The sequence below is a fragment of the Lichenicola cladoniae genome (assembly GCF_013201075.1).
Classification (GTDB): domain Bacteria; phylum Pseudomonadota; class Alphaproteobacteria; order Acetobacterales; family Acetobacteraceae; genus Lichenicola; species Lichenicola cladoniae.
Map to the genome: position 1 here is coordinate 3274120 of NZ_CP053708.1, position 57382 is coordinate 3331501.

The 57382-nt window shown below is 67.1% G+C and carries 50 protein-coding genes (2 of these 50 running past the window's edge); 23 read left to right on the top strand and 27 right to left on the bottom strand.

Annotation, left to right across the window (positions count from 1 at the left end; translation table 11 throughout):
* The 4 genes in view from radA to HN018_RS14895 are tightly spaced (each overlapping or abutting the next) and all read right to left on the bottom strand, a layout consistent with a single transcriptional unit that may run on beyond the window.
* Positions 1-1149 carry the 5' portion of a DNA repair protein RadA gene (gene radA / locus HN018_RS14880; protein WP_171833318.1) on the bottom strand. Its footprint begins 273 nt before the window's first position, so the window shows 1149 of its 1422 coding nt (coding positions 1-1149); it begins with the start codon at positions 1147-1149; its stop codon lies beyond the left edge, outside the window.
* Positions 1146-1868, bottom strand: a complete 723-nt coding sequence (locus tag HN018_RS14885) for an NMCC_0638 family (lipo)protein (RefSeq protein WP_171833317.1) — start codon at positions 1866-1868, stop codon at positions 1146-1148. The genes radA and HN018_RS14885 overlap by 4 nt, the downstream gene beginning before the upstream one ends.
* Positions 1763-2560, bottom strand: a complete 798-nt coding sequence (locus HN018_RS14890; RefSeq protein WP_171833316.1) for an ABC transporter ATP-binding protein — start codon at positions 2558-2560, stop codon at positions 1763-1765. Before HN018_RS14890 ends, HN018_RS14885 begins: the two co-directional genes overlap by 106 nt.
* Positions 2557-3339 (bottom strand): MlaE family ABC transporter permease, encoded by a 783-nt coding sequence (locus tag HN018_RS14895; protein WP_408886721.1) that lies wholly within the window; start codon positions 3337-3339, stop codon positions 2557-2559. The genes HN018_RS14890 and HN018_RS14895 overlap by 4 nt, the downstream gene beginning before the upstream one ends.
* A 221-nt stretch (positions 3340-3560) precedes the next feature.
* Here HN018_RS14895 and HN018_RS14900 point away from each other — a divergent pair, with 221 nt between their 5' ends.
* The 6 genes from HN018_RS14900 (at position 3561) to HN018_RS14925 (ending at position 12915) form a co-directional block, all read left to right on the top strand.
* Positions 3561-4559 carry a UDP-glucuronic acid decarboxylase family protein gene (locus tag HN018_RS14900; RefSeq protein ID WP_171833315.1) on the top strand — a complete coding sequence of 333 codons (999 nt, stop codon included), beginning with the start codon at positions 3561-3563 and terminating at the stop codon, positions 4557-4559.
* A gap of 13 nt (positions 4560-4572) precedes the next feature.
* Positions 4573-5949: a UDP-glucose dehydrogenase family protein gene (locus tag HN018_RS14905; protein ID WP_171833314.1), complete on the top strand. Its 1377-nt coding sequence runs from the start codon at positions 4573-4575 to the stop codon at positions 5947-5949.
* 1470 nt (positions 5950-7419) lie between these two features.
* Positions 7420-8292 (top strand): WcbI family polysaccharide biosynthesis putative acetyltransferase, encoded by an 873-nt coding sequence (locus HN018_RS14910; protein ID WP_171833313.1) that lies wholly within the window; start codon positions 7420-7422, stop codon positions 8290-8292.
* The gene (locus HN018_RS14915; protein WP_171833312.1) at positions 8289-9152 is read left to right on the top strand and encodes a WcbI family polysaccharide biosynthesis putative acetyltransferase; all 864 of its coding nucleotides are present in this window, start codon (positions 8289-8291) and stop codon (positions 9150-9152) included. Before HN018_RS14910 ends, HN018_RS14915 begins: the two co-directional genes overlap by 4 nt.
* Positions 9152-10948: a glycosyltransferase family 2 protein gene (locus HN018_RS14920; RefSeq protein ID WP_171833311.1), complete on the top strand. Its 1797-nt coding sequence runs from the start codon at positions 9152-9154 to the stop codon at positions 10946-10948. Before HN018_RS14915 ends, HN018_RS14920 begins: the two co-directional genes overlap by 1 nt.
* Before the next feature lie 80 nt (positions 10949-11028).
* Positions 11029-12915: a hypothetical protein gene (locus HN018_RS14925; protein WP_171833310.1), complete on the top strand. Its 1887-nt coding sequence runs from the start codon at positions 11029-11031 to the stop codon at positions 12913-12915.
* Positions 12916-12933: 18 nt separating this feature from the next.
* Here HN018_RS14925 and HN018_RS14930 read toward each other — a convergent pair whose 3' ends face one another.
* The 5 genes from HN018_RS14930 to gmk form a co-directional block, all read right to left on the bottom strand.
* Positions 12934-13920, bottom strand: a complete 987-nt coding sequence (locus HN018_RS14930; RefSeq protein ID WP_171833309.1) for a glycosyltransferase family 2 protein — start codon at positions 13918-13920, stop codon at positions 12934-12936.
* 73 nt (positions 13921-13993) lie between these two features.
* On the bottom strand, positions 13994-15493 hold the full coding sequence (locus tag HN018_RS14935) for a replicative DNA helicase (RefSeq protein ID WP_171833308.1): 1500 nt from the start codon (positions 15491-15493) through the stop codon (positions 13994-13996).
* Between the two features lie 100 nt (positions 15494-15593).
* Positions 15594-16838 carry an AGE family epimerase/isomerase gene (locus HN018_RS14940; RefSeq protein ID WP_171833307.1) on the bottom strand — a complete coding sequence of 415 codons (1245 nt, stop codon included), beginning with the start codon at positions 16836-16838 and terminating at the stop codon, positions 15594-15596.
* A complete protein-coding gene (gene rfaE1 / locus HN018_RS14945; RefSeq protein WP_171833306.1) occupies positions 16838-18322 on the bottom strand; it encodes a D-glycero-beta-D-manno-heptose-7-phosphate kinase in 1485 nt (494 codons plus the stop codon). The genes HN018_RS14940 and rfaE1 overlap by 1 nt, the downstream gene beginning before the upstream one ends.
* 10 nt (positions 18323-18332) lie before the next feature.
* Complete coding sequence (gmk, locus tag HN018_RS14950; protein ID WP_171833305.1) at positions 18333-18986, bottom strand: guanylate kinase; 654 nt, start codon at positions 18984-18986, stop codon at positions 18333-18335.
* 130 nt (positions 18987-19116) lie between these two features.
* Between gmk and HN018_RS14955 the strand changes: the two genes are divergently transcribed.
* The gene (locus tag HN018_RS14955; RefSeq protein ID WP_171833304.1) at positions 19117-19344 is read left to right on the top strand and encodes an antitoxin MazE family protein; all 228 of its coding nucleotides are present in this window, start codon (positions 19117-19119) and stop codon (positions 19342-19344) included.
* Entirely contained in the window at positions 19341-19664 is a 324-nt protein-coding gene (locus HN018_RS14960; protein WP_171833303.1) for a type II toxin-antitoxin system PemK/MazF family toxin, read from the top strand. The genes HN018_RS14955 and HN018_RS14960 overlap by 4 nt, the downstream gene beginning before the upstream one ends.
* A gap of 6 nt (positions 19665-19670) precedes the next feature.
* Here HN018_RS14960 and HN018_RS14965 read toward each other — a convergent pair whose 3' ends face one another.
* On the bottom strand, positions 19671-21245 hold the full coding sequence (locus HN018_RS14965) for a 2-isopropylmalate synthase (protein WP_171833302.1): 1575 nt from the start codon (positions 21243-21245) through the stop codon (positions 19671-19673).
* Positions 21246-21693: 448 nt separating this feature from the next.
* On the opposite strand from HN018_RS14965, the gene HN018_RS14970 reads away from it, so the two are divergent.
* Positions 21694-22245 carry a glycine zipper family protein gene (locus HN018_RS14970; protein WP_171833301.1) on the top strand — a complete coding sequence of 184 codons (552 nt, stop codon included), beginning with the start codon at positions 21694-21696 and terminating at the stop codon, positions 22243-22245.
* Positions 22246-22257: 12 nt separating this feature from the next.
* Here the strand turns inward: HN018_RS14970 and HN018_RS14975 are convergent, their stop codons facing one another.
* Complete coding sequence (locus HN018_RS14975; RefSeq protein ID WP_171833300.1) at positions 22258-23187, bottom strand: N-acetylmuramoyl-L-alanine amidase family protein; 930 nt, start codon at positions 23185-23187, stop codon at positions 22258-22260.
* A 684-nt stretch (positions 23188-23871) separates the two neighbouring features.
* Between HN018_RS14975 and HN018_RS14980 the strand changes: the two genes are divergently transcribed.
* A complete protein-coding gene (locus HN018_RS14980) occupies positions 23872-27075 on the top strand; it encodes an Rne/Rng family ribonuclease (RefSeq protein ID WP_239478703.1) in 3204 nt (1067 codons plus the stop codon).
* Between the two features lie 141 nt (positions 27076-27216).
* Here HN018_RS14980 and HN018_RS14985 read toward each other — a convergent pair whose 3' ends face one another.
* Positions 27217-28650: a hypothetical protein gene (locus HN018_RS14985; protein WP_172443408.1), complete on the bottom strand. Its 1434-nt coding sequence runs from the start codon at positions 28648-28650 to the stop codon at positions 27217-27219.
* Between the two features lie 87 nt (positions 28651-28737).
* Here HN018_RS14985 and HN018_RS14990 point away from each other — a divergent pair, with 87 nt between their 5' ends.
* Complete coding sequence (locus tag HN018_RS14990; protein WP_239478704.1) at positions 28738-30210, top strand: adenosine deaminase family protein; 1473 nt, start codon at positions 28738-28740, stop codon at positions 30208-30210.
* Positions 30211-30283: 73 nt separating this feature from the next.
* On the opposite strand, the gene HN018_RS14995 is transcribed toward HN018_RS14990, so the two are convergent.
* Both HN018_RS14995 and HN018_RS15000 read right to left on the bottom strand, forming a co-directional pair.
* Positions 30284-30883 carry a chalcone isomerase family protein gene (locus tag HN018_RS14995; protein WP_171833297.1) on the bottom strand — a complete coding sequence of 200 codons (600 nt, stop codon included), beginning with the start codon at positions 30881-30883 and terminating at the stop codon, positions 30284-30286.
* Between the two features lie 137 nt (positions 30884-31020).
* The gene (locus HN018_RS15000) at positions 31021-32547 is read right to left on the bottom strand and encodes an ATP-binding protein (protein ID WP_171833296.1); all 1527 of its coding nucleotides are present in this window, start codon (positions 32545-32547) and stop codon (positions 31021-31023) included.
* A 72-nt stretch (positions 32548-32619) separates the two neighbouring features.
* Here HN018_RS15000 and HN018_RS15005 point away from each other — a divergent pair, with 72 nt between their 5' ends.
* Positions 32620-32802 carry a hypothetical protein gene (locus HN018_RS15005; RefSeq protein ID WP_171833295.1) on the top strand — a complete coding sequence of 61 codons (183 nt, stop codon included), beginning with the start codon at positions 32620-32622 and terminating at the stop codon, positions 32800-32802.
* A 52-nt stretch (positions 32803-32854) separates the two neighbouring features.
* Here HN018_RS15005 and HN018_RS15010 read toward each other — a convergent pair whose 3' ends face one another.
* From HN018_RS15010 to HN018_RS15020, 3 genes are read right to left on the bottom strand one after another with little or no spacing between them, the layout of a single operon-like run.
* Positions 32855-34078 carry a TIGR03862 family flavoprotein gene (locus tag HN018_RS15010; RefSeq protein ID WP_171833294.1) on the bottom strand — a complete coding sequence of 408 codons (1224 nt, stop codon included), beginning with the start codon at positions 34076-34078 and terminating at the stop codon, positions 32855-32857.
* A complete protein-coding gene (locus tag HN018_RS15015) occupies positions 34068-35243 on the bottom strand; it encodes a pyridoxal phosphate-dependent aminotransferase (protein ID WP_171833293.1) in 1176 nt (391 codons plus the stop codon). Before HN018_RS15015 ends, HN018_RS15010 begins: the two co-directional genes overlap by 11 nt.
* An 8-nt stretch (positions 35244-35251) precedes the next feature.
* Positions 35252-36760, bottom strand: a complete 1509-nt coding sequence (locus HN018_RS15020) for a gamma-glutamyltransferase (RefSeq protein ID WP_239478706.1) — start codon at positions 36758-36760, stop codon at positions 35252-35254.
* A gap of 270 nt (positions 36761-37030) precedes the next feature.
* On the opposite strand from HN018_RS15020, the gene HN018_RS15025 reads away from it, so the two are divergent.
* Positions 37031-37849 (top strand): DsbA family protein, encoded by an 819-nt coding sequence (locus HN018_RS15025; protein WP_239478708.1) that lies wholly within the window; start codon positions 37031-37033, stop codon positions 37847-37849.
* Positions 37850-37887: 38 nt separating this feature from the next.
* Here HN018_RS15025 and HN018_RS15030 read toward each other — a convergent pair whose 3' ends face one another.
* Positions 37888-39432, bottom strand: a complete 1545-nt coding sequence (locus tag HN018_RS15030) for an alpha/beta hydrolase domain-containing protein (protein WP_171833292.1) — start codon at positions 39430-39432, stop codon at positions 37888-37890.
* A 328-nt stretch (positions 39433-39760) separates the two neighbouring features.
* Between HN018_RS15030 and HN018_RS15035 the strand changes: the two genes are divergently transcribed.
* Positions 39761-40255, top strand: coding sequence for a hypothetical protein (locus HN018_RS15035; protein ID WP_171833291.1), 495 nt, complete (start codon positions 39761-39763; stop codon positions 40253-40255).
* A 147-nt stretch (positions 40256-40402) separates the two neighbouring features.
* Here HN018_RS15035 and HN018_RS15040 read toward each other — a convergent pair whose 3' ends face one another.
* The 4 genes from HN018_RS15040 to HN018_RS15055 form a co-directional block, all read right to left on the bottom strand.
* Complete coding sequence (locus HN018_RS15040) at positions 40403-41764, bottom strand: MFS transporter (protein WP_171833290.1); 1362 nt, start codon at positions 41762-41764, stop codon at positions 40403-40405.
* A gap of 78 nt (positions 41765-41842) precedes the next feature.
* Positions 41843-42826: a D-erythronate dehydrogenase gene (gene denD / locus HN018_RS15045; protein WP_171833289.1), complete on the bottom strand. Its 984-nt coding sequence runs from the start codon at positions 42824-42826 to the stop codon at positions 41843-41845.
* 75 nt (positions 42827-42901) lie between these two features.
* Entirely contained in the window at positions 42902-44155 is a 1254-nt protein-coding gene (gene hemA, locus HN018_RS15050) for a 5-aminolevulinate synthase (protein ID WP_239479318.1), read from the bottom strand.
* A 160-nt stretch (positions 44156-44315) separates the two neighbouring features.
* Complete coding sequence (locus HN018_RS15055) at positions 44316-44816, bottom strand: hypothetical protein (protein WP_171833287.1); 501 nt, start codon at positions 44814-44816, stop codon at positions 44316-44318.
* A gap of 137 nt (positions 44817-44953) precedes the next feature.
* On the opposite strand from HN018_RS15055, the gene HN018_RS15060 reads away from it, so the two are divergent.
* The 7 genes from HN018_RS15060 to HN018_RS15090 all read left to right on the top strand — a co-directional run bounded on the left by HN018_RS15060 (position 44954) and on the right by HN018_RS15090 (position 52075).
* Positions 44954-46954 (top strand): transketolase-like TK C-terminal-containing protein, encoded by a 2001-nt coding sequence (locus HN018_RS15060; RefSeq protein WP_171833286.1) that lies wholly within the window; start codon positions 44954-44956, stop codon positions 46952-46954.
* A gap of 24 nt (positions 46955-46978) precedes the next feature.
* Positions 46979-48001 carry a type I glyceraldehyde-3-phosphate dehydrogenase gene (gene gap / locus HN018_RS15065; RefSeq protein WP_171833285.1) on the top strand — a complete coding sequence of 341 codons (1023 nt, stop codon included), beginning with the start codon at positions 46979-46981 and terminating at the stop codon, positions 47999-48001.
* A 2-nt stretch (positions 48002-48003) separates the two neighbouring features.
* Positions 48004-49233, top strand: a complete 1230-nt coding sequence (locus HN018_RS15070; protein WP_171833284.1) for a phosphoglycerate kinase — start codon at positions 48004-48006, stop codon at positions 49231-49233.
* Between the two features lie 210 nt (positions 49234-49443).
* Positions 49444-49659, top strand: a complete 216-nt coding sequence (locus HN018_RS15075) for a hypothetical protein (RefSeq protein WP_171833283.1) — start codon at positions 49444-49446, stop codon at positions 49657-49659.
* 31 nt (positions 49660-49690) lie between these two features.
* Complete coding sequence (locus tag HN018_RS15080; RefSeq protein WP_338033977.1) at positions 49691-50341, top strand: NUDIX hydrolase; 651 nt, start codon at positions 49691-49693, stop codon at positions 50339-50341.
* Entirely contained in the window at positions 50338-50787 is a 450-nt protein-coding gene (locus HN018_RS15085; protein ID WP_171833282.1) for a hypothetical protein, read from the top strand. The genes HN018_RS15080 and HN018_RS15085 overlap by 4 nt, the downstream gene beginning before the upstream one ends.
* 115 nt (positions 50788-50902) lie before the next feature.
* Entirely contained in the window at positions 50903-52075 is a 1173-nt protein-coding gene (locus HN018_RS15090) for a hypothetical protein (protein ID WP_171833281.1), read from the top strand.
* A 22-nt stretch (positions 52076-52097) separates the two neighbouring features.
* Here HN018_RS15090 and HN018_RS15095 read toward each other — a convergent pair whose 3' ends face one another.
* A complete protein-coding gene (locus HN018_RS15095) occupies positions 52098-52940 on the bottom strand; it encodes an SEL1-like repeat protein (RefSeq protein WP_171833280.1) in 843 nt (280 codons plus the stop codon).
* Between the two features lie 147 nt (positions 52941-53087).
* Between HN018_RS15095 and HN018_RS15100 the strand changes: the two genes are divergently transcribed.
* Positions 53088-53594, top strand: a complete 507-nt coding sequence (locus HN018_RS15100; RefSeq protein WP_171833279.1) for an OmpA family protein — start codon at positions 53088-53090, stop codon at positions 53592-53594.
* A 69-nt stretch (positions 53595-53663) separates the two neighbouring features.
* Positions 53664-54245 (top strand): DNA-3-methyladenine glycosylase I, encoded by a 582-nt coding sequence (locus tag HN018_RS15105; RefSeq protein WP_171833278.1) that lies wholly within the window; start codon positions 53664-53666, stop codon positions 54243-54245.
* Positions 54246-54263: 18 nt separating this feature from the next.
* Here HN018_RS15105 and HN018_RS15110 read toward each other — a convergent pair whose 3' ends face one another.
* The 4 genes from HN018_RS15110 to HN018_RS15125 form a co-directional block, all read right to left on the bottom strand.
* Entirely contained in the window at positions 54264-55034 is a 771-nt protein-coding gene (locus HN018_RS15110) for an SDR family oxidoreductase (RefSeq protein WP_204259539.1), read from the bottom strand.
* Positions 55031-55759 carry a D-lyxose/D-mannose family sugar isomerase gene (locus HN018_RS15115; protein WP_171833277.1) on the bottom strand — a complete coding sequence of 243 codons (729 nt, stop codon included), beginning with the start codon at positions 55757-55759 and terminating at the stop codon, positions 55031-55033. The genes HN018_RS15110 and HN018_RS15115 overlap by 4 nt, the downstream gene beginning before the upstream one ends.
* 181 nt (positions 55760-55940) lie before the next feature.
* A complete protein-coding gene (locus HN018_RS15120) occupies positions 55941-56726 on the bottom strand; it encodes an SDR family NAD(P)-dependent oxidoreductase (protein ID WP_171833276.1) in 786 nt (261 codons plus the stop codon).
* Between the two features lie 13 nt (positions 56727-56739).
* Positions 56740-57382, bottom strand: partial view of a FadR/GntR family transcriptional regulator gene (locus HN018_RS15125; RefSeq protein WP_171833275.1) — the 3' portion only. The gene runs 80 nt beyond the window's last position; 643 of the gene's 723 nt are visible here — the last part of the coding sequence; the start codon falls outside the window, past its right edge; it ends in the stop codon at positions 56740-56742.

Here is a 57382-nt window from a genome sequence, read left to right on the forward strand (position 1 = left end):
CGTCAGCGCAGCGGCGACCGCCAGGTCCGCTGCCGGCTCGCCGACACGAAGGCCGCCGGCGACGTTCAGATACACGTCCATCCCCGACAGCTTCAGCCCGCACCGGGTTTCCAGCACCGCGAGCAGCATGTTCAGGCGGCCGGTATCCCAGCCGACCACCGCGCGCCGCGGCGACGAGCCGCTGTTCGGCGACAGCAGCGCCTGCACCTCCAGCAGCACCGGACGGGTGCCTTCGAGGCCGGCGAACACCGCACTGCCGGCAATGTTGCCGCGACGCTCGGCCAGGAACAGCGCCGACGGGTTCGGCACCTCGGCCAGGCCGCGGTCGGTCATTTCGAACACGCCGATCTCGTCGGTGGCGCCATAGCGGTTCTTGGCGGCGCGCAGGATACGGAACTGGTGGCCGCGATCGCCTTCGAAATACATGACCGCATCGACCATGTGCTCAAGCACGCGCGGACCGGCGAGCGAGCCTTCCTTGGTGACGTGGCCGACCAGGATCAGCCCGAAGCCCCGGCTCTTCGCCAGCCGGATCAGCTCGAACGCCGACGAGCGCACCTGCGAGATCGAGCCGGGCGCGCTGGCGATCGATTCCAGCCACATGGTCTGGATCGAATCGATCACCACCAGGGCGATATCCTGTTCCATCTCCAGCGTCTGGGCGATGTCCACCACGTTGATCGCCGCCGCCAGCTCGAGCGTTGGCGCGGTGAGACCCAGCCGCCGGGCGCGCAGCCGAAGCTGATCCACCGCCTCCTCGCCGGAGATGTACATCACCCGCCGCCCCGCAGACGCCATCGCGGCCGCCGCCTGCAGCATCAGCGTCGACTTGCCGATGCCGGGGTCGCCGCCGACCAGCACCACCGACGCCGGCACCAGCCCGCCGCCGAGTACCCGGTCCAGCTCGGTGATCCCGGTGCCGATGCGTGGCGGCGGCTCGGCGGCGCCCTCTAGACCGACAAAGCCGATCCGGCCGGGTGCACGACCGGCGGGACCGGTCGCGGTCGGCAGCGCCGAGGCCGACCTGGTTTCGGCGGGCTCCTCGACGATGGTGTTCCATTCGCCGCAGGCCTCGCAGCGGCCGCTCCATTTCGGCCAGATCGCACCGCAGGCCTGGCAGGCGAATCGGGCTACGGGACGCTTGCTCATGGTGGTGGTTCCGGGCCATCGGACGGCATCGGCGCCGCGAACAGGTTCGCCTGCATCAACGTGTCGGTCCGGTCCGGGCTCCCGTCGTGCTTTGTCGCGACGCCGGCCACCGCCGGCTGCAGCAGGACCAGCAGCACGATCGGCGACGCCGGCGGTTTGGGGGTCAGCAGGTAGCGCTGCTCGCGTCCGTCGCGCCCGGCCCCCATCAGCTGCATCCCGACATCATGGACCTGCATCGCATGCGAGAGCTGCATGGTCAGGGCATGGGCGCCGATGCCGGTGCCGCCGTCGCCGCACCAGCCATCATCGAATGACAGCACCATCAGGTGGCCCTGCCCGCCGGACACCCGGTAAGCCTGGCCGGGTCTTGCCAGCATCCGCCGTGTCGCCTCGTCGGGAGCCGGGCGATAGGGTGCGCCGGCCAGTTCGGCGCGGAGCGAGGCCGGGTCCCCGGCATGGATAAAGCAGGTCCGCTCGAACAGCCGGGTCAGTGCCAGCGCCGGGCCCGAACCATCGCCGGGAGCCGCGTCGCCTTGTGCCGCGGTATCGGGCGAGCCGGCGCGCGCCGTGCTGCAGGCCAGGCCGAACAGCAGCAGCGTCGCCAGGAACCTGACTATCGCCGCAGCTCCATGCCGATAGGGCCCTCGCGCCGTCCATGGGTGAATTGGTCCACCAGTGGATTGCCGCTCTCGAGCAGCGATGCCGCCGGCCCCTGCCACACCAGCTTGCCCTGGTAGAGCATGGCGGCGCGGTCGCCGATCCGGGTGGCCGACGCCATGTCGTGGGTGATGGCGATCGCGGTGCAGCCGAGGCGCTTCACGCAATCGACGATCAGCCCGTCGATGACGGCGCCCATGATCGGATCGAGCCCGGTGGTCGGCTCGTCGAAGAACAGGATTTCCGGCGTCGATGCGATGGCGCGGGCCAGCCCGACCCGCTTCTGCATGCCGCCCGAAAGCTCCGACGGCGCCAGGCTGCCGACGCTCGGGTCGAGCCCGACCTGCTTCAGCACCTCGCCCGCATGCACCAGAGCCTGGGCCCGGGTCATCTTGTCCTTGCCGCGGCGCGCCAGCAGGCCGAACGCCACGTTTTCCCAGACCGGCAGGCTGTCGAACAGCGCACCGTTCTGGAACAGCATGCCGATCCGCTCGCGGGTGGCCTCCTGCTGCCGCCGGCTCTGCGCCAGCACGTTCCGGCCGTCGATCTCGATGCTGCCGGCATCGGGCACCATCAGGCCGAGGATGCAGCGCAGCAGCACCGACTTGCCGCTGCCCGATCCGCCGATCACCACCATCGAGGTGCCGGCCTCGACATCGAGGTCGATCCCGTCCAGCACCCGCTTGGCGCCGAAGCTCTTGGTCAGGCCGCGGATGCGGATCTTCGGGGTGGCGTTGCTCGGCTGGCCGCTCATCGGGAAAAGAACATCTCGGTCAGCACGTAGTCGAAGCACAGCACCAGGATCGAGGCGGCAACCACCGCCGAGGTGGTGGAGGCACCGACGCCCTGGGCGCCGCCGCGGCTATGATAGCCGTTGTAGCAGCCCATCAGCGCGATCAGGAACCCGAACACCGCCGCCTTGGCGAGCCCGACGATCACGTCGATCGGCTGCATGAACGAGACGGTATTGGCGATATAGGCCGAGGGGCTGAACCCCAGCTTCACCACCGAGACGATGAACCCGCCCAGCACGCCGAGTATGTCGGCGACCACCACCAGCAGCGGCAGGGCCAGCAGCCCGGCCAGCAGGCGCGGCGCCACCAGGTATTTCATCGGGTTGGTGGACAGGGTGGTCAGCGCGTCGATCTGGTCGGTGACGCGCATGGTGCCGATCTCGGCCGCCATCGCCGCACCGACCCGCCCGGCGACCATCAGCCCGGCCAGCACCGGCCCGAGCTCGCGCACCACCGAAAGCACCACGATGCCGGCAATGGCGCTCTGCGCGCCGAACCGGGAGAAGCCGGTGAAGGATTGCAGCGCGATGACCATGCCGGAGAAGATCGCGGTCAGCGCCACCACCGGCAGGCTGAAATAGGCGAATTCGACGAAGGCCGCGGTGAAATTGCGCCAGTAGAACGGCGGCCGCACCAGGTGCGACAGGCCGTTCAGCGCGAACAGTGCCAGGCGGCCGGCGCCGGCGATGGTATCGAGCACGCCGCGCCCGAGGCCGGCAATGACATCATAAAGACGCATCAGACAGGGCTGGACGGGTTCGAAATCGGCCGGTGGTCCACCGGAAGGGCACGCCAGATCGGCTCGAAGTCACTGGCGGGACGAAATGGGACGCACATGCGCTGTGCCTATAACGTCAACGCCGTGCCGTCGATAGGCCCGCTACGCCCGACGCGCACCTTCCATGTGGATGCCCAAGCAGTTACCGTGGGCTTATCGTCAGCCGCGAGGGCACACGCCTCATGTCCATGTTCGTCCGCAAGCGTGTCCTCGTCACCGGCGGTGCCGGCTTTCTCGGCTCGCATCTCTGCGAACGGCTGCTGCGTGACGGCCACGACGTGCTGTGCGTCGATAACTACTTCACCGGCCGCAAGGACAACATCGCCCACTTGCTGTCCAACCCGAATTTCGAGACGCTTCGTCACGATATCAGCACCCCGTTGCTGGCCGAGGTGGACGAGATCTACAACCTCGCCTGCCCTGCCTCGCCCAAGCATTACCAGTACGACCCGGTGCAGACGCTCAAGACCAGCGTGCTCGGCGCGATCCATATGCTCGGCATCGCCCGGCGAACCGGCGCGCGGGTGTTCCAGGCCTCGACCAGCGAGGTCTATGGCGACCCCGACGTGCATCCGCAGACCGAGGACTATTTCGGCAACGTCAATCCGCTGGGTCCGCGGGCCTGCTACGACGAGGGCAAGCGCTGCGCCGAGACGCTGTTCTTCGACCATCGCCGCCAGCACGGCACCCGGATCAAGGTGGTGCGGATCTTCAATACCTATGGCCCCCGCATGCACCCCGACGACGGACGGGTGGTCTCGAACTTCATCACCCAGGCGCTGCGCGGCGAGGACATCACCCTGTATGGCGACGGCGGCCAGACCCGCGCCTTCTGCTATGTATCGGACCTGATCGAGGGGTTCGTGCGCATGATGGACAGCGACGACGACATCACCGGCCCGATCAATCTCGGCAATCCGCACGAGATCCCGGTGCGCGAACTGGCCGAGCGGGTGCTGGCGCTGACCGGCTCGCGTTCGCGCATCGTCTATCTTCCGCTGCCGCAGGACGACCCGACCCAGCGTTGTCCCGACATCACCCGCGCCCGCAACCTGCTCGGCTGGGAGCCGCAGGTCGGTCTCGATGACGGGCTCAGGCGCAGTATCGACTATTTCGACCAGCTGCTCGGCGGCCGGTCCGGTGTCCTGAGTGGCATCGAAGCACACGCCGTAAGCGGCTAGCAGGAGCGGACCCATGCGGATTGCAATGATCGGTGGCGGCTATGTCGGGTTGGTTTCGGCCGCCTGCTTCGCCGAATTCGGTAACCAGGTCGCGGTGGTGGAAACCCATCCCGGCCGGCTGGCGGCGCTGCGGAAGGGCGAGATCCCGATCTACGAGCCGGGCCTGGACCGGCTGGTCGCCGAGAACATCAAGGCGGACCGGCTGTCCTTCGGCGACGACATCGCCCATGCGGTGGAAGGTGCCGAGGCCATCTTCCTCGCCGTCGGCACGCCGCCGCGCAACGGCGACGGCCATGCCGACCTGACCTATGTGTTCGCCGCCGCCGAGCAGGTCGCGCGCGCCATGACCGGCTATGCGGTCATCGTCACCAAGTCGACGGTACCGGTCGGCACCGGGCGCCGCATCAGCGAGATCGTCAGCCGGCTGCGTCCCGAACTCGATTTCGACATGGCCTCCAATCCGGAATTCCTGCGCGAAGGCAGCGCCATCGGCGACTTCATGAAGCCCGACCGGGTGGTGATCGGCACCGACACCGACCGCCCCGGCGGTGCCGCGCGGGCCCAGGAGATCATGCGGCGCCTATATCGGCCGCTCTACGTGATCGAGGCGCCGATCCTGTTCACCAGCCTGGAAAGCTCCGAGCTGATCAAGTATGCGGCGAACTCGTTCCTGGCGATGAAGATCAGCTTCATCAACGAGATGGCCGACCTGTGCGAGCGCGTCGGTGCGGATGTGCACGAACTCGCCCGCGGCATCGGCCTGGACGGGCGCATCGGCCGCAAGTTCCTGCATGCAGGTCCCGGCTATGGCGGGTCGTGCTTCCCCAAGGACACCTTGGCACTGATGCGGATCGCCCAGGAAGCCGGCGCCTCGTCGCGCCTGGTCGAAGCGACGGTGCAGGTGAACGATGCGCGCAAGGCCAGCATGGGCGCCCGCATCATGGCGGCCTGTGGCGGCAATGTGCGCGGCAAGACGATCGCGGTGTTCGGCCTGACCTTCAAGCCGGAGACGGACGACATGCGGGATGCCGCCTCGATCCCGATCATCCACCGCCTGGTCGAGAACGGTGCCGAAATCCGCGCCTTCGACCCGGCCGGCATGACCGCCGCGAAGCCGCTGCTGCCCGACCACAACGTCACCTACTGCGTCGATGCGCCCGACGCCGCCACCGGCGCCGATGCGATCCTGGTGCTTACCGAATGGAACGAGTTCCGCGCGCTCTCGCCGGAGCGGCTGCGTGGCCTGATGCAGGGCCGCGTGGTGATCGACCTGCGCAACATCTACGATCCTGCTGCAATGGATACCGCAGGCCTGGATTACAGCTCGATCGGGCGTCCCCGGAATCCGCGGTCGAACAGCGCCGCGACGCCCGAGGCACAAGGGGTCTGAACCATCGACGCATGCTTCAACCGGAAGCACCGGTGTCGATAGGCAAGGTGCTTTCGATGAGGCCTCGCGAGGCCGCGGAAGAAGGCGACAGGATCGGAGCGCTCGTCGACACCGTCGGCTATCACCGGATCGCCAGCTGGCATGGACTTCCGTGTGCGCGGACGGGCTGGACCGATCGACCACAGATCCGATCGTCCGGCGCTGGAACGAGGCGTTCCACCGTTCCCCCGCGACGGCTCCGATGTCCACGGCGATGCCGCCTAGCGACCTGATCCGCTCGCAGAACAGGATGCCATAGGGTCCGCCGAGCCCGATCAGGTGAACCGCACCCGCGAACGGGATATGCAGAGCACCAAGCGACTGTTCAGCCTCCGCAAGCGCACTCATCCCAGGGGTGAGGGTCGCATGATCGCCTGTCCGTCCCACGAGAATTTCCTGCGTATCGGATGTACCGCAAAAACTCCCGAGCCGGCGTGCAAGGTTCGGAAATGGCCCGACGCCGGCAAGAAAATCCAGCCCGTGCAGTGTGGATTTGAGGAAGGGCATGCTCTGAAGAAGGGGCAACGCGAACCGGGACGACGTGAAAGCGGTCTTGTTCCGGATGGAAGCTGCCACCCGGGCACGCAGCGTGGAATCATCCAGTCAATTTGCCTAGTTTTGCAGAGCCGCCGTTGCGCCGATTACCTCCGGAAGATTGAACCCAGCCCCAAGCTTGGCCGCTGCCAGGTGCGCGCGGGCGGATAGGGTGCAGGCATGGTCTCGGCTGCAATAGGAACCAGCAGAGGCTGGATGTCGATCAGTTCCCGATGGCGCCCTGTGGTCGCGAGGGCAGTCGTGTAGTTCCAGATGGTGACGATACCGTGCAGCAAGATCGGCCCGGCATGTCCCAGGAACGGTAGCGCGCGCCTGTGGTCGCCGATCCTCCGAGCCTGCCGAAGCTGGAGGCGTTAGACCCGGGTGATGTCAGGCCAGAGTGCGATTGCACGACGGCTCGCCTCAAGCGCCGCTTCTTCATCGCCTCGGCGCTCGAGCCACTCTGCCTGATGTAGCAAGGCATCGGCATTTACCGGGTTTGACGCGATGGTGAGCAGAGGTTGATCCGGCCGCTGTTGCCGCCTCGATTCTAGCGCAACGAACCGGACCACTTCTCAAATCATATTGCTCATTCAGGACGATCATCGAATGCCAAATGCAGCACGACGCGACCGAGCGGGAGACGGCGCTTCAAACCGATGACGCATTGTCCCTGCATGATGCGATCTAGCGCGCTCATCCAACTCAAAGTCATAGCTCGCGCGCATGACCATTTCAAATAGCGATATATCGAGTTGAAGCCCAAAGCTAGGCATACCACCGGTTGTCGCGCTAGCTTAAGTTGGCACTACGGTGCAGCCATCACATCCGTAAATACGACCCGCCGGATCAGGGTCTGACCACCATGTGCAATCCGGCGGCCAAGGAGGCGTATCGATGGAAGCTGCCGGCGAGTCCTGCCGTCCCCTGATCCTGATCGATGCAAACTGGCAAGCGAAGCCGCTCGTTGCACTACTCGAGACGACCAGGCTGATCGCAGACACCGTCGAGTTCAGGCATTTCGAGCAACGCAATGCGCTGACGGACTTCCTTCGCTCCTGCGATGCAACGCTCTCGCAGGTCGTCGCGGTCTGGCAACAGGTGACCGATTTCTGGAAGCCCGAACTCTGGGAGCCCCTGCCCGGTCTGCAGTCCCACATCGCTGTCGTCCGGTTCCCCTTATTCGAGTGCCCCTGCTTCTGGCCACTGGCGGGAACCGACCCGAGAAACCATCGGGCTCCGCCATTCTACCCGGACGGTCGATACCCGTTCAGCGACCGGATCTGCGCCTCGCTTGCGGATGCCGACGACAGAAGCGGCCTGTATGACCGCTATCTTGAAGGGTCCATTCCAGAACTGGATGATCTCGACAAACGGTTGACCGACCAGATCGTCTCGCTTGCCCGGCGCGATGAGTTGTGCGACGTACCGATTTCGCTGTTTTTCCTGAACAACTACCGAAAGACAAAACTGTTCCATACGCCGAGCGCGCCGGCGGGCGCCTTCTATGGCTGGATCGGCGCAAGGCTCGCGGAACGACTGGCCGTATGCCTCGGCCACGATCCCGCATTATTCGGTGCTGCGGTCACCCAGCATGCTATCGGATTGCAGGGCGTCGGCCAGTTTCGCTACGCCGTGCACCCGGTGGTCGCCGAGCAGTTCGGCCTCGCCTGGGCAGCACCAAACTCTGCGTTCCGGTTCGGAAAAAACCTCTGGACCCATCGCGATGCAATCGAAAGAGCGATCCGCTGGGATGCGTGGACGCCATGACCCTGCTCGTCTATGCGAATTGCCAGGCGGACGAGATGGTCTCGTTCCTACAGAGGAGCGACCCGCTCCTGGATCTGCCCGATATCGAGCGGGTGTTCCTGGGCGCCATTCATGATTTCGTCGCCATGCACGGGCAGGCCGAAGCAGAAGCACGCCTGCGTCGCGTCACGATCGTCTGGGAGCAGGTCAGCCAGGCAAGCCCGGACGAACGCGCACTCATGCGAACCCTGGTGCCGCGGACTGCGCGCTGGCTACGTTTTCCGGCGCTCTCATGCACGACGCTCTGGCCATTCGCCAGCAGCGACAATCGCCCGTCCGGAGACGACCGCTACCCCTACAGCGACATGCTGGCCATGCGGGTCTGGCGCGAGATGGGCGGCGCCGACGATCGCCTCGCCGGGCTGGGCGACGACATCCTGTTCGATCGGTACATGGAACTCAGCACCGCCAAGATGCCCGACCTCGACCGGATGCTGGAGCTCGACCTGCAGAGCTGGAAGCAGCGCGATCTCGACGCGGACGTTCCGATCGCGGATTTTCTGCTCCAGCGGCTCGCGCAGGCGAGATTGTTCTACACCGTAGGACGCGCAAGCTGGCTGCCGACCGCCGAAATCCTGCAAGGCCTCATAGAGCTCACGATAGCCGACCCGAATGGCAGGCAGCGTTCGTTGAAGCAGATCCAGCTGATGGGCGCGAACTACACCGGAAACGACACGATCTCCATGCCGATAAACCCGACAGTCGCCGAACGGCTCGGTCTTGATTGGTACAAGCCGGATGATGTTCATAACTGGCACAGCTACGAACTGGATTTCCGCAGCTTCGTCATCCGGTGCATCCGCCTGGCCGACCAGCGCTGATGAAGCACGGCGACGCGACCGGTGTCCGCAAGGAACATGGGCGCACCATGCAGGACCAGCGCGACATGGCTCTCGCCAGGTTGCGACATCTGCGGCTGGACCGGATGCTGCCGGCGGCTCGCGAGCTTGTCCTCGAGAGGCGGCGATCATGTCCCGACGACATGACCTGGCAGATGGAGGCGGCCAACCAGGACCTGTTCGAGGGAGATCCGGACGCGGCCCTTGCTGTTTTCGAAGCGCTGGCCCGGATCGAGGGGTTCGGCGGAGCCCTCGAATGCCTGCTGAAGAGTGCCGAACTCAGGGCACGACGCGGCGATTTCACGGCCGCCTTCGATATCCTGGCCACGACCCGGCTCAAATATCCGGACTATGACGGCACGGACAGCGTTCGCAGGCAGATCCTGCTTCTGGCAGACGTGCCGCAGCGTGGTCCGATCCAGGACATGGTCAAGGCGGCCCGCATGGGACCGACCAGTATTGCGACCATCTCGCGAGCAATCGAGATGCTCGCCGGATACACGGCCCACAATGGCGACGATCATGAGATGGCACTGGAACTCGGTCGCCTGTTGCGACTGGCCGGGCGGCATGCGGAAGCCGTCTCGGTACTGGCGTCGCCTGCCACGGCGAAGGGTTACGCAGGTCGGCTCGAGAGCATGATCGAACTGGCGAGGGCCTGGGAAGCCGTCCGAAATCCCGGGGCGGCCTGGGACATCGTCAGCACGATCGGTACCGAGTTCCCCGCCCACTCCGCTTTCTCGACGCTCGTTGTGGAATTCCTGGCGCGCCGGGGTCGCTCGGCCGAAGCCATCGGCATACTCGGCAGATTGTATCCCGGGCTGGAGCCGGGGCATCGGTCGCCGGCACTTGCGGCACTTGCCGAAGCACGGGCCACACGCATGTTCGAAGCCGGCCTGATCCCGGGCAAGCTTTCCGTTTCCATGCTCGTGGCACCGGCAGAAGCAATGCCTCTCGTCGGCGCCGGCATCATCATCCTGACCAAGGACGAGGCGGACATCCTGATGCATAACCTCGTCCACCATTACAGGCTTGGCTTCCGCAACTTCTGCCTTGTCGACAACCAGAGCCATGACGGGACCGCCGACTGTATCGCCCGGTTCCGCGCCGAATATCCCGACGCACTGGTGTTCTCGTGTCACGACCAGATCGCCGGCCATTACCAGGCCGACAAGATGGGCCTCTTCATGGACGTGTTCGTCGGTTACGCACGGCTTGCCGGCATCACCCTGGACTGGCTGTTCTTTCTGGACACCGACGAACTTCTTGCATGCATCGACAGGGCCGACGCCGAGAAGCTGCGGATCGCAATGGCGGACAAGACCTATGACATTATCGTTTTCCACTGGCTGCTCTGCGCTAGCCCGGCACCATTGCGATCCACCCCGTCTGCGTCGTCGCCGTTCGAAAGCTTCAACGTGGTCGAGCCGACCTTTCCACCGACCTCCAAGATCGCGCTACGGGTCGGCAGCGGCTGCAGGCCGACCGAGGGCAATCACTGGATCTCGGGCTTCGACGGTGACATCGCCCGTGCCTTCATCGCGGCCGAGCATGGCTGGCTGATGTTCCATTTCACGATCCGGTCGTTCGATCAGCTGAGATCGAAAGTGGTCAATGGCGGCCGCGCCTTCCTCGATACGAGTGGCCTGGAAACCCATGGGGGCCACTGGAAGGAGCGCTACGCACGCTATCTGGACGAGGGCGATGCCTTCATCGGGCAGTTGCTGCTCGACCATGTCCGGTCGGTCCGTGATGGAGGGTTCACGCTGGAACCTTGAGGCTCCGGATGATCGGATCGCTTGCAAAACGACATAGGGACGACGATCAATCCGGGCCTGGTCGCCAGCCGATGGAGCTCATGCAGCATTCGAACCCCCAGTATCCGCTTCCGAACAGCCAATCTCAGACGACAATTCTGCATCGATCGCTGCTCTGCCTTTTCATTGCGATGATGTGCCTGTCGACCCCGAGCTGGGCGGACGGGCCCATTTTCTCTCGCGGCGGTGGCTTGGCGGCGCCGGGCCCATCGCCAGGATATTCCATCTCCGACGACGGAAGCGCGCGGTTCAGGTCGATCGACGGTGGGACGCTGCGTGGTGACGTTTCAGCTGCGACGGTCGGCGCTCTCGCCAATACCAGCACCGGGGTCAGCCGGACGCTGGCGGCCAGGGCGGCGGATTTTCAGTCCGCCGGTGATTTCGGGGCAATCGGCGGCGGCTCCGCGACCTACATCCTGCTGGCACAGAACGCCGGGGACGCGACCGCAACTCTCCCGGGCACCGCCACGGTCGTCATCGGCCGATTGCTGACCGCAGCGACCTTGCCGGTCGGCACGACGATCCTGTCCGCTGCCGCTCCGGTGCGCATGTCGCCGAGCTATCCGACGTCGGCGCCAACGGCGGTCCGGTCGTCATCCGGCATGGGCACCGGATTGTCCTTTTCCACCATCTTCGCCGTGCCGCCGGGAGCCTCGATCGCCGGGGCCGGCATCGATGCAACAGCCACGGTCGTCCGCTCGGTGACGGGCCCGTCGGGCACGACGGTCTACATGTCGCTACCGGTGCAGACGGCTGTCGGCGCGGGCACGATGGTCACCTTCGGCTTCACGTCCGTCAAAATCATGTTGTCGTCCGCCTGGCTGCAGGCAGTGCAACCGGCAACGCCGGTCGGGCTGCCGCGCGAGGATGATGCGATCGCATTGCAGAACGCCACGTTCTTTGCGAACTCCACCCGTGGTGGCAGCGGACTTCTGTATGTCCCGTCGGGAAACTACTACACCAGCCTTGCATCCGGCGGCTCGGACGGGGTCAGCGTCGAGACCGCTGCGAACGTGGTGTTGCTGCCGGGCTCGCAACCTTTCGGCAATCTGCGCGGGTTGTCTGCAAGCACGGCGGCCAAGACGTTCGCGTCGGCGGCGCAGAACAATCTGCCCTCGGGCGTCAATATCGGCCAGACGATTTTCCAGCAGACGACCCCGACCGACCAGGCCCAGGTGCTGCTGCTGAACCAGCACAACATCAACTGCATCGATGACGGCGGCCCGGTCGGCTGCGGCATGGTCGGGGCCGAAATCCAGCAGGATATCGAGGCCCCCATCACGGCCGGCATCATGTGGGGCTACCACGTGACGGACTACATCTATCCGGGCCAGGGCGCCGTGTCCTGGGTCGGTGCGGAGTTCGAGGTGAACGACAATTCCGGCACCGACAAGCCGCGTCCGGGCGGTACCGTGGTGACCTATGGCACGCACCTGGATCTGCTCGGGACCACCAACGGGACGGCCGGGATCTATTTCGGGGCAAGTGGCGCGGGTCGCTGGCACTACGGCATGGCCTGTCCGCAGAACGCGATCAGCGACGATTGCTGGAGCGTCCATAGCGGCCCGGCATCGACGGTCATCGCGGGCGTCGATATGAATGGCAACCTGATGGCGCAGACGATCAGGGCAGCCGGCTCGATCGTCTCCACCCACGCCGGTTCGTATATGACCGGACCGGCCGATTGTGGCACGACGATCCGGGACACCGGCGCGTCGGCCCACACCTACACCGTTGCCACCGGCATGCCGCTCGGGTGCCGGATCGACGTGGTGCAGGCAGCATCCGGGCAGGTCCTGTTTTCAGGCAGCGCCGGGGTCATGGTCGAGGCCTTCGGTGGCGCCACCGGAACCGCCGGCCAGTATGCCAGGGCGGTGATACTGGTCGACAGCGCGACCAGCGTCCTGCTGGGCGGACAGATCCGATAGGATCATCGCACCGGACCGTCAGCCGTTGAGGCAGCCGTCTATATGTTCCTCGACGACCTGGCGCAGCGCCACGTCGCCTGCCTGTTCATACCACTGGTGATAGGTCCGCCAGTGGGTGGCTGTTCCACTCAATCCGTCCCGGTCGGCGGTCGCCAGCAAGGCACGGTTCCCGTTCACCACTTTCCTGCGCAACTGCTCGACGGTCCGGACCGGATAATGGAACAGGTAGAAATCCGCCTCGGCCATGATCGCGACGTCCGAGGCGGAATAGGGAAACTCCTCGACCAGATGGTTTCCCTGGATCGGCTCCAAACCGTGGTTCAACCGATAGGCCACCTTGGTGACTGCCACTTTCATCCTCGGCCACACGATCGGAAGTGCCACTGACAGATCCTCGCCCACGGGCAAAGCTTCGAGCACCCGATCGCTTGCACACTGGGCCCAGTGGAAGACCAGCAGGGTTTTCGAGGGATCGGCAAGCACGTCGCCGAACCGTCGCTCGTCCCCGGCCCCCGATGCGAAGGTGATGAACTCATCCGCGTCGACGAAGAACAGCCAGTCCGGCTGATCGGCTTCGTAATGCAGATAGGCCTGCATGAATGCTACCAGCGCTTGCATCTTCTTGGCCTGGTAGTGCCCGACGATGTAGTCGGAGGCCGAAAACACCCCGGCATCCGGATACGCGCTGCGAAACCCGGCGATGATTGCCGCAGTCTGGTCGCTGCTTCCGTTATCGAGAATGAAGAACCTGCGGAATCCCAATGCATAGTGATGCCGGAGATTCTGGCCGATGATTTCCGCCTCGTCCTTAACCATCAGGAAGAGCACCGCGCTGGCCAATCCGGGCACCCGTCGCGGAGGCTGTGGCCTCCAGTCCGGGCCCGCACGCAGTTCGTCGAACAGCCCCGTCGCGCGGCGATTGGCGAACTCGCGGATCAGTACGACGCGCTGGCGCGGCGTGGCTGCGCTGAACGCCGGTTCGAGCAGGGCCTGATCGTCGAGCACGAAATATCCTTCACCCGGATTGCCGCGTCATGATGCGCGCTTGCCGCGTGATCGGATAATCCGGCCGGCGGGACTACCCCCCATGCACGAGGTCGATATCCGCGAAGCGGGTGAACTCGCCCTCGAAGAACAGGTCGATCTTTCCGGTTGGCCCGTGGCGCTGCTTTTCCAGCAGCAACTCGGCCTTGTTGTGAGCGAGCTCCATCTTGTGCTGCCAGGCTTCCATCGCGACCTGGAACTTGTCGTTGCTCTCGAACATCGTATCCTTCGGGATGCGCTGCTGCAGATAATACTCGTCGCGATACACGAACATCACCGCGTCGGCGTCCTGCTCGATCGAGCCGGACTCACGCAAGTCCGAAAGCTGCGGCCGCTTGTCCTCACGGCTCTCGACCTGCCGGGACAGCTGCGACAGCGCCAGCACCGGGATCTCGAGTTCCTTGGCCAGCGCCTTCAACCCCTGGGTGATCATCGAGATCTCCATCACCCGGTTGTCGGGCTTGGTGCCGACCGCCGGCCGCATCAGCTGCAGGTAATCGACCACCACCAGGCTCAGCCCCTTGGTGCGCGCCAGCCTGCGGCAGCGGGTGCGCATCGCGGACAGGCTGATCGCAGGCGTGTCGTCGATATGCAACGGCAGCGTCTGCAGCTCGCGGCTCACCTGCACGAACCGGTCGAACTCCTTCTGCCCGATCTCGCCGCGGCGGATGCGCTCGCCCGACACCCGGCTCTCCTCGGACAGCAGGCGGGTCGCCAGCTGCTCGGCGCTCATCTCGAGCGAGAAGAACGCAACCGATCCCTTCGGCTGGGTGCCCGGCCCCTGCTCGCGCGCTTCCTGCATCAGCGAGCGTGCCGCGCCGAATGCGATCTTGGTGGCGAGTGCGGTTTTGCCCATCGCAGGCCGGCCGGCCAGGATCAGCAGGTCGGACGGATGCATTCCGCCGGTTTTCTTGTCGAGATCGCGCAGGCCGGTGGTCAGGCCGGCCACCGCGCCGGTGCGATGGAAGGCCTTCTCGGCAATCCCGATCGCGTCGGTCAGCGCGCGCTCGAAGGTAACGAAGCCGCCATCCTGGCCCTTGTCGGTAGCCAGCCGGAACAGCGTCTCCTCGGCGGCCTCGATCTGGTCGCTGCCGGTCAGCTCCGGGTTGAGGCCGAACGCGTTGTTGACGACGGTCTCGCCGATATCGATCAGCTGGCGGCGGATCCAGGCATCGTGGATCGCCTTGCCGTACTCGCCGGCATTGATGATGCCGACCATCGCGGTCAGCAACTGGGCGAGGTAGGCGGTGCCGCCGACCTCGTCGAGCACGCCGGAATGCTCGAACTCGGCCTTCAGCATGATCGCGTCGGCGAGCTGGCCCGCCTCCACCCGGCGCACGATCGCCTGGTAGATGCGTCCGTTGATAGGATCGGTGAAATGGTCCGGGATCAGGAACTCGGCGACGCGCTCGTAGGCCTTGTTGTTGGCCAGCAGCGCGCCGAGCAGTGCCTGCTCCGCCGCCTGGTTGGAGGGCGGAAGGCGCTGCGAGAGGCCTAGCAGCGAGTCACGGCGGACGGGATCGATCTGGTTCACCCCGGCAGTCTAGCGCAACCGCGGCCTTGATGTGTGCCTGTGGATAACGTGCACATCTGTGGATAACGGGGATGGATCGACAGGCATACCCCGGTCCGGCTCAGACGGCATCCACCGACGGCCGAAGCTGGTCGAGCTCAACCCAGCCGGCCATGATGTGGTAGAACGAGCTCGTCGGGATCTTGTCGATTGCCGGCTGCGCGAACGCGTCGAGCTGGTCGATCCAGGTGCCCGGTGGCAGCACCTTGCTCTCGGCGCCGACCAGATACCGGGTCAGCAGGTTGTCGGTCGTACGCACGATCGCGGCGAGCCTCGCCCTGGCATCGACCGGATCGCTGTTGGCCGCTGCAACCCGGTGCATCACGCAGTTCGCGCGCAGCATCTCGGTCTGCACCCAGAGCCTGGCGGAACCGCGCCGCAGGTTCCCCTCGCGTCCGATCTCGTCCCGCATCAAACCGGTTTCCGGACCGATCGCATGCCGCGTGCAGATACCGTCGAGGCGCCGCGCCAGGCGCAGGGTCCTGTCACCAAGCAGCGTTTGGTGCCGGTCGAGCAGCCACACCCACTCGGCATGGTGCCCGGGCTCGACCTTGTCGCCGTCGATGCCGACCGCACGCAACCAGCTCTCGTGGAAATATTCGCCGAGCGTGTCGCTGCCGCGCTCGATCAGCCGGGTGCGGAACAGGGTCACGAGCTGCCGTGCCAGCACTGCCCAGCGCTCGTCGCGGCTGACGTCGAACAGTTCGAGAGCCGCCTCCAGCAGATGCATGTGCGGGTTCTGCTGCCGCCAGCCGGGTTGCGGCGGATCGACGTTGGAGAAGCCGCCGGAGGAACGCGCCATGCGCTGGCGCAGGAACACCAGCGTGTGCCCGGCCTGGCGCAGCGGCTCCGGCTCGCCGGTCAGCCGCGCGTAGCGGGCGAGCGCGAACAGCACGAACGCCAGGTCGTACAGGTCGTTGGTCGGGTCCAGCACGTGCCCGTCCGGATCGAGCAGCCTCGCCCAGCCGCCGTCGGATGCCGCACCCTCCCGGGTCATGAACCGGTGGATCCGCGCGGCGATGGTGCCGGCGCCTTCGAACCCGCGCGCGGCCGCCTCGGAGAACACATAGAGCTGGCGCGCCTGCACCCGCATCCGCGTGAAGCCCGGCTGTGCCGGCGCCCCCGCGAGCGTCAGCTGTTCGCACGCCCCGCGCATCTGGCCGGACCTGGACCGGTCCATGCCGACGGTGCTCCAGAACGGCAGCGCCAGGTCGAATATCCAGGCGCGCAGGCCATCCTGCACTCGCCGGATCTCGGCGGCCTGGCTGGACCCGGGGCGGGTGGGCGTGATCGGGCCGGCGAGCATCAGCTCGGAGCAGGCTGCGACAATAGCGTCGCTGTGCGGATGCGGGCGATCGTGCCGGTGGTCGAGATGTCCGGAACCAGCCGTGCCAGCACCAGCCGTCCGCCGGCCGCCTCGACCTCGCGTGCGCCGACTACCTGATCCGCCGTATAATCCGCGCCCTTCACCAGCACGTCCGGCAGCAGCGCCTTGATCAGCGCCAGCGGTGTATCGTCCTCGAACGCCACCACCGCATCGACGTGACGGATCGCCGCGATCACCTGGGCGCGGGCGCCGAGCGTATTGACCGGCCGCGACGGCCCCTTCAGTCGTTCCACGCTCGCATCGGTGTTCAGCCCGACCACCAGCCGGTCGCAGGCCGAGCGCGCCGCGGCCAGCAAGGCCACGTGGCCCGGATGCAGGATGTCGAAGACGCCATTGGTGAAGCCGACCCTCAGGCCCTGCTCCTTCCAGCGCGCCACCAGCCCCAGCACCCGGGGCAGCGACGACAGGCCGGCGATGCTGCCGGCATCCGGCGCGAGCCTGCCCAGCTCCTGGTCCTGCAGGTCGAGTTCCTCGATCACCTCGGCGATATCGGCGGTCGCGGTCCCAAGCTTGCCGACCACCACGCCCGCGGCCGCGTTGGCGATGTGCATCGATTGTTCCAGCGACCGGCCGGAGGCGTAGGCCAGCGCCAACGTCGCGATCACCGTGTCGCCGGCGCCGGACAGGTCGAATATCTCTCGGGCCCGCGAGCGGACCGCATGCACCGCGCCGGATCGCTCGACCAGCATCATGCCCTTCTCGGACCGGGTCGCCAGGATCGCATCGGCACCGGCGAGCCGCATCACCTGCTGCGCCGCCGCGACCACCTCGAGTTCCTCCTCGACCGGCAGTCCCGAGGCCGCGGCCAGCTCGCGCGCATTCGGCTTGATGCAGGTGGCGCCATGGTAACGCGCCACGTCCGCCGATTTCGGGTCCACGAACACCGGGATGCCTTGCGCCCGGGCAAGCTGGATCGCGCGCGCAATGACCGGCTTGCCCAACGTGCCCTTGGCGTAGTCTGACAGCAGCAGCACGTCCGCCTGGCCTATCCAGACCTCGATGCCGGCGATCAGCGCGACCTGCTCGTCCGGCTGCAGGGCCAGGCGGCTCTCCTCGTCGGTCCGCACCACCTGCTGGTGGGCTGCGATGAAGCGGGTCTTGCAGACCGTCGGACGCGCCCCGGTCGTCACCATGGCATCCTCGAGCCGAGGCTGCGCCGCCACCAGCCGGCGCAGGGTGGCGCCGGCCTCGTCGTCGCCGAGCAGCCCGATCAGGATCGCGCGTCCACCCAGCGACAGGATGTTGTTGGCGACATTGCCGACGCCGCCGGGCATCTCGCGGGTGCGGTTCAGCCGCAGCACCGGCACTGGCGCTTCCGGCGAGATCCGCTCCATGTCGCCATAGACGAACCGGTCCAGCATCACGTCGCCGACGCACAGCACGGTCAGGTGGGAGAAATCCATCCGTGCAGCCTTAGCCGAAGCCCTGAACCAGGTCCGCCATGCCGAGCTGCCGCGCAGTGGCGATCCGGGCGGCGTTCAGCACGGCGCGCGCATCGCGGATCGCGCGCTCCAGCACCTCGTTGACGATCACATGGTCGAATTCCCGCCAGTGCGCGATCTCGTCGCGGGCCGCCGCCATGCGCCGGGCGATCTCGGCGACATCGTCGGACGCGCGGGCACGCAGCCGGCTTTCCAGGATCGGCAGCGACGGCGGCAGAACGAACAGGCTGACCACGTCGGCGGGCAGTGCCGCACGCAACTGGCGGTGCCCCTGCCAGTCGATGTCGAACACCATGTCGCGGCCGCCGGCGAGACAGGCCTCGACCGCCGCGCGCGGGGTGCCGTAGCCACGGCCGAACACCTCGGCCCATTCGAGCAGTTCGCCCGACTGCGCCATCGCCGCGAACTGGTCCCTGGTGCGGAAATAGTAGTGCACGCCCTCGACCTCGCCCGGACGCGACGCGCGCGTGGTGACACTGACTGAATGCATCAGCTCCGGCTCGGCGGCCCGGAGGGCGTTGGCGATGGTGCTCTTGCCGGCACCCGAAGGCGCCGAGATCACCAGGCAGAGGCCGCGTCTGCCGAGGCTGGAGCGGTGCGATCCCGGGTCTTGCGGCGGCGACATGAACAGTCCTCGGCTGGCCGACCAGGTTGTAGCAGGCCCGCGCCCGTCTGTGGAACAGGAGGTGGTTGTGGACGGCCGGCAGGTCGAGCGGACAATTGGAAACAGATATCCCGTACGCTACATGTAACGCATGACAGCAACTGGAACAGGTGCGGAGCGCGTGAGGCGCCGCCGCGACAAGCTAAGAGCAGCAGGGCTGAGGCCGGTACAGATCTGGGTTCCCGATACACGGGCGCCGGGGTTCGCGCTGGAGTGCGCGCGCCAGTCCCGGATCATTCGTGACGCCGAATTACAGGCGGGGCATACCGAATACGAATCCTGGTCCGCGGTGTCCGATATGGACGGCTGGACGGCGTGAGGCGTGGTGATCTGGTTACCGTAGCCTTGCAGGGAGATCAGGGAAAACCCCGTCCTGCCCTGATCATACAGGGCGATCTCTTCCATGACCTGCACTCGGTCACGATCCTGCCGATCACCAGCATGCTTCTGGATGCGCCTTTGACACGCATCATGGTCCAGCCAAACGACCGGAACGGCCTGACCAAGCCATCTCAGATCATGGTCGACAAGCCGCAGACACCGGCGCGCATCAGGCTTGGCCCGGTATTCGGCGAACTTGACGATCTCACGATGATCGCCGTCAACCGGGCGGTTGCCCTGTTCTTCGGCCTGGCCTGATAGAGCCTACGCTGACAGCGCTTCCGGCTGCTGACGGGTGCGCTTGACCAGCAGCTTGTTGAGCGCGTGAACATAGGCGCGCACGGCGGACACGACGGTGTCGGTATCAGACCCCTGCCCGTCCACCATCTTGCCATTCTCCTCGAGCCTGACGGTGGTGTGCGCCTGCGCATCGGTGCCTTCGGTCACGGCGCCGACCGAGAACAGCACCAGCGTCGCCTCGTGCGAGAACAAGGTGCGGACCGCATTGAAGGCGGCATCGACCGGACCGTTGCCGGTGGTCGCGGTCACCACGACTTCGCCGTCGATCTCGAGCTCCAGCTCGGCGCGGCTGGCGCGCTTCGAGCCGCCGGCGACGTCCAGCGAGACGAAGCGGATGCGCGCATGGTCCCGCACTTCCTCGTCCACCAGGGCGACGATATCCTCGTCGTAGACGGTCTTCTTGCGGTCGGCGAGGTCCTTGAAGCGGATGAACGCGTCCTGCACCTGGTTGTCACCGAGGTCGCCGTAGCCCATCGCGTTGAGCTTGTCGCGGAACGCGGCGCGACCGGAATGCTTGCCCAGCACCAGCGACGACTTGGTCCAGCCGACGCTCTCGGGCGTCATGATCTCGTAGGTGGCGGCGTTCTTCAGCATGCCGTCCTGATGGATGCCGCTCTCGTGCGCGAACGCGTTGCGGCCGACGATCGCCTTGTTCGGCTGCACGTCGAAGCCGGTGATGGTCGCCAGCATGCGCGACACGCGAAGCAGGTGCGGCGTCTGGATGTTGTTCTGGTACGGCAACGCATCCTGGCGGGTGCGCAGTGCCATCACGATCTCCTCGAGTGCAGCATTGCCGGCGCGCTCGCCGATGCCGTTGATGGTGCACTCGATCTGCCGCACGCCGGCCTTCAGCGAGGCGATGGTGTTGGCGACCGCCAGGCCGAGGTCGTTATGATTGTGGGCGGACAGGATCACCGTGTCCGCACCGGGCACCCGCTCCCGCAGCATGGTGAAGATCGCCGCCATGTCCTCGGGCGTCGCGTAGCCGACGGTGTCGGGGATGTTGATGGTGGTGGCGCCGGCCTTGATCGCGGCCTCGACGCAGCGGCACAGGAACTCGGGCTCGGTGCGGCTGCCATCCTCGGCCGACCACTCGACGTCGTCGGTGAACTGGCGCGACGCCAGGTTGCCGGCGGTGACCAGTTCCAGCACCGTTTCCGGCTCCATGCGCAGCTTGTATTTCATGTGCAGCGGCGAGGTGGAGATGAAGTTGTGGATCCGCCGCCGCTCGGCCGGACGCACCGCCTCGCCGGCGCGGGCGATGTCGTCGCGGCCACCGGTGCGGGCCAGGCCGCAAATCACCGGGCCACGAACATGCTCGGCGATCTGGCGCACGCTGTCGAAGTCGCCGGGGCTGGCGACCGGGAAGCCGGCCTCGATCACGTCGACGCCGAGTTCGGCGAGGGCATGCGCCATGCGGATCTTCTCGGGGATGTTCATCGAGAAGCCGGGCGACTGCTCGCCGTCACGCAGCGTGGTGTCGAAGATGATGACGCGATCGTCCGCGATGCGGCCGAAGCTGGGATGGTCAATGCTCATGGTGGCTCCGTGTCGTTCGTCCGGGCGTGTTCTGCGAGCTGGTGGCCGCGCAGGCCCGCTTGTCTGGTGCTGTCCGCCTCGACCCCCAAAGCGCGCCGGCGGAGCGATCCGCCAGCTCCTCGCTCAGGGGCTGTTAAGTCGAAGCATCGCCGCAACGATGCCCGGGAGAGCCACGGCTGCGGTCGTCCGGCAGCCGGGCACGATCGATCCAGCGCTTAAAAAGATGCGGATCCTGCAGTCCGGAGGGGACGCTCGACATGCCATCAGGCGGTTTTAGCCGACACCGCGTTCTTTGCCAGCACAATCCGACACGTTGTCGTGCATGCCAGCCTGTCCGCACCGGCCAGCCACCCGGCAACACCATCTGTTACAGCGTCGGCCCTCCCCGAAAGCGGCCGGGAGCTATAATATGTAATGAGACACCTCCGGAATGCAGGCTGACATCATCATGCGCCCCTTGCCCCTTGCTTCCACGGCCCTCGCAGGCCTGTTCGCCCTGTCCGCTTGCGCGGTGGTCCCACCACCGGGTCCGACCATCCTTGCGCAGCCCGGACAGGGAAAGAGCGCGCAGCAGTTCCAGGCCGAAGACGCACGCTGCCGGCAGGCAGCCGTGCAGGCGAACGGTGGGGTAACGCCATCGCAGGCCGCGACCCAGAGCGGCATCGGCAGTGCGGCACTCGGCACGGTACTCGGTGCGGCAGCCGGCGCATTGCTAGGCGCCGCCGCCGGCGATCCGGCTGCGGGTGCCGCGATCGGCGCGGGTGGCGGGCTCCTGTTCGGCTCCGCCTCGGGCGCCGACAGCGCGCAACGGTCCGGCGCCGCGTTCCAGGGGAACTACGACAACGCCTATGCCCAGTGCACCATCAGTTCCGGGAACATGATCGTTCAGCCGCAGGTGGTCGCGTACCAAGGCCCGGGTGGTTACGGCAGCTACGCGCCGGCCCTGACGCCGCCGCCGCCGCCGCCGCTGCCGCCCCCGGGCGAGGGCTACGGCTGGTAGGCCGGGCTGCGATCAGCCGGAGAGACGGGTAAAGCCTCCCGCCGAGGAGGCGAAATAGCCGTCGATCGCCCGCGCCATGGCGGATGCGACCAGGGTGCGGTGCGATGACTGCCTGAGGGCCGCCTCGTCGAGCCGGTTCGACATGAAGCCCATCTCGACCAGCACGCTGGGAATATCGGCCGCCTTCAGGACAACGAAGCCGGCGTGACGCGACGGGTTGGTGAGCAGCCCGATCCGCGGCCTGAAGGCGGCAACCACGCTTCCCGCCATGTGCGCCGAGCCCGACCGGGTTTCCTGACGCACCAGGCTCGCCAGGATCCGCTGCACCTCGGGCGACGTGCCGTGGAAGCGGGGGCCGGCGAAGCGATCGGCGCTGTTCTCGGTGCGCGCCAGGGCCGCGGTCTGCACGTCGGAGGCTCCGTCCGACAAGGTATAGACGCTGGCACCGCGTACGCCGGGATCATGCAGCGCATCGGCATGCATCGAGACGAACAGGGCTGCCTGCTTGCCTTCGGCGATACCGACGCGGTCCTCGAGCGGGATGAACACATCGGTGCCGCGGGTCAGCGAGACGCGATACCGGCCGGTTGCCAGCAGCTGCCGCTGCAGCTCGGACGCAGCGGCTTCGGCGATGTGCTTCTCGTAGGTTCCGGAAATGCCGATGGCGCCGGGATCCTTGCCGCCATGCCCCGGGTCCAGCATCACCAGCGGCATCGGCTTCTGCGCCCGGCCGACGATCGCCGGCGCCGCCACCGGAGCGTGATGGCCCGACCGGTGCATCGTATGCTCCGCCGCCGCCTGCGCCGCGCGCGGCGATAGCAGGCCCGCCCCGATCAGGCCGGCGCCGGACAAGGTTGCCGACAGCAGGCGCCGGCGATGCCGGTCGGGCTGCGGTTCGGTTGGCGGAACAACCGGCGGAACCGGCAACGAATCACCTCGCATGCGCACGGCCTTTGTTCGTGGTTACAAGCGTCTGCAGGCGACTGCTGACCTTGGCACTCAAGACGATAGCATAGAGGCTCGCGTCATTGCGACGATCATGATCCTGCGCACTACCGGCGCTCCGGAAACACCTTGGCGAAGCGGCTTGCAGCAGCCGAAGTTTGTTGTCATCATCGAAGGGTGTGACGAGCGTGCTCGTTCTCGTGGAAGTTGCGTCTTCGGCGCGCTCCGTTGGAACTGGTTCTCGTCCGGCATTATGCCTTCCGCATGGAACGCGCGCCGATGGTCACCGGGAGCAGGTCTTCCGCGTCCGGCCCGGCAAGCGCCAAGATGCTCCCGCATATGCCGCGTCAGCCGGGACGATGTCATGTCGCAGCCCTGCACGGCCCTGTTAGCCCACAGCGGGTACCGTCCGGCATGCCGTGCGGCCCCCGCACCTCACGCCTAAGGACCGGATGATCGCCGCCATAGCCCCGAATCGGAACCAGGAATCACCAATGGCCCTGCGCCATGCGGTATCCGCGGTGCCGTCGGCCAAGGCGTCGGACGCCCGTCAACTGCCCCCCATTGCCGCGCGCGCGACGCTCCCTCCTGTTTTCCTCGTCGTCCGGAGGCTAGGGCGCAACCGCCCGGCCGGACCCGGCGACTGGAGCGGTGCCCCGGCCCACCGGAGTTCCCTCTCTCATGACCAAGCGCATGCTGATCGACACGACACACGCGGAAGAAACCCGCGTCGTTGTGCTGGACGGTAACAGGCTCGAAGATTACGACGTCGAAACCTCGGCGAAGAAGCAGATCAAGGGCAATATCTACCTCGCCAAGATCGTCCGAATCGAGCCGAGCCTGCAGGCGGCGTTCGTGGAATACGGCGGCAACCGGCACGGCTTCCTCGCCTTCAGCGAGATCCATCCCGACTATTACCAGATCCCGGTTGCGGACCGCGAACGGCTGATCGCCCTCCAGGAGGAGGAAGCCCGCGCCGACGAGGCCCGCGCCGATCGCGAGGACGAGGCCGACGACGACAGCGGCGACGACACGACGGACCACGCCCCGTCCGGCAATCGCAGGTCCAGCGTCGATCCCTTTGCCGATCAGGCCGAGACCTTCGAGCCGTCATCGGACCAGCCCGACGACGAGAGCGAATTCGGCCCCGAGCCGGATGGCACCATCGCGCTCGCAGTGCAGGTCGAGACGGTCTACGCGGATGCCGATACCCACGCCGAGCATGCCGGCGCATCGGAGTCCGGCGCATCGGAGTCCGGCGCATCGGAGTCCGGCAACGCCGAGGACGGCACGAACGACGCACCGGCCCGCGTATCGAACCGCTCCGCGCACGACCGCCAGCCGCGTCCCGAGCAGTCGGACGAGCCCGCCCCGGAAACGGTCGGTGGCGAGAACGGCGGCGACGATGACGGCCGCGCGCAACGCCGCACCGCCCGCTTCCTGCGCCAGTACAAGATCCAGGAGGTCATGCGCCGCCGGCAGATCCTGCTGATCCAGGTCGTCAAGGAGGAGCGCGGCAACAAGGGCGCCGCCCTCACCACCTACGTGTCGCTGGCCGGCCGCTTCTGCGTGCTGATGCCCAATTCGCTGCGTGGCGGTGGCGTGTCCCGCAAGATCACCTCGGCCGCCGACCGCAAGCGCCTGAAGGACATCACCACCGAGCTGGAAATCCCGCGCGGCATGGCGATGATCGTCCGCACCGCCGGCGCCCAGCGACCGAAGCCGGAAATCCGCCGCGACTGCGAATACCTGCTGCGGACCTGGGACGACATCCGTGAGACCACGCTGGAATCCTCGGCGCCCTGCCTCGTCTACGAGGAAGCCAGCCTGATCAAGCGCGCGATCCGCGACGTCTATACCAAGGACATCGAGGAAATCGTCGTCGACGGCGAGCCTGGCTGGAAGGGCGCGCGCGAGTTCATGCGCACCCTGATGCCGGCGAACGCCAACAAGGTTAACCTCTGGCGCGACGAGAGCCAGCCGCTGTTCTCGCACTACCAGGTCGAGCACCATCTCGACGCGATGCTGCAGCCGACCGTGCAGCTTCGCTCGGGCGGCTACCTGGTGATCAACCAGACCGAGGCGCTGGTCGCGATCGACGTCAACTCCGGCCGCTCCACCCGCGAGCGCAGCATCGAGGAGACGGCGCTCCGCACCAACATGGAGGCCGCCGACGAGGTGGCCCGCCAGCTTCGCCTGCGCGACCTGGCCGGCCTCATCGTCATCGACTTCATCGATATGGAGGCGCGACGCAACAATGCCATGGTCGAGCGCCGCCTCAAGGACGCGCTGCGCAACGACCGCGCCCGCATCCAGGTCGGCTCGATCAGCCATTTCGGCCTGATGGAAATGTCGCGCCAGCGGCTGCGCCCGTCGCTTGCCGAAAGCAGCTTCGTGACCTGCGCGCATTGCGGCGGCAGCGGCTTCATGCGCGGCACCGAGAGCTCGGCGCTGCATGTGCTGCGTGCCATCGAGGAGGAAGCGGGCAAGCGGAAATCCGCCGAGATCCGCGTCCGTGTCGCCGCGTCGGTGGCGTTCTACGTGCTCAACCACAAGCGTGCCTGGCTGCAGGAGATCGAGACCCGCCATCATCTGACGGTGCATCTGCTCGCGGACGACAGCCTGATCCCGCCGGCGCTCGAGATCGACAAGATCGGCACCTATGTCGGGCCACAGCTCGCCGCACCGGTCGAGCGTCCGGCTCCGGCGCCGGTCCAGGCAACTCGTATCCCGATCGCGGCGGCACCCCCGCCGGTGATGGCCGAAACCGAGGAAGGCTGGGACGACGAGCCCGTCCAGGCGCAGAAGCCGGTCGTCGCCCGCGTGGCCGACCAGGCCCAGCCGGCCCTGCCGGACGCGGCGGCATCGTCCGAAGGCCCGGTTGCCGCGGACGGCGAGGACGAACACCGTCGCAAGCGCCGCCGCCGCCGCCGCCGTGGTGGCCGTCGCGAGGATGGATCGGTCATGCCCGAAGGCGCGGCACAGCCCGAGCTGGGCGGCAGCGACGAGGACGAGATGCCGGGTGAGACCGCCGATGCGGTCGCACCGACCCTACTTCCTGGGGAAACGCTGGCGTCGCCGTCGGTGTTCGAAGCGAGCGCGGCCGATGTGGCGCCGGTCGATGCCACCCGGGCTGCCGAACCCGGTCAGGACCCCGGACAGCGCGGTCGTCGCCGTCGTGGAGGCGGGCGCAATCGTCCCCGTCCGGACGGCAGCGATGCCGATGCCGGGCCTGCCGACCGTCAGGATGCGCAGGGGCAGGCGCCTCGCCCGTACAACGGTCCGACGCCGGCCGATCCGTTTGCAGGTAGCTACGACATCTTCGAACTGATGGAACGCGACGCTGACGAAGGCGTGGCCCTGGTGCCTAACCCATCGGCATCGGCGGCGTCCTACGCGCCGTCCAGCCCGATCCGTTCGCAGCCAATAGCGGAGACGACACCGGAGCCGACCCCGGCACCGGCACCGGCCGAGCCCGCACAGGAAGCGGCCGTGCCGGTACCGGAGCCGGTGGTGGACGCAATCGGAGAGGTCGAGCCGGTGGTTGCGCCGACATTGGACCTCGGTCCGGACGTCGCCGCGGATGCCAAGGCGCCGGCAACTCCGAAGGTGCGGAAGCCACGTGCCAGCCGGGCAAAAAAGGCTGCACCGGTCGAGGCGGTGACCCCGGATGCAACGGACCCGGCGGTCGAGCTGGCCGCCGAGCCCGAAGCCCCCCAGGTCGCGATCGCGCCGGAACCAGCGCCCGAAACGTCTGTGGCAGCACCGGAACCGGCGCCCGCAGCCGACGCTGTGAGCGTCGCGGATCCGAGCATCGTCCAGGCGAAGATCATCAGCAGCGATGCACCCGCGGCGAAGCCCCGGAGCGGCTGGTGGAAACGCTGACCATCTGACGGTCTTCCGGGCACTTCCGGGTCGCGTCACCGCCTGCGGATCATCGATCCCGCAGGCGGCCAGACCGACACGGAGGCGCCTGGCGGAACGTTTACCCCGGCCTGGTCGCAAGCATCCGGTATCGTGCGGTCGCTACGGGCGCGCCTGCACGATCGTCATCTCGTGCTTGCCAAAGAACGCCGCGATCGCCTCCGCGCCGTAGGCGGGGACCTGTCCGTCGCGCAGCCTGACGGTCTGCGAGGGCCAGGACGGCCCGCCGAACAACTTGCCTGGCGGCGGCACGGCGAACAGCATCGCGTCGCCCGGAGCGCGTGCGGAACTCCAGCTTTCCGACCTCGCCCGCATCTGCCCGGGCACCAGGGCGAGATCGGCCCTGAGTGCCGGCGTCCATGCTGCGAGCAGCAGCAGAAGTACAGCGGCGAGCGTCACCTCGCGCAGGCCCGCCGGCAACCGGCGCCAGAGCAGCGCGGATGACGGCGCCAGCGCGACCAGTGCCAGCAGCATCATGCCGGCCCGCATCGTCTGGTGGCGCTGGCAGCACAGCATGCCGAATTGGTGGAACGACAGCACGACCGAGAGGAAGGCGCCCAGCAGCAACGACACCGCCCAGACGATCCGGCGCCTCATCGCCGGCCCGGTCGATGCGCCCGGCGGCGGCAGGACCAGCAGAATCGCCAGCTTGAGCAGGATCGCGGCGAGCACCGGCAGGCCCGGCACGCCGACCAGCTCATGCGCAAAAACCGGCACCGCCGCGTGGAGGCTGCGCAGCCAGTTGCCGGCCAGCAGGCTGCTGCGGTCGAGCACCTCGACCATCGGCCGCATCCGGCTGACATACACCGATAAGCAGATCAGCACGCCCGCCAGTGCCGGCACCAGCCCCGCTCGTGCAGCAGACAGCCGACTGCGTGCGAACCCGGCCGCTTCAGGCCGACCCGGCAGGCGAGACGGCGCGACGACGACCCAGAGCACGGCGTCCAGGAGCACGGTGACCGCGCCGATCTCGACGCTGAAGGCTGCCAGCAGCAGCATGCCGGTCATCGGGACGGCCGAGGGCGGGCGAACCGCCGCCGTGTCGGCGCGCCGGAGTGCCGTCACCGCGGCAAGTCCGGCCCAGGCTGACAGATAGGCGACGGTCGCCATCGGCCAGTAGAACATCTCGTCCGGCCGGCACAGCATCAGCGCCAGCACGAACAGCACTGCCGCGAACAGCACCGGCCGCGCCTCCCCGGCCCGGCGTGCCGCGGCGGCGATGACCGCGATCGACCCGATCCACAGCAGCAACAGGAACGGCACCACGAACGAGTGCCTGAGCCCGTGGCAGAGAGTAAGATAGAGCGCGCTCACCGCCTCGGAGAACGGCCTCGGGCTCCAGCGCACCATGCGCCCGAGCACCGAGCGCCAGCCGGACGCGGCGTTAAACGCGGCGATGTAGTATTCGTCCGAGCCCCAATGGCCGGCCTCGATCAGCGCCATGTAGGCGCACAGGGCGACCGTTACGATGCCGATCACGACCAGCAGGCCCAACCGCTCGATCCGGCTGGACGCCGTCCGCACCCGCATGCTCATCCAGTCTCGTCCCTCGACGTTGCGGCAGCGATCCTGTCTTGTGCCGTCCTGATCCGCTGCACGCTCCTGTTTCGCCTGTCCAGCCTGTTGCTGGTCTCCCTCGCCGTTCTCGCGCCGGGCGTCCGAGCCGCCCCCGCGTCCGATTCGGCCACAGGCGCAGCACGCGCGTTCGATCGCCTGTCCGCGGACCCGCCACGACTGCGCGAGTTCCTGCGGGAGATGCCCAAGGGCGGCGACCTGCACAATCACCTGGCCGGCGCGATCTATGCCGAGAGCTATCTCGGCTGGGCGGGAGCGAGCGGCCTGTGCATCGACATGCATGACCATTCGATCGCACGGCCGCCCTGCACCGGCGACCTGAAGCCCGCCGCCGACGCGCTCGCACAAAATCCCGGGCTGGAGGATGCGATGATCGACCAGCTCTCGATGCGCGATTTCACGCCGTCGCCCGGCGATGCGTCGGGACATGACCACTTCTTCTCGACGTTTCCCAAGTTCGACGCCGCCGGCACCGGCCATGTCGGCGAGATGCTGGCGGAGGAAGCCAGCCGTGCGGCGGCCGAACACACCGAATACCTCGAGATCATGTGGTATCCGCGGGTGCGCGAGTCGGCCGGGCTCGGCCTGTCCCGGCCCTGGGCGAACGAGGATTTCGCCGCCGACCTCGGCGCCATCCAGGATGGCATCCCACACCTGCTGGCCGAGGCGAAAACCGATACCGACCAGGCCGAGGCGAGGATGCGCGAGGTGCTGCATTGCGCGACCGCCACCCCCGACCCGGGCTGCAGGGTGATCATCCGCTACCAGACCTTCCTGCTGCGCGTGCTGCCGCCGCGGGCGGTGTTCGCCCAGCTCGCCTACAGCTACGCGCTGGTCCATGCCGACCCACGCTTCGTCGGCATCAACATCGTGGCGCCCGAGGACAACCCGGTCGCGCTGCGCGACTACGGCCTGCACATGCGCGCCTTCCGCTTCTTCCATGCCGCCCATCCGGAGGTGAAGCTCAGCCTGCATGCCGGCGAACTCACGCTGGGACTGGTACCGCCGGAGGATCTGCGCAACCACATCCGCCAGGCGGTCGAGATCGCCGGGGCCAGCCGGATCGGCCATGGCGTCGACATCACCTACGAGGACGATGCGCCCGGCCTGCTGGCGGAAATGGCCCGGCGACACGTCGCGGTGGAGATCAACCAGACCAGCAACGACCAGATCCTGGGCGTGCGCGGCGCCGACCACCCGTTCACCGCATACCGGGCGGCCGGCGTACCGATGGTGCTGTCGACCGATGACGAAGGCGTCGAGCGGATCGACCTGACCCACGAGTATCTGCGCGCGGTCGAGACCTGGCACCTCGGCTATCCGGCGCTGAAGGCACTTTCGCGCAATGCGCTGACCTACAGCTTCCTGGCCGGGAATGCGCTGACCATCGACGCTCGCGGCAACCCGATCAAGCCGAACGCGGATCTACTGGCACACAGCGACAGGGCACGCGCGCAGTGGCAGCTGGAGGAAGCGTTCAGGACCTTCGAGACGAAGGAAGCTCAAACGGATCCACGCTAAGGATATTCGGTCACAGCGGATCAACGGAACACTGTGGCTCGCTGATCCAGCGAGCACTCTGTCCGGTCGAACGCTAGCTCGCGCTCTTGCCGAGAAGGCCGTCGCGGAGTTCCGCAGATGGGGAGGTCGTTCCGAGATCCGAGTCCAGGATCGTGTAGCCGAATTTCGGATCGTCGATCGTCGTCAACTGCTTGCCGTTGAACAGCACCTGCACGCCAATGTCGGTGACGATGAAGCCGGTGCGATCGCCCGGTTTCACGGTCTGCACGGTTCCGAGCAGCTTGTCGAACGCAGCCTTGTCTGCTTCGGTGCAGGTATGCTTCGTGCAATAGTTCCGGCTGGACTCCACGTAGAGGTCGTGGACCTTGTCGGCCGGGGCGCCGCGGACGAACTGCATGAACAGTGCCTTGGGGCCCACCTCGGCTAGCGCCTCGGCCGGGCTGGTGGTCTTTTGCGGCAGGTACAAGGCGGCGATGTAGCCGCGTATGTGAAGCAGGGTGAAGGATCGCACCCCGATCCCGTTCAAGAGCAGCGTCTTGCCGGCCACTTCCATCGTGTCCGGCATGGTCACGCCTGCCTTGGTGGCGGCAGCAGCCGGTTCGCCCTGGCACAGCATGGCAAGACCGCCGAGAACGGTGATGGCGGCAAGACGCGGCGTAGGCGAACGGATCATTGATACTACCCTTTGCAGGCGGCCGGGGCCTTCCGTTGGCCCTCTTGCCGGATCGGCGACATGCGACCGGCAGGAAAGCATGGCTTGCGCACTGCCGCCAGACACGGGATCGCGTGTCCGGCGCGGCGAGGCCGGGATCAGGCCGGGACCGCCGCCGGATCGCCGGGCAGTGTTTCCCAGCCTGATCCGACGATGGTGAGGATGCGCCGGCCGGCTCCGTCCTCGCGCAGGACCAGCACGTCCTGCTCCTCCAGATACAGCAGTTGGCGTCTGGCACGGCTGGGCGAGTGGGTGCCGTAGGCCCGCGCGATGTCCGCATCGGACGGACAGGGCAGACGGTCCCGCGCGGCGCGGGCCACCAGCAGGAACACGCCCTGGACGTCCTCCGGCAGTGCCGAGGCGATCCGTTCCGCCGCCTGCCAGTCCGGAGCATCGGCGTCGGCCTCGTCGATGCCGGCACGGGCGGTGCCGAGCGCCTTGCGGAACCGTCCGATATCGAGGACGTCGCGGCCCATGCCGTCGATCCGGCAGCGCACCAGGAAGTCCTGATACAGCACATGCACCGGCCGGTATCCGCTCTCGGCATCGGCCAGCATGGCGCGCAGGATCGACTGCATCCGGCGCCGGTCGTTCGCGGCATCCTCCAGCGTCTGCTGCACCGGCAGCAGAACCTCGAGCTCGGCCTCGCGACGGGCGCCGCGCGCCACGCCATGCAGCGAGAGCTGGGCCAGGATGTCGGGCGGCGGCGCTGCCGGCATCCGGCGGGCCCGCGTCGCAGCGGCATTTGGCAGCGGCGTGAGGATCAGCTCGCGCATGTCCTGCTCGGACGCGGCCGGCGCCAGCGGCAGCAGGCTCGGCCCGGCCGAGCGGCTTTCCGTCTCGACGGCGCCGATCCCGACGGTGATCGGCCGGCGCGACAAAGCCGGCCCCAGCGCCAGGAAGCGTCCGCGTCCGAGGTCGCGGAAGCTCTCGGCCTGCCGGCGCTCCATGCCGAGCAGGTCGGCCGCTCGCGCCATGTCGATATCGAGGAAGGTGCGGCCCATCAGGAAGTTGGTCGCCTCCGCGGCAACGTTCTTCGCAAGCTTGGCTAGGCGCTGAGTCGCGATCACCCCGGCCAGCCCGCGCTTGCGGCCACGGCACATCAGGTTGGTCATGGCGCCCAGCGAGGCCCGTCTGGCTTCATCGGAGACCTCGCCGGCGGAAGCGGGGGCAAACAGCTGCGCCTCGTCCACCACCACCAGCACCGGATACCAGCTGTCCCGCGGCGCCTCGAACATGCCGCCGAGGAATGCGGCGGCGCGGCGCATCTGCAGTTCCGCGTCGATGCCTTCCAGGTTCAGCACCACCGACACCCGATGCGCCCGCATCCGTTCGCCGGCGGCCGCCAGGGCTGCCTCGTCATGTTCGGCGGCGTCGATGACCAGATGGCCGAACCGCTCGGCCAGGCTGACGAAGTCGCCTTCCGGATCGATCACCGCCTGCTGCACCCAGGGCGCACTCTGTTCCAGCAGCCGGCGCAGCAGGTGCGACTTGCCGGACCCTGAATTGCCCTGCACCAGCAGCCGCGTCGACAGCAGCTCCTCGAGGTCGAGCATTGCCGGCTCGATGTTGGATGCGAGGGCACCAGTCTCGATTCGCGTGCCGATCTCGATCGCAACGGTCATCGGGGGGGGATACAGGCATGCTGCGTCATCCGGCAACCGGACGCGATCCCGCTTTCAAGGAGTCCAGCCTGCATGACTGTCCCCGACGGCCACGACCAGACCGCCACGCTCGATATCCAGATCGGCCGCAGCGTGAGCTTCAAGGCAAGCGCGCGGATCACACCGTCGGGCCTCCTGTCGGTCGGTGCCCTGACCTCCCTGATCATCCTGTCCGTGTCGGTCCTGGTGCACGTCTCCGGACGGGGAACGACGTAGCCGTAACCGCTATGCACCAAAAGTGCGACGCTCCCTGCGATCGGGACCGGGCTCAGCCGGCCTCGGACCGCATCCAGCCGAGCATGCCGCCGGCGGCCGCGCGGCCGGTGGCGATCGAAGCCTGCAGCAGGTAGCCGCCGGTCGGCGCTTCCCAGTCCAGCATCTCGCCGGCAACGAACGTGCCGGGGCGGGCGCGGAGCATGAAGTGCGCGTCGATGGCGCCTTGGGCGACACCACCGGCCGTCGAGATGGCGCGGTCGATCGGCGCCGTCGCGGTGACACCGATCGGCAGCGCCTTGATCAGCGATGCGAGCGCCACCGGATCACGTGGCGGTGGCGCATCGCCAGTCTCTCGCAGCAGGCCGATCGCCGCCGGCGGCAGGGACAGCGCCTTGCGCAGCGTGTTCGACAGGCTCTCGCGGCTACGCACCTTGGCCAGACGGGACGCGAGCATGTCCACCGAAAGGTCGGGACGCAGATCGAGCATCAGCACGGCCGGTGTCCGGCGTTCGATCGCATCGCGCAACGGGGCCGACAACGGATATACCGCGCCGCCCTCGAGACCGTCGCGGGTGACGATGAGATCGCCACGCGAGGTCCTTCCGTCGAAATGCAGGGCGACCGATTTCAGCGGGGTGCCGGCGAAGCGCTCGCGAAACGCGTCCGACCAGCCGGTCGTGAAACCACAATTGGCCGGACGGAACGGCATCAGCGCCACCCCGGCATCGGCCAGGGCGCGATCCCATGCCCCGTCGGAACCGAGCCTCGCCCAGCTCGCGCCACCGAGTGCCAGCAGCGTCGCGTCCGCCTCGATGCGTTCGGGGCCCTGCTGGCCCGCCAGCAACGCGGCGCCGGTCTCGTCGAACCCCATGAAGCGGCAGCGGGCGCGGAGCGTCACGCCGAGGGTTGCCAGCCGTGCCAGCCACGCGCGCAGCAGCGGCGACGCCTTCATCGCGCGCGGGAACACCCGGCCGCTGGTGCCGACGAAAGTCGCCTGCCCCAGTCCCTCGCACCAGCTCCGCATCGCATCGGGCGGAAACGCCTCGATCGCCGAGCGCAGCCAGGGCTCGGCGATCTCGTAGCGTGACAGGAAGGCGGCAAGCGGCTCGGAATGGGTGATGTTGAGCCCGCCACGTCCCGCCATCAGCAGCTTGCGGCCCGGGCTGGGCATGCGTTCGTAGACCGTCACCCGGCAATGCGATGCGAGCAGTTCCGCGGCGGCGAGGCCAGCCGGACCGGCGCCGATGACGGCAACCGTGGGACGATCAGCTGTCACGGTATGCAGCCAGCCGGTCGGCCGCCTCGATCATGTCGGCTTCCGGCCCGCAATAGCTGAAACGGATGGTGCGATGGCCACGCACCGCATCGAAATCGACACCGGGCGTGGCGGCGACGCCGATCCCGGCCAGCAGCCGCGCGCAGAACTCGATGCTGTCGTAGCTCCGGTCGCCGATGCCGGCATAGATGTAGAACGCGCCCTGCGCCGGTGCGATATCGGTGAAGCCGGCCGCAGGCAGGTTGGCCAGCAGATGCGCCCGCGACCGGCGGTAGCGGTCCATGTTCGCCGCGACCTCCGATGTCGCTTCGAATGCGGCCTCGGCGGCGATCTGCGAGATGTGCGGCGCGCTGATGAACAGGTTCTGCTTCAAACGCAGGACCGGCTTCAGCAGGTCCTGCGGCAGCACCGTCCAGCCGACCCGCCAGCCGGTCATGCTCCAGTATTTCGAGAAGCTGTTGATGACGATCGCGCTGTCGCTATAGGCAGCGGCGGTCGCCGGCGGCGCCTCCCAGTTCAGCCCGTGATAGATCTCGTCGCTGATCAGGCGGATGCCGTTTGCGTGGCAGAAGCGTGCCAGCACCGCGAGTTCGCCATCATCGAGTGTCGTGCCGGCGGGGTTGCAGGGGCTGGCGACGATCAGCCCGTCCGGAAGTCCCTGCCCGGTCTCGGCCATCGCCTGCAGCAGCGCCACGGTCGGCTGGAACCGGCTCGACGCGTCGGTCGGCAGCACCACCGGCTGCATGCCGAGCGCATGCAGGATGTTCACGTAGGGTGGGTAGTAGGGGCTGGCCAGCGCGATCCGGTCGCCGGGGTCGAACGCCGCCAGGAACGCCAGCAGGAACCCGCCGGACGCGCCGGTGGTGATCGTGATCCGCTCGGGCAGGACGGTCGTGCCGTAGAAGTCGCGGTAATGCCGGGCGATCCGCCCGCGCAGCGACGCAAGCCCGGACGCCTCGGTGTAGCCGAGCGGCAACCCGCTTGTGAGCGCCCGCTGCACCGCCTCGATCGCCAGCGCCGGTGCCCCGGTCGCCGGTTGCCCGACCTCGAGCCGGATTATCCTGGGGTCACCGGGGCCGAGTGCCGCCTGTCGTGCATTCGCCGCCCGGACCACTTCCATGGCCAGGAACGGCTGCAGGGACGCGCCGGCGCCCGTCTTGAGCATCGGGTCGGCTAGTCGCTGCGGGTGGCAAGGCCGCTGCCGCGGGGATCCGTGGTCGCCGTGCAGGCCGACTGGTCGCCGGGCAGGCCGCGGGCGCAGACGATCGCATTGACCCGGCCGGTCTCGGTGACCGGCGACGGCGGCGAGCCATGCAGCGCGCGGGACGTGGCCGCGGCCACCGCGATGGCGGCGTCGTTCTGGCCCGAACCGGCGACCGCGGCGCGGAAACTGCCCGAGGTCGGGTTCCAGGCGATCGACGAGGCGAGCAGCGGCTTCGGGAACCGGGCGGGCGAAGCGGCCAGCACGATGCCGGTATCGCCGGCGATGCGGCCGGTGCCGAACAGATTGTCCATGGTGAGTGCGCAGGCGACCGCACCACCGTTGCGATCGACCACGGTAAAGGACGTCGAGGCCGGGAGCCGTCCGAGGCTGCCACCGGCGGATGGGCGATCGACCAGCGCCTGCGCTTCGGCAGCGTAATCGCCACCATTGACCGCACCGGGATGGCTTGCACGCCAGGCGGCGACCACGCCATTGGCCAGGCTGCCGCTCTCGTCGCCCGACTGGCCCGCGCGGAACGCCGCCGCCGCGCCGAGGCCGCCATCGGCTGGCGGCGGCAGGAAGGCGACGCGATCCGGTCCGGCATCGACCGTCAGCGCTGCAGACTGGGCCGGGACCGAGTTCCGGAGATCGGCGCGGGACAACCCGCCCCCCGCGATCGCGGCGCCGTCGGTGAATTGCTGCCAGAGCACGCCTGTATAGAGGTCGCCGACCCCGGCCAGGGCGATCCGGTCGAGGGAGTTGGCGAGATCCTGCTGGGACAACTGGTCTCCGGCGGCGATCGGCTTGCCGCCCGGGGCGAAGATCGTGCGCGCGTTCGGGTCGCCCATCAGCGGACCCTTCACCGCGGCGACATCGTCTGCCAGGGCACGCGAGACGGTAATGCCGGAACGGGCCAGCCGCGCCGCCGGCTTGACCAACTCGTCGAACGACACGCTGCCGTAGCGCGCCTGCATCAGGAAGAGGCCGCGCGCGGTCATCGGCACGGAAGCGGGGCGGCTGTCCTGGCCAGCGGGCGCGGTGCCGGCAACCGGTGTAAACAGGAACGCCTCCGGGCTCCGGCCCGAGCCGGCACGGTAGGCAAGGCATGCACCGCCACTGCCCAGCGAGGCGCGGGACGGCAGGGTGACCGAAAGAGCCATCCCGACGGCCACGGCCGCATCGGCGGCGTTTCCACCACGCGCCAGCACGTCGCGGCCAGCCAGTGCGGCGACCGGCTCGTCGGCGACCACGTTGCCGATGAAGCCGGACAGGTAGGGCGATGGCGGACCGACGACGAGGTTTCGCACCGAACTCACGCTGCCGCAGCCGGCGAGCGGCAGGCTTGCGGAGAGGCCCAGGGCGAGACCGAGCAGGACACGCGACGCCTGAGGGCGATGAGCGGCCGGCTGGCCACTGCATCCCGTTGGTGGGATCGGCCGTGCCGGTCGGTTTCCCGAGGCCGCAACAGGGTTCGGCACGCCGCTCTCCGTCAATCCGTTAGTAGCCTGGCCGTTAGTAGTCTGGCCGTTAGTAGTCTTGCCGTTGAAAGTCCGGCCACTGGTAGTCTGGCCATCCGCTGGTCGTCTGGCCACAGGTGATCAGGCGACACACCGTGATGCATCACCTCTGCCGCCGCCTGCCCATAAACGGCTTCGGCCCGTGCGGCAACCACGCGTCCGTGACCACGCCTCGCGGCCGAAGCTGCACGATGCTACATCGCGTTTCATCGAAATACGCCGGAGAGCGCCTTGTCCGAGTTCCCCTGTCCCGTCCGTTTGCGACCGGCGCCAGCCTCGGCGCGCACCAGGCTGCCGAAAGCCGGCCAGATGATGGCCGGCCTGCTGGCGACGATGCTGGCCGGCCCGGCCATGGCGGATGCGGTGCCGGCGGGCACCGGCGGATTCTCTCCGGCGCAGCGGGCCGAGATCGTTGCCGTCGTGCGCAACGCGCTCAAGACCGATCCGACCATCCTCGGTGACGCGATCATCGCCCTGCGTGCGTCGGCGCAGCAGAAGGAAGACGTCGATGCGGGTTCGGCGGTACGTGCCAACGGCGCCGCGCTGAATGGCCAGCCCGGCGACGCCATCTTGGGCAATCCGAGCGGCGACGTGACGCTGGTGGAGTTCTACGACCCGCGCTGCCCGTATTGCCGCAAGGTGCTGCCGGATCTCGACGGGTTACTGGCAGCGGACCGGAAGGTGCGGCTGATCGAGAAGCTGATCCCGATCCTCGGGCCGAACAGCGTGCTCGATGCGCAGGCGATCCAGGCGGCGATGCTCCAGGGCAAGTACAAGTCCATGCAGCAGGCGCTGATGAGCGATAGCGGTGCGCCCGGACCGGACCGGATCAAAACGCTGGCCGCCTCGGCCGGGCTGGATGTGCCCCGCCTGTTGCGCGACATGAAGTCGGACAAGGTGAACGCGGTGCTCGAGGCGAATACCGGCCTGGCGCATACGCTCCACCTGACCGGGACCCCCAGCTTCATCATAGGCGACCAGGTGATACCGGGCGCGATCGACCTCGCCGATCTGCGTCAGGCCGTCGCCGCCCGGCGCGCTGCACGCTGAACAGCACGCGCGGGCGGCAACGCCAGTCTAATGCCGGCTCACGGTACGCGGCGGTGGAACGCGGTCGAGATCGCTTCCGCGGCATCGTCCGGCGTCAGGAATCCTGACCGGGCGATCGCCAGCGTGTCTCCGGCGAACCTTGCCAGATAGTCCAGCCGGGTCGGATACAGGCTCTGCTGATGGGCGGCGGTGAAGTCGATCACCTGACCGGACAGGGAGCAGTTCAGGCTCGCGGCGCCGGTGCTCTCCGTATAGGTCGCGACCGGGACGTCGAGTTCGGGGGCGCGCACCCCGCCCAGCCCATTACCGTTCACGTCGAGGGCGGTGGCGAGCTTGGTCCCGGACCCGGTGGTCTGGATCAGCGGGGCACGCGGCGGAACCCGGCCGTACCGTACCCAGCCTTCCAGCTGCGAGAAGCTGGCATCGAGCAGATAGCGACCGGGGAAGGTGCTCAGCGTCGCGCCGGACAGGCAGGTCGCGTAATCCTCGATCAGGGTCGTGCCGCCGGCCGCATGGGTATCGGTCGCGTTCGCCGCGGAGGTGGTCTGCTCGACCACGACATGAGCCGGTCCTGCAGCCTCGTAATACCGATAACGATCGTTCGCGGCATCGCTATCGGATCGATAGGCCTGGCGGCCACTGCGATAATCGGTCTGTGACTGGGTGGCGACGATGGCCGCATCGTGCGAGCGCAGCACGTTGCGCGGATCGCCCGCAACCGGCGCCGTGCTGCACTGGTTGAGCGGCGGCTGGATGCCGAAACCGGAGCCGACCAGGTAGCCATCGAAGATCGGCGGTCCGGGAATATTGGCGGCGATGGCATTGATGTAGCCGACCAGGTCGATCGCGCTCTGCGAGTAGCCGGCCGCGTAAACCGCGCGCACATCATACCCGTGCAACGGGTTGCGCGCCGTCCTGCTGCGCACCAGCGATGACGTCTGGCTCAGCACGTCCCAGAGCAATCCATCCTCGGTCGCGTGCGAGGCGCCGCCGACAATGGTGCTGAGGACAGGGCAGCTGGTGTCGGTCTCGGCAGGGTTCGGATTGGCCCAGGATAATGCTGCATAGCGCACCGGGTTGAAGGTCTTCAGCCCGGCGATGGTGACGGGCTTGCTGGTGATGCCGATCCAGATGTCGCCACGCTTGAGGAAATAGTCATGATCGTACGACCACAGTACTGGCAGATCGTAATCGTTGGTGGCGTTGAGCAATTCGATGACGACATTGCCGCTGAATCGGCGCGGGTCGGTCGGGCGCCGGACCAGGATGCGATTGGTATAAGCGCCACGCCGCAGGACGTTCACCGCGGTGTCGTTCGGATCGATCACCGCATTGTACTGGTAGACCCTAGCCTTGCCGCTCAGGAAATACTCGTCTTCCCGATAACCGCGCGCAGCCAGGTCGATCGGAACCACCTGATAGGCAGCCGCGTCGAAGGCGTGGTTTGCAGCACTGGTTCCGGGTATGGGCCCGGTCACCGCCGGGACTTCGCGTGGCCCGGCGGCGAGTGCCGATGCGGCCGAAACGACAACCGCGAAGGCGGTTATGCCGATATGCCGAAATATCGAAGAATGGTCGAGCATATATCCTCCGTCGCCGCTCATTGATGAGCGATCGTTCGATCGGAGTGCGGCAAATCGTTGTTGACTCACACGGCAGTCATTCCGACCGCATGATTTGTTAAGCTCATTATTAAATCCTTGCAATGGAGATGAGGCCGCAGAGTCCGTCTATCCACGGGCACGGGATGAAGCGCGGACTTTGTGCATCGTGCTGACTGACGCTCTCCGAGTCAGCCGGCTAGGTCGAAGTCACCGGTGCATCGGACATTCGCCGTGCGGCGACGAAACCAAGCCACCATCAGCCAAGTCGTCACATTTTGGAGATCTGAGCGGTGCTACGAACCACCGCATGAAAAAGCACTCGAAGCCACGGCGACTATTTCTGCTCGCGATTATTCTCGGGTCCGGGGCGTCCACGATCGCTGCCGGCAGCGATGCCTCAGGACAGGCAAGCCCCTATCCGGCTCAACACGTGAGCCCGATCGTCGGCACATGGATCGTCAAACATAGAAATGCACCATTTCCGTTTCATATGTATGTGTTCAATGCCGACCATACGATGCAACAGGCAAATCCCGATGCTGGCGATGCACAGACGAGCGACAGTGACGGAAAGGGTGTCTGGGCGGACAAGGGCGATCATCTTGTTGGTAAATGGGTCGAGATTATCGCCAACCGCAGCACGCACAAATATAGCGGTAGTGGAGAGTTCACGTACGACATCGTCGTGAACGGGGATAAACTGACCGGATCCGGTTCGTTCCTGGCTTTCGACGCCGAGGGCACGAGTGTCGGAAGACCACTTCCCTCGCCGTTTACCGGAACACGGGTGACCGTTCCTTAATGTCGTTCAGTCGCGGCGCCTGCTGGTGACAAGAAAAGCAGGCGCAAGGAGACTTGCTGGACCGCAATCATCCGGTCCAGCTTGTATACGACTACGCCATCGAGACAGGCCGCTTCTCGACGGCGCGGCTGCCTCGCCTGAACGATGTCAGCGCCCCCCTCGCCTGCCGGCCATACTGTTCAACGCGGTTGCCACGACCCGCCGTCCCTGCGCCGGCAACAGCAGCGCCGTGCTGGCAGACAGCAATGCCGCGATGGCGAGTGCGTGTAGGCCGGCGGTGCTGGTATGGAACAAATGGTCGGCCTCGGAGCGAAGATTGGGCGCCACGAAGCCGCCCAGGTTGCCGATCGCGTTGATCACGGCCAGGCCACCGGCGGCGGCGGTGCCGCCGAAATGGTCGGTCGGGAAGGTCCAGAATATCGCCTGCGAGGCGATGATCCCGGACGCGGCGATGCACAGCGCGACGATCGCCACCGACGGCGACGCATGCGCCGAGAGCAGGATGCCGCCAGCAACCATCAGCAGACAGACCAGAAAGAACATCCGCGGCCGGTTCACGCGCGTCGCAATCACCGGCCAGATCGCGGTGAAGACGATGGCGCACAGCCAGGGGATCGCGGACACCAGGCTGACCAGCAGACCGATCTTCACGCCCAGCAGCGCGCTGACCTGATCGGGCAGGTAGAACACCACGCCGTAGCTGCCGATCTGCATCAGGAAATAAATCACGACGAACTTGAGCAGCTGCACGTCGCGCAGCGCCTGGCGAAACGTGCCGGACCCTTCGGCATGCTTGTCGGAGGACTCGCGATCGATCACCACCGAGAGTGCGGCCTTCTCGTCCGCACTCAGCCAGGCCACGTCGGCCGGCCGGTCCGGAAGCACGAACATGGTCAGCACCCCGACCCCGGCTGCCAGCAATCCCTCGATCAGGAACATCCACTGCCAGCCGGCCAGGCCCGCCACGCCGTCGAAACCGAGCAGCACTCCGGAGAGCGGGGTGCCGAGGGTCAGCGCCAGCGGGTAGCCGAAATAAAACATCCCGAGCACCCGGCCCCGGTATTCCGGCGGAAACCAGTAGGTCAGATAAAGGATCACGCCGGGGAAAAAGCCTGCTTCGGCCACGCCGAGCAGCAAGCGCAGCGCCACGAACGAGCTGCCGCCGACCACGAACATCGTGCAGGCGGCGACGATGCCCCAGGTGATCATGATCCGCCCGAGCCAGACCCGTGCGCCGACGCGATGCAGGATCAGGTTGCTGGGCACCTCGAACACGGCGTAGCCGATGAAAAAGATGCCGGCGCCCAGGGCGAACATCGCATCCGATATATGCACCTGGGTCTGCAGAGCCTGCTTGGCGATACCGACATTGGCACGATCGAGAAAGGCCAGCAGGTACATCAGGATCAGGAACGGCATAAGCCGGTTACGCGCCTTGCGCATGGCGCTCTCGAGCACCTGGCCTTGCGGGATCGCCGTTTCCAACCCGCCTCCGACGTTATCCGCCATGTGTCTCTCCCTGGTTTACTCGTTCGTCGAGACGGCGCCGGTTGATCCGGCGTCCGGTATGTCGTGCCGGCGGTCGGCTCAGGCGATCGTGCCGCCCAGCTCGTCCTCGACATGCGCGCGGATGATGTCATCGAAGCGCGTCTCGGCGGTAAAGCCCAGGGCGCGTGCTCGTGCCGGATCGAACGCCCGGGCCCAGCCGCTCACGATCCGCTCGACCGCAGGGTCGGGTTCCGACCGGATCAACGCGACTGCCTTGTCCCCAGCAACCCGTCGCAACGCCTCGATCTGTTCCGCCACCGTTGCCGACAGGCCCGGCATGTTGAGGTTGGGGCGGTCGCCGAGCCGGGCGAGATCCAGCGTGGCGGCATGGATCAGGAAGCCGATCGCCGAGCGCGGGCTGGTGAACCAATGCCGCAGCGTGTCGGCCACCGGCAGGATCGCCTCCTGTCCGGCCAGTGGCTCGCGGATGATGCCGGAAAAGAAGCTCGAGGCAGCCCGGTTCGGCTTACCCGGCCGGACGCAGATGGTCGGCAGGCGCAGGCCGATCCCGTCCAGGATGCCGCGCCGGCTGTAGTCGGCCAGCAGCTGCTCGCCCATCGCCTTTTGGGTGCCGTAGCTGGTCTGCGGCGTCACCACGAAGGTGTCGTCGATCACGTCCGGCACGGTACCGCCGTAGACGGCGTTGGATGACGAGAACACGACGCGTGGCCGCCAACCCGAGCCGCCCTCTATCCGGATCGCGTCGAGCAGTGCGCGGGTGCCGTCCAGATTGACGCGGTAGCCGATCTCGAGGTCGGCCTCCGCCTCGCCGGAGACGATCGCGGCGAGATGAAAGATCAGCTCCGGCCGGCGCGTGGCCAACCCCGATGCCGCGCCTTCGGATGCGAGGTCGACGGCAAGGCACTCGCACAGGCCCGCGAAACCCGCCGGCACGGTCGGCTTCACGACGTCGACCAGGGTCAGCCGGTCCACCGTACGCCCGCCGAGTGTCACGTCTCGCGCCAGCCGCTCGGCCAGCTTGCGGCCGAGCATGCCGGCAGCGCCGAGGATCAGGATATGCATGTCGTTCTCCCGGATGGATATCGATGCGACCCTGGTGCCAATCGACCAGCGTCGGTCAGGCGATGAAGGCGAGGATCAGGCGGCGCGCACGTCCGCTTCCTGCAGACGCGGCAGCAGCCCGTGCAGCGCATGGACCAGTTGATCCATCATCGCGTCTGTATGGAACGGGCCCGGCGTCAGGCGCAGGCGTTCCGACCCGCGCGGCACCGTCGGGTAGTTGATCGGGGTGACGTACAGCCCGTGCTCGCTCATCAACCGGCGGCTGATCTCGGTGCAGAGGACGGCATCGCCGACCCGCACCGGCACGATATGGCTCGGCGTCGGCGTGAACGGCACGCCGGCGGCGGCCAGCCGGTCGCGAAGCGTGGCGACGCGCTCGAACAACCGGTCGCGGTGCTGGCTCTCGCGACGCACGATCCGCACGCTGGCCAGGGCTGCGGCGACCGTAGAAGGCGGCAGCGACGTGGTGAAGATGAAGCCGGATGCGCTCGACCGGAGGTAGTCGATCATGTCGGCGTCGCCGGCGACGTAGCCGCCATGGCAGCCGAAGCCCTTGGCCAGCGTTCCCTCGATGATGTCGACCTGGTCGGACACACCGTCGCGCTCGGCGATGCCGGCACCGGTCGGTCCGTACAGGCCGACCGCATGCACCTCGTCGAGATAGGTCATCGCGCCGTAGCGTTTCGCCAGCGCGCAGGTGGCACGGACATCGGCGATGTCGCCGTCCATCGAGTATACGCTCTCGAAGGCGATCAGCTTCGGCGCGTCGGCCGGTGCCGCGGCAAGCTTCGCCTCGAGATCGGCCAGGTCGTTATGCCGGTAGATCACGCAGCTCGCGCCGCGGGCGCCCTTGATGCCGGCGATCATCGAGGCGTGGTTCTGGGCGTCGGAAAACACGATCCAGCCCGGCAGGCTGGTCAGGATGGTCTGCAGCGAGGCCTGGTTGGACACGTAGCCGGACACGAACAGCAGGCCGGCCTGCTTGCCGTGCAACGAGGCGAGTTCGGCCTCGAGTTCGTCGTGCAACGGGTTCGTGCCGGCGATGTTGCGGGTACCGCCGGCACCGGCGCCGTGCTCGCGCAAGGCTGCGACCCCGGCCTCGACGACGCGCGGATCGACTCCCATCCCGAGATAGTCGTTGCTCGACCACACCACGACGTCGCCTGCCGATACCGGTCGTACATGCCCGGGAAGCGGCCTGGTCGCGTCGTGGTAGACCGGGAAGGCATCCGCCTGTCGCGCGAGCGGGGTGAAGCGGCGATACCGGCCTTGCGCCCTGATCTCGTCGAGCACCTTGCGGCATTCTCGTCGGAAGGGATGCTCTGCCACGGATGGACCAGTCACAGCGACCTCGTTCTGCAGGGAGTTCGGCAAACGTCGCTCGACGCCGTCATCGCTCTTCACATCAGCCTCGACCCTGCCCGGATCAATGGGTCGGGACCGATATGCCCCTATAGCGACCCGTCCTCGGATCATGACCGGGAAGACGCTACTTCACGTATACCCGAACCTCGGGAGCCGTCACCGATGCATCGGTCATGGCTGACATCTCGACCTGCGCGGACGACGCCCCTGCGGCGATGATGGTCTCCGCGACCTGGCGTCCGCCCGTGCCGCCCGCATCGGCCAGCGACTGCGTCTGGGCTTCCGGCGAGCCGTTCGCCGGCACCAGCGTCTGGACCCGGAACAGCGCCAGCGGCTTGCGGGACAAAGCCATCCGGACGATGTCGGTCAGGCCGGGCTGCCAGGTATCGGGGGCTGCCTGGAAGCGCACCAGCGCGAGCGGCGGTGGCGCTGCAGGGCCTGGGCGGGTGGGTTGCACGACCGGAACAGGCACGCGCCCGGCGGCGGAATCGAAGGTGCGCTGGTCGATCAGCTTGCAACCGCCGAGCAACAGGCAGGCCAGCAAGGCAGGCCGAAGCGCGGCGCGGACCCGCGCGGCCGGGCACGTGTTGGTTGATGCGAGGAAGGCGGGTCGGGAGGGCGGCATGTCTGTCTGCATTGTGACCGGACCGTCGCAGGAAGGAACCGCGCCAGCAAGGGTTGCGGCAACGGGGTGGCGGCTCCTATGACCCTCGGCAGACGCACGAACCCCGCAAACGCCGGCACGCACGCCAGGAGGAATGGATGAAGGTCGGCGCTCCACTCCCGGATACCCACGACAGCTGGACCGTCGGCGAGCAGGACCCGTCGGACAGTCCGGCCTGGCAGCCCGACGACCAGCGTGCGGCCTCCGACCTCGCCGCCGCCCTCCGCGCCGCGATCGAGGCAGACCACGAGGAACGCATACCGGCCTTTGCCGATGACAGCGCCCCGGCCGGACCCCGGATCGACGATGCCCCGGACGGCGGCATGGAGGTGGCGGCGTCCGTCCTGTGGAGCCGGTTCCTGCGGTTCGATGCCGCCGATCCACGCTGGCCCGACCGCGACCGGTTCGTGTTGTCATCGGGCCGCTTCCTGCCGTTGCTGCGCGCCCTGCTGCGGCTGACCGGTCACGATGCGGTCGTGGCGGGCTGCGGACATGGCCAGCATCCGGCGATCGAGACCGCGGTCGGACCGCCCGGGCAGGGATTTGCCACCGCGGTCGGCATGGCGATGGCGGAACGTGCGCTGGCCGGCCGTTTCGGACGCACGCTGGTCGATCATCGCACCTGGGTGCTTGCGTGCGAAACCGACCTGGCCGCCGGGGTCTCGCTGGAAGCGGCCTCGCTGGCCGGGCGGATGCACCTCGACAAGCTGGTGGTACTGTTCGACGCCCGGCCCTCGGCCGCGGCTCCGGGACAATCCGGCTCCGGGACGGGCCAGGAGGCAGTGACCCGGTTCGCTGCCTGTGGCTGGGCGGTCCGGCGTGTGGAATCAGCCGATCCGGCGGTGATCACGGCTGCGATCGCCGGCGCGATGCGCGTGCGGCGGCCAACCCTGATCGCCTGCCATTCGGGAACGCCATTGCCCGTATCGTCATCGCCGCTGCAGCCCGGTCTTGCCGACGCCTGGAACGATTGCGGCACCCGCGGCGGCAACACCCGGCGGGTGTGGCTGCGCCGCCTGGCCCGGCATCGGCTGCGCGATGAGTTCGAGCGGGTCACGGCGGGACGGCTGCCGACGGGTTGGCAATCCGCGTGGCAACAGGCCTGGCTGCAGGCCGTCAGACAGGGCACCGGGGCGCGAAAAGCGGGGTCGGAAAGCACGCTCGAGACCGGACGGCAGGGGCTGGCTATGCTGTGCGGGCTGCTGCCCGAGATGGTGACGCTCCACTCCAGCGCCGGGGCCGGGATCGTCGACGCACTGCCGGACGCGGCCCGGGCGACCGGCTTTGCCGAGCGGCCGGCCCGTCATCTGGCCTGCGGCGTCCAGGAACACGGGATGGCGGCCCTGGTGAACGGGCTGTCCCTGCATGGCGGCCTGCATCCGGTGCTCGGAGCGTCGTTCGTGTCGATCGACCGGATGCGCCCAGCGCTGCGGCTGGCAGCCCTGATGGGAAAGGCGGTGATCTACCTGCTGACCGATGACGGGCTGGCGCTTGGCGAGGACGGAGCCGCATGGCAGCCGGTCGAGCAGCTTGCCAGCCTGCGCGCGATGCCGGACGTCGCGGTGTTCCGGCCGGCCGATGCCGCCGAGGTCATGGCGTGCTGGGAACTGGCACTCCGGCATGGCAATGGCCCTAGCCTGATCGCCCTGTGCCCGCGGGCGCTGCCCGATGCACAGACCGATCATGCCGGCAGCAGGATCGGCTGCGCGCGGGGCGGCTATGTGCTGGCGGCGTCGCGCGGGCCGCGCCGGGCTACGCTGATCGCCACCGGGCCCGAGGTCGCGGTGGCGCTGGCGGCCCAGGCCCGGCTGGAAAAGCTGGGAATTCCGGTCGCCGTCGTGTCCCTGCCATGCTGGGAGCTATTCTCCGAGCAAGCGGCATCCTATCGTGCGGAGATTCTCGGGAAGGCGCCCCGGATCGGGATCGAGGCGGCATCGGGCTTCGGCTGGGAACGCTGGCTCGGGGATGATGGCGTCTTCATCGGCATGGATGGATTCGGCGCCACGGCGTCGGCGGATACGCTGTATCGCCATTTCGGCATTACCGCCGAGGCGGTCACGGCGCGCGTCCGCCGCCGCCTCGGCATCACGTCGCACTGACTGTTCACAAAGAGGACTAGCTTCATGGCTGTTAAGCTCGCCATCAACGGCTTCGGCCGGATCGGCCGCCTGGTATTGCGCGGCATCGTCGAGAGCGGACGTACCGACGTCGAGGTGATCGCGATCAACGATCTCGGTTCGGTTTCCGACAACGCCCACCTGCTTCGCTACGACAGCGTGCACGGCCGCTTCCCCGGCACGGTGACGTCCGAGGGCGACACCATCACCATCGAGGCGAACGGCCGCACCTACGGCCCGATCAAGGTGTCGGCCGAGCGCGACCCGTCCAAGGTGCCCTACCAGGGCGTCGACGTGGCGCTGGAATGCACCGGCCTGTTCACCAAGAAGGAATCTGCCGCACAGCTGATCACCGCCGGTGCGCGCAAGGTGCTGGTCTCGGCCCCGGCCGACGGCGTGGACGCAACCATCGTGTTCGGCGTCAACCACGACACCATCACCAGCGAGATGACCGTCATCTCCAACGCGTCGTGCACCACCAACTGCCTGGCGCCGATGGCCAAGATCCTCGACACCGCGTTCGGCATCGAGCGCGGCTACATGGTCACGATCCACTCCTACACCGGTGACCAGCGCACCGTGGACACGCTGCACAAGGACCCGCATCGCGCCCGCGCCGCCGCCGTCAACATGATCCCGACCAACACCGGCGCTGCCCGCGCGGTCGGGCTGGTGCTGCCGCAGCTCAAGGGCAAGCTGGACGGCACCGCCATCCGCGTGCCGACCCCGAACGTGTCCCTGGTGTCCCTCGACTTCGTGCCCGGCCGGATCCCGGCCTCGGTCGCGGAAGTGAACGACCTGTTCAAGACCGCCGCCGCGTCCGGCCCGCTCGAGGGCATCGTGGTCTACTCGACCGATCCGTGCGTGAGCTCGGACTTCAACCACCAGCTCGCCTCGTGCTCGTTCGACGCGACCCAGACCTCGCTGATCGACGGCGGCAAGCTGGTTCGCGTGTGCGGCTGGTACGACAACGAGTGGGGCTTCTCGAACCGCATGGCCGACACCGCAGCGGTCTTCGGAGCCCTCTGATCATGAGCGCAGCAGCCACGTCCTTCCGGACGATCGACGACATCGACTGCGCCGGCAAGCGTGTGCTGCTGCGTGCCGACCTGAACGTTCCGGTGCGGGAGGGGAAGATCACCGACCTCACCCGCCTGGAGCGCCTGGTGCCGACCATCCGCGAGCTTTCGGAGAAAGGCGCGCGGGTCATCGTGGTCAGCCATTTCGACCGGCCCAAGGGCAGGCGCGTGCCCGAGATGTCGCTGGAGCCCGTGAGTGCGGCACTTGCCGCAGTGCTCGGCCATCCGGTGATGTTCGCCCATGACTGCATCGGGCCGGACGCCGAGGCGGCGGTCGCGGTGCTCAAGGACGGCGACGTGCTGGTGCTGGAAAACACCCGCTACCATGCCGGCGAGGAAGCCAACGATCCCGAACTGGCGCTGGCGCTGTCGAAGCTCGCCGACATCTACGTCAACGATGCGTTCTCGGCGGCCCATCGCGCGCATGCCTCGACCGAAGGCGTGGCGCGGCACCTGCCGTCGCATGCCGGACGGCTGATGCAGGCCGAGCTCGATGCGCTGACGCTGGCGCTGGAAAACCCGGAGCGTCCGGTCGGTGCGGTCATCGGCGGCGCCAAGATCTCGACCAAGCTCGACCTGATCGGCAACATCCTGGCAAAGGTCGATGTGCTGATCATCGGCGGCGCGATGGCCAACACCTTCCTGGCCGCCAAGGGCGTCGAAGTCGGCAAGTCGCTTCAGGAAGCCGAGATGCACGACACCGCACGGGCGATCATGGCCCAGGCGGAAGCGCGCGGTTGCCGCATCCTGCTGCCGGTGGACGCCGTCGTGGCCCGTGAATTCAAGGCCAATGCTGCCAACGACACGGTGGCGATCGATGCCGTGCCAGCCGACACCATGATCCTCGATGCCGGGCCGCTGACCGTCGCGTATCTCGCCAAGGAAGTCGCCAAGCTGCGTACCCTGGTCTGGAACGGCCCGCTCGGCGCGTTCGAGATCGCGCCGTTCGATGTCGGTACGAACACGCTGGCGCGTGCGGTGGCGGCACTGACCAAGGCGGGCACGTTGCGCTCTGTCGCCGGCGGTGGCGACACCGTGTCCGCGCTGCGCCATGCGGGCGTGGTCGACCAGTTCAGCTACGTCTCGACCGCGGGCGGCGCGTTCCTGGAATGGCTCGAGGGCAAGGCCCTGCCCGGCATCCAGGCGCTGACCTCCCTGCGCGGCATTGCCCTGCCGACCTGACGACGGAGGCCGGCCAGCTCACACCTTGCGTTGCTGGTCGACCCCCATTGCGCCCGTTCGGCATGGGCTGGGTGAGCGGTCCGGCCACACAAGGTTGACAACGGAGTGCCGCCGAGCGGTGTTAACGGAACGCCCGCTGCCAAGGCGGATCGGATGTCGCCGGCGGGGAGCTTCCGGACGTCACGTCGCGGCGTTAAGTGGATCTTCATCATGGCGGGGCATCCTGGGAGCGCCATGATCTCCAGCACCTCGCTCGGCGCGTTCAACGTCTCCCAGGCCGGCAACCTGAGTCCAGCTGCTGTGCCGATGCGTTCGGTCCCGGGGCCGGTACAGGTGTCGACGCGGCCGATCGCGCCACCCGTCGCGAGGGTGACGCCGCCGTTGCAGAACCGTCCACGCGGGAGCCTGCTCGACATTTCCGCATAGCCGATCACGTTCGAAGTCACTCGGTTACGGGATGCAGATTTCGGTTGAAAGCCGGATTGCAGTCCAGCACGGTGCGTCGATGTCGCGCTTCGCTCGTATTCAGCCCGAGGGAGACGAGCGGGAGAGGCTCTCCTGTCTCGATTGCGGCCACGTGGTTTACGAGAACCCGAAAATTATCGTCGGCGCCGTGGTGGCCCACGAGGGCCGGGTGCTGCTTTGTCGCCGGGCGATCGAGCCGCGGCAGGGATTCTGGACCCTCCCCGCGGGCTACCTGGAACTCGGCGAGACCTCCGCCGAAGGCGCGATCCGCGAGACGTTCGAGGAAGCCGGCGCGCGCATCACCCTGGACGGGATCCTGGCGATCTACGACATCAGCCGGATCGGACAGGTCCAGATCATCTATCGTGCCCGGTTCACCGATCCTGAAAATCCGGTTGCCACGGCCGGGACCGAGAGCCTCGAAGTCGGACTGTTCAACTGGGCCGGCATTCCATGGGGCGACCTCGCCTTCCCGACCGTCCGGTGGGCGCTCGATGCCTGGAGCAGGGTCGGCCAGGGTCCGCTACCGCCACCGTTCGGCAACCCCGCCGACGACCCGCGTGGGGAAGGCACGTTGCCGGGCGTGCCTCACTCCAGCCTGGACCCACATCCAACCCACGTAACGTCGAGGAGGCCGGCATGAAACGGGTCATCTGGATCCTGCCTGCGGCCCTGGTGGCATTTATGGGGAGCAGTGTCGCGATCCTTCGCGCCGCCCACGCCGAACCGGCACGCTCGCAGCCGGTGACAGGCTTCGATCCAAGTTCGATGGCCACCTTCGAGACCACCAGCCTTGCTCCGCGCGCCGACATGCTGGATCCATTACCCGCCAGTCCGACAGCCGGCCTCGTCAGGCAGGCGCATGTCCAGGCACTGCGGCCGGCGCCTTTGCCCAATGTCGATGTCGATGAGCCGGGCATGGACGCCCAGGCTCTCGCAGCACAGGGCCAGACCAGCGTGAACCCGAGTTTCTATGGGGGCGCGAAACGTTTTGCCGGGGACGGCTACTCGCCCGGCTCGACGCTGGACGACCGGAAATACGGTCACGACGCCGGCGGCGGCATGAGCCTGTCCATTCCGGTGCACTAGACGGACGCACCCTCAGGCGCTCCGTGGAACGTGATCGGATTACCGATCATTGCATGGTATGATCGTTGTCTCATAGAGTTGGACGTTTTCCCGACTGCTATGCCGGAGCGGTCATTTGGCATCGGCCACCACCCTCAGCACCATGCCGCTCGAACGAGCACGTGACGTAGTGTCGGCACAGCGCATCCGGACGCCAGACTCGATCCGGCAGGCAGCGGAACGTCTGATCGGTTGCTATCCTGGCATCCTGTTGATCGGGTCGTCGGTGCAGACCGCCACAGCGGTCGGCGATCTGTTGGCTCATGCCCGCGCAGCACCGGGCAACAGGATCCAGCCGGTGCGCTTCCCGGCAGCTACCGGCACCCCGGCCCTCCTGCGCGACGTGGTCGAGCGCGCCTACAAGGCACGGACCGACACGGCAACGCGCCTGTTGATCGTCGTCGCCCAGGCGGATGCGTTGTCGGACGACACGTTGCAGGAACTCGAGGTCGCGGCCGAAGCCGCTCTCGCCCATGGAGGCCTGCAATTCCTGTTCACCTCGACCGAGGACTTGTCTTCGCTCTGGACGCGCGACGCCTTCGTCAGCCTGTCCGCCAGTCTCGAAGATCCCTTGCGCCTCGTTGCGGGACCGGCTGAGCCGGGATTGCTGGCGACCTACGGATCGCTGGACGCGCCCGAGGAACCGGCCCCCTGGCCAGCCGAGACATCACGTCACGGCCTCCGGGCCCGGACCCTGGTGTTGATCCTTGCAGTGCTGGCTCTGATGGCCCTCGTCGCGATCGGCGTCGGCTACCAGCGGCACGTGCCGCTGCTGGGTCTGCTGCCATCGGCCTTGATGCCGGCACCGTCCGCCCCGGTTCCACATGTGGCGGATCGGCCCATTCCGGCACCCGGCGTTCCGACGCATATGGCGCAGATGCCAAAGGAAAACGCGCCTGCGGCTCGAATGGCCTCGGCTCCACAGCCCGCGAGTGCCCCGCCGGTGCGACGGAGTATGCCGGTTTTACAGCCCGCGATCCGGCTGAGTGTGCAGGCACCGGGTGCGCCTTTCGCGGCGGCTCCGCTTGCCTCCATTCCGGCAACCGAGATCGCGCCGGCCCCGGTCGTTCCGGGCGCGAGCCTGCTGCTGATCGCCGAGCCGGGCGACACGCTGCCGAAGCTGTATGCCAAGGTCTACCAGGGCATGACACCGCCGCCATACTCGGAAGTCACCGCGGTCAACCCCGCCCAGATCAAGCCGGGCGACCATCTCATGTTCCCGACACCCCCGAACGGTTGGCGACCCTGACCTTTCGCGCCGTCGAGGGTGATCAGCGCGCGGGTCCCGTGACGGCCGGGTCCTGCATCTGCAACCGCACATGCAGCGCCCCGGCCTCCGCGATCTGGTGCAGGCCGACGCTGCTGGTTCCGGCGGCTGCCTGCAGGTAAAGGCGATACGCCTGCTGCCGGTCGACCGGCGTCCCCACCCCGTTCTCGGTGCACCAAGCGAGGTCGTACTGCGCCATCGAGGCTGCCGGGCCATGGCCGGCAGCTGCGCGCCGGAACAAGGCGGCCGCGGCGGCCTTCTCCTGCGGCTTCCTGGACAACAAGGCCCGCTGCGCCTGGCCGAAGGCCGCATCTTCCGTATCGGGCGGCAGGGCGTTCATCGCGGCCCTGGGCAGCGGGTGGCGAAGATGAGCCGATGCCGCCGCAATCCCGTCGCGCACCGCTTCGGCGAACAGACGTTGCGCTCGCGCCGGATCGCGCGGAACTCCGTCGCCCGATGTCAGCATCAGGGCGAGATTGTATTCCGCCCGGCCGTCATGGTGTTCCGCCGCCTGTCCATACCATCGGGCAGCTTCCTGGTGATCCCGTGGCACTCCATCCGCGCCAGCATCGTAGAGCACCGCCACGTTGAACATGGCGACCTTGTCACCATGTTCCGCAGCCTTGCGATACCATTCCAGCGCCTGACGATGATCCTGGGGGACACCCTCGCCGGTATCGTACATCACTCCAAGAAATCGCGATGCCCGGGCGTCACCGGCATCGGATGCATCGCGCCAGGTTCGGTAGGCTTCGGCGAACGCACCCGAACGGAATGCATCCATGCCGTCGAGCTCGGCCGCACGCGTGGGCGCCGATATGGGCGACGCGACCAGGGCCAGACTCAAGCACGCGAGCACAGCAGTGCTTCTCAATGGGATCATTCCAAAAAAATACACAAAAGTGTGTAGGTCCATGAACAACGTGAAACGATCTGTTCGTTTCCGCGCTGACCGACAGTCCTTCTTGAATTCTGAGAGAGGTTGTCGATCATCATGACGTATCACGCGCTCGTGCGCCTCGGTCCGCCCTTTCTGGCCGCCGGCATGCTGGTGTCGGCATGTGCCCATCCGGCGCCCGGCAACAACGAAGCCGCAGCCGCGGTCCAGGCACCGCCGAATGTTCCGCTGGTCACGAAGCCGACCACGGGCCAGGAGGTGAAGGCGGTCGCCAACGACAAGATCGAGATCGTCTTTCCGCACGGAGGCTCCAGCCTGACGCCAGAGGCCGCCAAGCAGCTCGACCTTGCCGCGCGACTATTTCGGGATGCGAACCCCGTGCTGATGTTCACCACCGGCTATTCGGATAATACCGGTGACGAATACCACAATCTTCTGCTGTCGGCGCGCCGGGCGCAGATCGTGAAGAAGGCGCTCGTCGCCCGCGGTATTCCAGCGGACCGGCTGCTGCTGCAGGCGCTGGGTGCATCCGACCCGGCAGACTCTTCGGACCCGACCGCGGCGGCAAACCGTCGCGTCGTCGTAACTTGGCGCTTGCTCTAAAAGCGGCTGTTTCGCCGTTCCCGGCTTCGTCCCGTATGATCCGGCGATGGATGTAGCGCTCGACTGTCTATGACGGCCACGACCAACGTGCATCGCTGCAACTGGGCACAGTCCAGTGCCGCGATGCAGGCCTACCACGACGCAGAGTGGGGCGTGCCACAGCATGATTCGCGAATGCTATGGGAAATGCTGATGCTGGAAGGCTTCCAGGCCGGATTGTCCTGGATAACCGTCCTGCGCAAGCGTGGGGCATTCCGTGAGGCCTTTGCCGGGTTCGACCCAGCAATAGTCGCCAGCTTCGACGAAAGCGATATTGAGCGCCTTATGCTCGATGCGGGCATCATACGCGCCCGTGCCAAGATCCAGGCGACGATCAAAGGCGCCAGGATCTGTTGCGATATGCAGGCCGGCGGCGAGAGCTTCGACGAGTTCTGCTGGTCGTTCACAGATGGCAAGGTGTTGCAGGGCGACGGGCACAGCGTTGCCACTGTCTCACCGCTCTCGGAACGGATCTCGAAGGAGATGAAACGGCGTGGCTTCAAGTTCGTCGGGCCGACGATCGTGCAGGCTTTCATTCAGGCCGTCGGCATCGTCGACGATCACTCCGCAGAGTGTTTCCGACGCACGCAGAGGCGTCCCCTGAGCCTGTGACAGTACCCAACGCCGGGCCTAGTTGGTTGCCCCGCCGTCCAGGATGAGGCTGGAACCGGTCATGAACGCGCTCTCGTCGGTCGCGAGGTAGGCCACCAGTCCGGCGATCTCTTCAGGCGTGCCGAGCCGCCCCATCGGCTGGCGTGCGATGAAGGCGGCACGTGCAGCCTCGGGGTCGGCGTTGGCGGCGATGCGTTCCTCGAGCGAGGGGGATGAAACGGTGCCGGGACAGATGGCATTGCACCGTATGCCCTTGCCGATGAAGTCGGCAGCGATCGACTTGGTCAGGCCGATCACGGCGGCTTTCGACGCACCGTAGGCGGCACGGTTCTGGAAGCCCTTCACCGAGGATGCAATCGAGGCGATGTTGATGATGTTGCCGTACCCTGCCGCCAGCATCGAGGGCAGCACTGCGCGCGTCACATGGAAGATCGAGTCGACGTTGAGCGCGAACGACCTGTCCCAATCCTGTATCGAGGCATCCAGGATGGTTCCCTGATGCACCCAGCCGACGCAGTTCACCACGATGTCGAACGGCAGCAGATCCGCCAGCGCACCTTCGATCTGCGCGGGATCGGACGCGTCGAACGCGTGCGTCCGGATATTGGGATGGACCAGTTCCGCAAGCTTGCCGGCATTGATATCGGCGGCGGCGACGAGCGCCCCCTCCTCCGCAAGCCGCAGCGCGGTCGCCTTGCCAATTCCCTGTGCCGCCGCGGTGACCAGCACACGGCGCCCGGCCAAACGCTGTTGGATCACAGGCTGCGCCGTCTCGTTGTTGCCGATCATTGGCCGGGCACTCCTTCGGAAGCCGATTGCGTCGGGCTCGTTGCGTCGTAGTCGTTCACCAGCAGCCGGTAGGGAATTGCATCCTCCTCGATGCTGCTGAAACGGGCGAGCGGGCTGGCGAAGAAATTGTCCGCCTTGTCGTCGTTGACGCTCGAGACCTCGCCGACGACGACCGCCCCGCCCTCGCCCCAGAATGCGTGATACGTGCCCGGAAACAGCGTGATGCTTTCGCCCGGTGCGAGCAGCAGCACGGTTCCGGCCGCGACCTCCATGGCCTCGCCATCGAGATGTGCCACCAGGCTGCCGTCTTCATCGACGCTGCCATCGTCGCGCATCCCGAACAGCCTGATCGCCAGCAGAGCATTCGGAGAGAGCGAAAACCTGTTGATGATGTCCTCGACTTTCTGGACATGACGATGCAGCGGCGTCAGCTGGTCCCGCCGGGAGATCATGATCTTCTCGGCATACGGCCGGTTCCCCGCCTCCGTACTGCCAACGATACCGTTCCGCACCGTGAACAGCAGCAGACCCTCCTCCTCGAAGCGCCCGCCACCAAAATCGGTCACGTCCCACCCCAGCCCGCAATCCTTCACCGGATCGCCGACCCGTTGCCGCCCGCGCCAATCATCGACACCCCACCGCCCAAACGCCGGAAGAAAAACCCCCGCCCGCCCAAAATCCTCCTCGGCCTGCGCAATGACCGTATTCAGCAAAGATCTTTTCACTGTTGTCCTCATCAATTGCCGAGACCGTCTGAGAATGCGTTGTGCCGAGTGAGAGCTCCCTCTACGGGAGCGCCCGTCGTGGGTATCGGAGCACCGGAGCGGAGCGGCCTCCTGGCCGTGAGCACCGGAGCGCACGAGAGCCGCGTCGGATCGCCGGCACAGCGCATTATCAGACGGTCTCTCAGTGGACGGCGTTGGCGGCGGTTAGTCCCCCATCGATCCGGTGATCGGAACCGGTGATGAAGCCGGCCTTGTCGGAAGCAAGGAAGGCGGCGAGTTCGGCGACCTCTTCCGGCTCGCCGATCCGCCCGATCGGGTGGGCGTCGCCGAAGCGTGCGAACACCGAATCGATATCCGCGTCGGGTCCGTTGAAGGTGCGGGCCGCGAGTTCCAGTATGGGCGTGCGCACCGAGCCGGGGCTGATGGAAATCACCCTGATGCGTTCACGCGCGTAGTCCAACGCCATGGCACGGGTGAGTGCGTGGATCGCGCCTTTCGACGCGACGTAGGCTTCGACACCAGGCTGGCAGTTGAAGCCCTGCACGCTCGCCATGTTGATGATCACGCCACCACCGCGGGTGCGCATGATCGGCACGCCGAAATGCGCGGTCAGGTGGATCGAGCCGACATTCACTTTCAGGCACTGCATGAACAACTCGGGCGACGTCGAGACCGCATCGCCGTACGGATGAACGGCGGCGGAATTGACGATGATGTCGAGGCCCCCGAAACGCTGGACCGTGGCCTCGACCGCCGCCTGCACCTCGGCCGGTTCCGAAACGTCGGTGCGCCGGGTGACGAGCGACAAGCCGGAGGCCGCCGCCGCCGCTGCCAGCGCGTCGTTATGCGCGTCATCGATGCCGAGTGCGACGACATCGGCGCCACCCCGCGCCAGGCGGAGGGCCACCGCACGCCCGATGCCGCTCGTGCCGGTCACCAGTGCGATCTTGTTCGTGAAGTCGTTCATCCTGGTCCCTGGTTCAGGCTTGGGTTGCGTCGTCCGGCGGGTCGCCGAGATACTCCAGGCCGGACTGGAGATGCCTGTTCATGTAGTGGGTGTAGGCGATCCGGTCCTTGTGGCGCAGCGCATCGAGAATATCCCGGTGATCGCCGGCTGCCGCATGCAGCGCATCGCGCCGCGATTTTCCGGTTTTCATCAGGCGGCGGATCACCGGCCTCAGCATTGCGTAGATCTCGGACAGGGTCCGATTTCCTGCAGCGTCCACCAGGGCCTGATGAAAGCGGAAATCGAACTCGGACGCACGGTCGACATCCTGGCTGGCTTCCATCATGCCGTTGATCTCGGCCATCGCATCGAGCTCGGCATCGGTGATCCGGTCGATCAGGGTCTCCCCGAGATTCATCTCGGTCAGCCTGCGAAAACCCTGGATGTCCTGGAAGCTGTCGGCCGAGATATCCATGGCGAAGGCGAACAGGTCGGTCATCGCAACCTGCCGGCCGTCGGTGATGATCGCGCCGACCTTCTGTCGGGACTCCACCACACCGTATGCCTTCAGGGTCCGGACCGCCTCGCGGATGGTGTTGCGGCCGGTCGCGAACATCAGTGCGAGTTCGGCCTCGGAGGGGAGAACATCACCGATGCCGAGCTTCCGCGCCTTGATC

What these genes read in the sequence shown, in the direction of transcription:
- HN018_RS14890 (WP_171833316.1), bottom strand. Translation starts at nt 2,560, where the DNA reads ATGAGCGGCCAGCCGAGCAACGCCACCCCGAAGATCCGCATCCGCGGC.
- HN018_RS14895 (WP_408886721.1), bottom strand. Translation starts at nt 3,339, where the DNA reads ATGCGTCTTTATGATGTCATTGCCGGCCTCGGGCGCGGCGTGCTCGAT.
- HN018_RS14900 (WP_171833315.1), top strand. Translation starts at nt 3,561, where the DNA reads ATGTCCATGTTCGTCCGCAAGCGTGTCCTCGTCACCGGCGGTGCCGGC.
- HN018_RS14905 (WP_171833314.1), top strand. Translation starts at nt 4,573, where the DNA reads ATGCGGATTGCAATGATCGGTGGCGGCTATGTCGGGTTGGTTTCGGCC.
- HN018_RS14910 (WP_171833313.1), top strand. Translation starts at nt 7,420, where the DNA reads ATGGAAGCTGCCGGCGAGTCCTGCCGTCCCCTGATCCTGATCGATGCA.
- HN018_RS14915 (WP_171833312.1), top strand. Translation starts at nt 8,289, where the DNA reads ATGACCCTGCTCGTCTATGCGAATTGCCAGGCGGACGAGATGGTCTCG.
- HN018_RS14920 (WP_171833311.1), top strand. Translation starts at nt 9,152, where the DNA reads ATGAAGCACGGCGACGCGACCGGTGTCCGCAAGGAACATGGGCGCACC.
- HN018_RS14925 (WP_171833310.1), top strand. Translation starts at nt 11,029, where the DNA reads ATGCAGCATTCGAACCCCCAGTATCCGCTTCCGAACAGCCAATCTCAG.
- HN018_RS14940 (WP_171833307.1), bottom strand. Translation starts at nt 16,838, where the DNA reads ATGCTCGCCGGCCCGATCACGCCCACCCGCCCCGGGTCCAGCCAGGCC.
- rfaE1 (WP_171833306.1), bottom strand. Translation starts at nt 18,322, where the DNA reads ATGGATTTCTCCCACCTGACCGTGCTGTGCGTCGGCGACGTGATGCTG.
- gmk (WP_171833305.1), bottom strand. Translation starts at nt 18,986, where the DNA reads ATGTCGCCGCCGCAAGACCCGGGATCGCACCGCTCCAGCCTCGGCAGA.
- HN018_RS14955 (WP_171833304.1), top strand. Translation starts at nt 19,117, where the DNA reads ATGACAGCAACTGGAACAGGTGCGGAGCGCGTGAGGCGCCGCCGCGAC.
- HN018_RS14965 (WP_171833302.1), bottom strand. Translation starts at nt 21,245, where the DNA reads ATGAGCATTGACCATCCCAGCTTCGGCCGCATCGCGGACGATCGCGTC.
- HN018_RS14970 (WP_171833301.1), top strand. Translation starts at nt 21,694, where the DNA reads ATGCGCCCCTTGCCCCTTGCTTCCACGGCCCTCGCAGGCCTGTTCGCC.
- HN018_RS14975 (WP_171833300.1), bottom strand. Translation starts at nt 23,187, where the DNA reads ATGCGAGGTGATTCGTTGCCGGTTCCGCCGGTTGTTCCGCCAACCGAA.
- HN018_RS14980 (WP_239478703.1), top strand. Translation starts at nt 23,872, where the DNA reads ATGACCAAGCGCATGCTGATCGACACGACACACGCGGAAGAAACCCGC.
- HN018_RS14985 (WP_172443408.1), bottom strand. Translation starts at nt 28,650, where the DNA reads ATGAGCATGCGGGTGCGGACGGCGTCCAGCCGGATCGAGCGGTTGGGC.
- HN018_RS14995 (WP_171833297.1), bottom strand. Translation starts at nt 30,883, where the DNA reads ATGATCCGTTCGCCTACGCCGCGTCTTGCCGCCATCACCGTTCTCGGC.
- HN018_RS15000 (WP_171833296.1), bottom strand. Translation starts at nt 32,547, where the DNA reads ATGACCGTTGCGATCGAGATCGGCACGCGAATCGAGACTGGTGCCCTC.
- HN018_RS15005 (WP_171833295.1), top strand. Translation starts at nt 32,620, where the DNA reads ATGACTGTCCCCGACGGCCACGACCAGACCGCCACGCTCGATATCCAG.
- HN018_RS15015 (WP_171833293.1), bottom strand. Translation starts at nt 35,243, where the DNA reads ATGCTCAAGACGGGCGCCGGCGCGTCCCTGCAGCCGTTCCTGGCCATG.
- HN018_RS15030 (WP_171833292.1), bottom strand. Translation starts at nt 39,432, where the DNA reads ATGCTCGACCATTCTTCGATATTTCGGCATATCGGCATAACCGCCTTC.
- HN018_RS15035 (WP_171833291.1), top strand. Translation starts at nt 39,761, where the DNA reads ATGAAAAAGCACTCGAAGCCACGGCGACTATTTCTGCTCGCGATTATT.
- HN018_RS15040 (WP_171833290.1), bottom strand. Translation starts at nt 41,764, where the DNA reads ATGGCGGATAACGTCGGAGGCGGGTTGGAAACGGCGATCCCGCAAGGC.
- denD (WP_171833289.1), bottom strand. Translation starts at nt 42,826, where the DNA reads ATGCATATCCTGATCCTCGGCGCTGCCGGCATGCTCGGCCGCAAGCTG.
- HN018_RS15055 (WP_171833287.1), bottom strand. Translation starts at nt 44,816, where the DNA reads ATGCCGCCCTCCCGACCCGCCTTCCTCGCATCAACCAACACGTGCCCG.
- HN018_RS15060 (WP_171833286.1), top strand. Translation starts at nt 44,954, where the DNA reads ATGAAGGTCGGCGCTCCACTCCCGGATACCCACGACAGCTGGACCGTC.
- gap (WP_171833285.1), top strand. Translation starts at nt 46,979, where the DNA reads ATGGCTGTTAAGCTCGCCATCAACGGCTTCGGCCGGATCGGCCGCCTG.
- HN018_RS15070 (WP_171833284.1), top strand. Translation starts at nt 48,004, where the DNA reads ATGAGCGCAGCAGCCACGTCCTTCCGGACGATCGACGACATCGACTGC.
- HN018_RS15075 (WP_171833283.1), top strand. Translation starts at nt 49,444, where the DNA reads ATGGCGGGGCATCCTGGGAGCGCCATGATCTCCAGCACCTCGCTCGGC.
- HN018_RS15080 (WP_338033977.1), top strand. Translation starts at nt 49,691, where the DNA reads ATGCAGATTTCGGTTGAAAGCCGGATTGCAGTCCAGCACGGTGCGTCG.
- HN018_RS15085 (WP_171833282.1), top strand. Translation starts at nt 50,338, where the DNA reads ATGAAACGGGTCATCTGGATCCTGCCTGCGGCCCTGGTGGCATTTATG.
- HN018_RS15100 (WP_171833279.1), top strand. Translation starts at nt 53,088, where the DNA reads ATGACGTATCACGCGCTCGTGCGCCTCGGTCCGCCCTTTCTGGCCGCC.
- HN018_RS15105 (WP_171833278.1), top strand. Translation starts at nt 53,664, where the DNA reads ATGACGGCCACGACCAACGTGCATCGCTGCAACTGGGCACAGTCCAGT.
- HN018_RS15110 (WP_204259539.1), bottom strand. Translation starts at nt 55,034, where the DNA reads ATGATCGGCAACAACGAGACGGCGCAGCCTGTGATCCAACAGCGTTTG.
- HN018_RS15120 (WP_171833276.1), bottom strand. Translation starts at nt 56,726, where the DNA reads ATGAACGACTTCACGAACAAGATCGCACTGGTGACCGGCACGAGCGGC.